This is a genomic window from Methylobacterium sp. SD274, from assembly GCF_017355285.1.
GTDB lineage: Bacteria > Pseudomonadota > Alphaproteobacteria > Rhizobiales > Beijerinckiaceae > Methylobacterium.
On record NZ_JADIJP010000001.1, the window covers coordinates 280,415 to 338,085 of the forward strand.

The window sequence follows — 57,671 nt, forward strand, 5'->3', positions numbered from 1 at the left end:
GATATAGGCCCGGGCCGGGGCGCTGAGCGGGTTGTTCATCGTCACCGGGCAGCCGACATTGGAGGCGCGCAGCACTTCCAGGCTCTCGGGGATGATGGCGAGCAGCGGGATCGAGAGGATCTCGAGCACGTCGTCGACCTTCAGCATGTCGCCGCGATCGGCGCGGGCGGGGTCGTAGCGGGTGAGGATGAGGTGTTTCTCCATCACCTCGCCGCGCTCGGCCTTCAGCGTCTTGGAATCCAGGAGACCGATGATCCGGTCGGAATCGCGGACCGAGGAGACTTCCGGGTTCGTGACGACGACGGCGAGGTCGGCGTGACGCATGGCCAGGGTGGCTCCGCGCTCGATGCCGGCCGGGGAATCGCAGATCACCCAGTCGAACTTCTCGCGCAGCTCTTCCATCACCTTGGCGACGCCCTCGTCTGTCAGGGCGTCTTTGTCGCGGGTCTGCGAGGCGGGCAGCAGCGACAGGTTCTCGAGCCGCTTGTCGCGGATCAGCGCCTGGTTGAGCTTGGCGTCGCCGTTGACCACGTTGATGAGGTCGTAGACCACGCGCCGCTCGGCGCCCATCACGAGGTCGAGGTTACGCAGGCCGACGTCGAAATCGACGACGGCGACGCTCTGTCCGGCCTGCGCGAGTGCTGCGCCGAGAGCCGCTGTGGTGGTCGTCTTGCCGACGCCGCCCTTGCCCGAAGTAACGACCAGAACCTTGGCCATGTTCGTATCTCTCCTTAATCCAAGGTTGCCATTTTGATGGAGCCGCTATCGAGCCAGATCTGCACGGGTTTCCCGCGCAGGGTCGTGCCCATGTCCTCGGCCGTGCGGACGAGGCGATCGATCCCGAGCAATTCGGGCTCGAACTTGCGGCAGTAGATGCGGGCGCGGGGGTTGCGGGCGGCGCCGGCGATGGCGCGCCCCCGCAATGCGCCGTAGACGTGGATCGAGCCGCCGGCGAGGATCTCGGCGCCGGAGGCGACCGAACCCATGACGGTGACGTCCCCGGTCGGATGCACGATGGACTGGCCGGAACGGACCGACCCTTCGATCATGAGGGAGGTCGTCTCGGGCTCGGCATCGCCCGGGATCTCGATGCTGGTCGCCGGCCGTCCCGCCACCAGAAGCGGGGGGAGGGCGATGCCGTCGAGCAGGGTCTTGCCCGAGAGCGTGGCTTCCGCGCCCTCGATGCCGAGGATGCGGATGCGGCGGGTGCCGAGATCGGCCAGCAGCTTGCCCACCACGTCCGGGTCAGACCCGAGCGCCGCGATGTCGAGGATGAGGGGGCGGCCGTCGAACAGGGTCGGCGACCGCTTCAGCGAGGCGTCCAGATCGGCGAACCAATCGGGAAGCGGAGCTTCCGGAGCCAGGACGAGTGCCTTGAAGGCACGGCCTCGTAGCGTCACGGATCGGCGGGATGGAGGGGCGTGTGTCACGGGCTCTCGCGATTCCTTACCGAACCATTGACGGTCCTTATGGTTACCGCTTGGTTAACGAGCCGGCTTTCTGTGATCCTGTGACCCTATAATCCTGCGATCCCGGGTTCCTGTGTCGGCGCTACTCCAGCGCGGCGACCTTGATCGCATCGCCTTCCAGGCGGATCTGCGCCGGCTGGCCCCGGCGGTCCGGCCCGAGATCGTCGGCCGTCCGGTAGAGACCGTCGATGGCGAGCAGTTCCGGCTCGAACTTTCGGCAGGTGATGCGGGCATCGGGATTGCCGGATGCGCCCGCGATCGCCCGCCCTCGCAGCGCTCCATAGATATGGATGGAGCCGCCGGCGATCACTTCCGCGCCGGAGGCCACCGATCCCATGATGGTGATGTCGCCTTCGAGATGCAGGATCGTCTGGCCCGACCGGACCGGCTGGTCGAGGATCAGCGAGCGGGAGGGGCGCGGCGCCTCCACCTGCGTCGGCGCGGGCGCGTCCGGGGTGGCGACCTCGTCCACCGGCCGTCCGCCGGCCGGGGCGGGGGGCAGCCCCTCGCCGAGGCTGCCGGATTTGGCTCCCTCGATCCCCATCACGGTGACGTCGCGGGCCTTGAGTTCGGAGACCAGGGCGGTGAGGTCCGCGCGGTCGAGGCCGAGACCGGACACGTCGAGGATCACCGGGCGCCCCACGAAGAAGGCGGGGGAGCGCCGGGACAGCGCGTCGAGGTCTTCGAGCCAGTCATGCACCGGTGCCGAGGGGGCCAGCACCAGGGCCATGAAGGAGCGGCCACGGAAACGGATCGGGGGACGGGAATTCGGCTGGGTCACGCGGGGGCGTTTCTGTTGTTCCGGAATCGAAAAGGGACTTCTTGAGCCGACCATATCGGCAGATCGCCCGGAACGCTCCCCTCCCGGCATCGTCGCCCACGCCTGTTTCTCTCATGCCTCCGGCCAGCCGCCGTTTCCCCTTGCCATGCGTCCTAATCGAACATAAAGATATCTTTATGTCTCAAAAGAGCGCCAAGGCGATAGTCGTCCTTCCCTTCTCCGATGCCCTCGGTGTGCTGCGCGCCACCGCGGAAGAGACGCGCCTGCGCATCCTCGCTCTGTTGATGCAGGGGGAATTGTCGGTCTCCGATCTCACCGACATCCTCGGCCAGTCACAGCCCCGCATCTCGCGCCATCTCAAGCTTCTCGTCGAGGCGGGTCTGGTGGAGCGGCATCGCGAGGGAGCCTGGGCGTTCTTCCGTCTCATCGAGGCGAGGACCGGGCTGGTGGAGCCCCTGGTCGGCGGTCTCGACCGGTCGAGCCCGCCTCTGTCCGAGGATCGGGCCCGGTTGGAGGGTGTGCGGGCCCAGCGCGCGGATGCCGCGCAGAGCTTCTTCGCCCGCCTCGCCCCGAAATGGGACCAGCTCCGCTCGCTCCACGTGCCGGAGGCGATGGTGGAGGCGGCGGTGATCGACGCCCTCGGATCGCGGCCGGTGCGGAGCCTGATCGATCTCGGCACCGGCACGGGGCGGATGCTCGGACTTCTCGCCCCCAGGGCCTCCCGCGCCACGGGGCTCGATTCGAGCCATGCCATGCTCTCCGTCGCCCGCGCCAATCTGGAGCGGGCCGGCCTGTCCGGCGTGGACCTGCGCCAGGGTGACATCCATGCACCGCCCTTCGGCCGGGGCAGCTTCGACCTCGTGGTAGTGCATCAGGTGCTGCATTATCTCGACGACCCCGCCCGTGCGCTCCGCGAGGCGGCACGGCTCGTGGCCCCCGGAGGCCGGCTTCTCGTCGTGGATTTCGCGCCGCACGATCTCGAATTCCTGCGCGAGGAGCAGGCCCATCGCCGCCTTGGCTTCGCCGCCGAGCAGGTGACGGGCTGGCTCGCCGATGCCGGGCTCGGCATGGTGGCGACACGCCATCTCGCCCCGGCCGACGAGAGCGGGCACCAGCTCACCGTGACCCTCTGGCTCGCCGCCTCGGCGGCCGAGCCGACCCTCGCTTCCGAGGCGGAGCGCGCGGTGGCCTGACCGGCCGCCACGGATTCCCGCCTCGACGACACACGTCTGAACCGAAAGATCTTGAGGACGACCCGATGCCTACCGCTTCCCATCACCGCGCCAGCCGCGACGGCTACCGTCCGATCCAGGTCTCCATCGAGTTCTTCCCGCCGAAGACCGACGAGATGGAGAAGGTCCTGTGGTCGTCGATCGAGCGGCTCGCCCCGCTCCAGCCGAAATTCGTCTCGGTGACCTATGGGGCCGGCGGCTCCACCCGCGAGCGCACCCACAACACCGTGGCGCGGATGATCAAGGAGACGAGCCTCAAGCCCGCCGCCCATCTCACCTGCGTGGACGCCACCCGCGAGGAGATCGACGAAGTCGTGCAATCCTATTGGGATGCCGGGGTACGCCACATCGTGGCCCTGCGCGGCGACCCGCAGGACGGCGTCGGCACCGCCTATCGGCCGCATCCGGGCGGCTATGCCAGGACCAGCGATCTGGTGGCGGGCATCAAGCGCATCGGCGACTTCAAGGTCTCGGTCTCGGCCTATCCCGAGAAGCACCCCGAGGCCGCCACGCTCGACGCCGATATCGACGCGCTGAAGGCCAAGGTCGATGCGGGCGCCGACCAGGCGATCACGCAGTTCTTCTTCGAGAACGACGTCTATCTCCGCTACGTGGAGAAGGTACGGGCGGCGGGGATCGAAATCCCGATCATCCCCGGCATCCTGCCGGTGCAGAACTTCAAGCAATCCGCCAATTTCGCCCGCCGCACCGGCGCCTCGGTGCCGTACTGGCTGGCCGCCCGGTTCGAGGGGCTGGACAACGATGTCGATACCCGCCGGCTGATCGCGGCGGCGGTGGCGGCCGAGCAGGTGCTCGATCTGGTGGACGAGGGGGTCAACGACTTCCATTTCTACTCGATGAACCGCTCCGACCTCGTCTATGCCATCTGCCATCTCCTCGGCCTGCGCGCGCAGGCGCCGAAGGTGGCGGCGGCGAAGGCGGCCTGAACGACCTTTGGACGGGGGCCTCTCCTCCCCCTTGTGGGGAGGAGCTGGAGGTGGGGGTGGTGTCGGATACGGCGCGACATCTTCGCGGCCACCCCCACCCCTGACCCCTCCCCACAAGGGGGAGGGGGATCATCTGCGACGGAACTTGAGAGACCCCATGACAGACCTCCGCCCCGTTGACGGAAAAGAGATCGAAACCGCCCTGCGCCAGCGGGCAGCGGAAAAAATCCTCGTCCTCGATGGGGCGATGGGCACCGTGATCCAGCGCCTCGGCTATGGCGAAGCGGATTTCCGCGGGGCGCGGTTCCTCGATCACGGCCACGACCAGAAGGGCAACAACGACCTCCTGATCCTGACCCAGCCCGACGCGATCCGGCAGATCCACCTCGACTATTTCCTGGCCGGCGCCGACGTCTGCGAGACCAACACCTTCTCGGGCACCACCATCGCCCAGGCCGATTACGGCATGGAATCGATCATCCACGAGCTGAACGCGGAAGGCGCGCGCCTCGCCCGCGAGGCCGCCGCACTGGCCGAGAAGCAGGATGGCCGCCGCCGCTTCGTGGCCGGCGCCATCGGCCCGACGAACCGCACCCTGTCGATCTCGCCGGACGTGAACAATCCCGGCTACCGTGCCGTGACCTTCGATGGGGTCAAGACCGCCTACATGGAGCAGGTGCGCGGCCTGATGGATGGCGGCGCCGAACTGATCCTGATCGAGACGATCTTCGACACGCTCAACGCCAAGGCGGCGGTCGCTGCCGCCTGGGCGGTGTTCGAGGAGCGCGGCATGGTCCTGCCGATCATGATCTCGGGTACGATCACAGATCTTTCCGGCCGCACCCTTTCGGGTCAGACCCCGGAGGCGTTCTGGAACGCGCTGCGCCATGCCAGCCCGCTCACCATCGGGCTGAATTGCGCGCTCGGCGCCAAGGAGATGCGCGGCCACATCTCGGAACTGTCGCGCATCGCCGACACCCTGGTCTGCGCCTATCCGAATGCGGGTCTTCCCAACGAATTCGGCCTCTATGACGAGAGCCCCGAAGCCATGGGCAGGCTGGTGGGTGAGTTCGCCACCGCCGGCCTCGTCAACATGGTCGGCGGCTGCTGCGGCACCACCCCGGATCATATCCGCGCCATCGCGCAGGCGGTGGAGGGCGTGAAGCCCCGCGCGATCCCGGAGGTGCCCCGCCTGATGCGCCTGTCGGGCCTCGAGCCCTTCACGCTGACGAAGGAGATCCCCTTCGTGAATGTTGGCGAGCGCACCAACGTCACCGGCTCGGCCAAATTCCGCAAGCTCATCACCGCCGGCGACTACGCGGCCGCCCTCGACGTAGCGCGCGATCAGGTGGCGGCGGGCGCCAGCATCATCGACATCAACATGGACGAGGGCCTGCTCGATTCCGAGAAGGCGATGGTCGAGTTCCTCAACCTCGTGGCCGCCGAGCCCGACATCGCCCGCGTGCCGGTGATGATCGATTCCTCGAAATTTCACGTCATCGAGGCCGGACTCAAATGCGTCCAGGGCAAGGCCATCGTGAACTCGATCTCCATGAAGGAGGGCGTCGAGAAGTTCATCAGTGACGCCAAGGTGTGCCGCTCCTACGGCGCCGCCGTGGTGGTCATGGCCTTCGACGAGCAGGGCCAGGCCGATTCTTATGAGCGCAAGGTCGAGATCTGCACCAAGGCCTACAAGGTGCTGACCGAGGAGGTCGGCTTCCCGCCGGAAGACATCATCTTCGATCCGAACGTGTTTGCCGTCGCCACCGGCATCGAGGAGCATAACGGTTACGGTGTCGCCTTCATCGAGGCGACCAAGACCATCCGCGAGACCCTGCCCCACGCCCATATCTCGGGCGGCATCTCGAATCTCAGCTTCGCCTTCCGAGGCAACGAGCCCGTGCGCGAGGCGATGCATGCGGTGTTCCTGTACCATGCGATCCAGGTCGGCATGGATATGGGCATCGTGAATGCCGGCCAGCTCGCGATCTACGCCGAGCTTCCGGCCGAGCTGCGCGAGCTGTGCGAGGATGTCGTCCTCAACCGCCGCGAGGATTCCACCGACCGGCTGCTCGATGCGGCCGCGCGCTTCAAGTCCGGCGGCGGCGTCCAGGCCAAGGCGGCCGATCTGTCCTGGCGCGAGGCTCCGGTGGGGAAGCGCATCGAGCATGCCCTGGTCAACGGGATCACCGAGTACATCCTCGTCGACACCGAGGAGGCGCGCCTCGGCGTCGAACGTCCGCTCCACGTCATCGAAGGCCCGCTGATGGCCGGCATGAACGTGGTCGGCGACCTGTTCGGCTCGGGCAAGATGTTCCTGCCGCAGGTGGTGAAGTCCGCCCGCGTGATGAAGCAGGCAGTGGCCTATCTCGAGCCCTTCATGGAGGCGGAGAAGCTCGCCAATGGCGGCGACGGCAAGCGTCAGGCCGCCGGCAAGATCCTGATGGCGACGGTGAAGGGCGATGTCCACGACATCGGCAAGAACATCGTCGGCGTCGTGCTCGCCTGCAACAATTACGAGATCATCGACCTCGGCGTGATGGTGCCGGCGGCCAAGATCCTCGACGTGGCCAAGCGTGAGAATGTCGACATCGTCGGCCTGTCCGGCCTCATCACGCCCTCGCTGGACGAGATGGTTCACGTGGCGGCCGAGATGGAGCGTGAAGGGTTTTCGGTTCCCCTGCTCATCGGTGGGGCCACGACCAGCCGCGTCCACACGGCGGTGAAGATCCACCCCTCATACAATCGGGGTCAGACCGTCTACGTGACGGATGCGAGCCGTGCGGTCGGCGTGGTCTCCAGCCTGCTCTCGAAGGAGACGCGGGACACCACCATCGCCAACATCCAGGCCGAGTACCGCAAGGTCTCGGACGCGCATGCCCGCTCGGAGCTCGACAAGCAGCGCCTGCCGCTCGCCAAAGCCCGCGCCAACCCGTTCAAGATCGACTGGTCGGGTTACCGTCCAACGAAGCCGAGCTTTACCGGCGTGCGAGTCTATTCCTCCTACGAGGTCGCCGACCTCGTGCCGTATATCGACTGGACGCCGTTCCTGCAGACCTACGAGTTCAAGGGCCGCTACCCGGCGATCTTCGAGGACCCGAACCAGGGTCCGGCGGCCAAGGCCCTGTTCGACGACGCGCAGGAGATGCTGAAGCAGATCGTCGATGAGCGCTGGTTCAACCCGAAGGCGATCATCGGCTTCTGGCCGGCAAATTCGGTGGGCGACGACATCGCGCTCTATACCGGCGAGAGCCGCTCCGAAAAACTTGCGACCTTCCACGGTCTGCGCCAGCAATTGTCGAAGCGCGACGGGCGCGCCAATACCTGCCTGTCCGATTTCGTAGCGCCGAAGGAGACGGGCATCGGCGATTACGTCGGCGGGTTCGTGGTCACGGCGGGCCTGGAGGAGGTGCGGATCGCCGAGCGCTTCGAGCGGGCCAACGACGATTACCGTTCGATCCTGGTGAAGGCGCTCGCCGACCGCATCGCCGAGGCGCTGGCCGAGCGCATGCACGAGCGGGTGCGCAAGGAGTTCTGGGGCTATGCCGCCGACGAGACCTTCGCCCCCGAAGATCTCGTGCGCGAGGAATATGCCGGCATCCGCCCGGCACCGGGTTATCCCTCGCAGCCCGACCATACCGAGAAGGTCACCCTGTTCGACCTGCTCAAGGCCGAGTCGCGCATCGGCGTGAAGCTCACCGAGAGCTATGCCATGTGGCCCGGCTCGTCGGTCTCCGGCCTCTACATCGCCCACCCGGAAGCGCATTACTTCGGCGTCGCCAAGGTGGAGCGCGATCAGGTGGAGGATTACGCGTTGCGCAAGGGCATGGACCTGCGCGAGGTGGAGCGCTGGCTCGGCCCCATCCTCAACTACGACCCGGCCCGCTACCTCGCGGCGGCCGCCGAATGACGCCGGATCTCGGTGAGCCTGACCGATGCGGCAGGCTCACCGAGGCGTGGCATAAGCCGCGCGATCTGGTGGAATGGCGCTCTGTGTGTCCGGCGGAGGCTTGACCGTGGTCTCCGTCGCGCTTCAATGCGATCCCTTGATCGATGGCTTGAGCGGAGCGCGACCACGTTGAACCGGACCACCGGAATTCTGGCCGTCGCGGTCACGCTCGCTTTGGGAGTCTCCGGCTGCACCGGTTTCTCCTATCTGTCGAAGAACTACGCCGCTGTGGGCGTCCAGATCGTCACGATCGGCTGCAAGGACCCGTATTCCGTCTACGACCAGCGCCGCGTGAACAAGATGCTCGTCGTCTCCGATGGATTGCGGGAGATCACGGGGTGCGGCATCGACGAGCGCTATGACGGGCAGGGCGGCCCGGCGGAGACCCGCGCCAAGCGCCTGCGCGAGGCGGCCCGCACCTTCCTCGATGAAACCGCCCGCGAGAATTGCAAGATCACCGGGGAGGCGGTCTTCTCCGACCTGCAGACCGAGTTCTCCTATATCTGCAAGCCGACGCCGGAAGAGCGCGGCCTGAAGGTGCCGAGACTTCCCGGTCGCTGAGGGAAGCGCCGGTCCGGCGCCCTAATCGCCGTTCGTGGAGGACGGGCGCGGGAACGTGCGTTCCGCCGCATCCCCCGATGCCGCGAGCAGGGCACGGGCGAGGTCGCGGGCCTCCCGCCGGTCGAGGGCCAGAATGGCCGTGAAGGGTGCCCCGGACAGGTCGGCGAGGCCGAGTTCGAGCCGCACACCGTCCGGCAATGCGGCGACGGCGAGACTCCAGTCCCGTTCCTGCTGCCTGTTCATGCGCCTGTCTCCCGTTCGGTTCGCCACGGCATCGGACGGGTGATGGGACGCGACCGAGCGAAGAACTCCGAGCCCGCGATGCCTGGAACCGCGCATGGAATGACCGATTGCGGCCCTCAGGGCCAGAGCGGAAGCGCCGCCCGCGAAACTCTCTCGGCCGAGGAATATTGACGGGCGACGGCGGAACGGTGTTTCTCCGCCCGCGAAACGGCCGGATCGCCGGCCCGGCAGCCAATGCCCAGGAACAAGGAAACGCCGACATGTCCGAGATCTGGTTCCGCACCGGAGAGGCCACCGTCCTCGCCGCCGATGGCCAGTACACCGACGCGATGCCGGAGGTGCTGATCGGCTCCACCCGTGGCCCGGTGGGCCAGGCCTTCGCCGGCATGATGGGGCAGGTCCAGGGACATACCCGCATGTTCGTGGTGCGCGACCTGAACCAGCTCGTGCGCCCCTCGACGATGATGACCACCAAGGCGACGATCCACACCGTGGAATACGTCAACCTCCTGGGCGGTGTGGTTCAGGCCGCCACGGGCGACGCCATCGTCGATTGCGTGATCGAGGGCATCCTGCCGAAGGACGGACTCGACGACCTGTGCATGATCATCATGATCTGGCTCGACCCGCGCTGCGCCGAGGACGCCAATCTCGACCAGAAGGACCTCTACCGCACCAATTACGAGGCGACGAAGCTCGCCATCGCCCGCGCCATCAAGGGCGAGCCGACCATCGACGAGCTCATCGCCAACCGCAAGACGGTGAAGCACTACGCGCTCGAGGACATCGTCGAGTACTGAGAGACCGGGGGTGGGGGGATGCACTGGCGTCCTTCCACCCGCCGCTGGATCCCGTCTCCGTCAGCCCGGCGGGATGCGGCCCACCGAGCACAGGGTGCGGATCGAGCCCGATGGATCGGTGTAGCAGCTCGCCGACCACCCGTTCTGCTGGATGAACGACTTGCGCCGCTCGCGGAGCGACGTCTCGTAGGCCTTGCCGATGGCGCTTTGAACCGCACCGGCGTTCTCACCGGTCGCCGCCGCATCGGCAATCGCCAGATCCTGGAAATAGACCGCCGAGGGTGCTGGATCGCCGGAGGCCGCCTGGACGATGGGCTCGGACCTGCAGGTCAGGTCGATCTTCGTGCCGTTCGGGATCTTGAGATCGATGCTCGGCCCTTGCCGCCTGCCGACCTTCGCGCCGATCTCGGAAGCGATTCTCGCCGCCAGTCCGTCGCACTCATCCGCATGGGCTGGGACCGCCACGGACAGGGTGATGGCCGCTGCGAGATAAACCGGCCGCATCACGCTGGAACGGCCGTCGGATTCCGCATCTGCGCCCCGCCCGATCCGGCTCCCTCGCGCGGTTGCGCGCCCGACGCCTCGCGCAGGGAATCCACGGTTTCGTCGGAACCGGGGGCAACGAGATCACGTCGCCGTTCCGCCGTCGGCATCGGCATGCAGACCAGGATGATGGTGCCGAGACCCTCCTCGGACCGGATGCGCAGCGACCCACCATGAAGCTCTGCCATGGAGCGGGCGATGGCGAGCCCCAGGCCGGAGCCCTTATGGGTCCGGGTGAGGTTCGTCTCCACCTGCTGAAACGGTGAGCCGAGACGGCGAAGAGCGGCTTTCGGGATGCCGATCCCGTTATCTTCGATGAAGATGTGGACCCGGTCGCCGGCCGGGCGCGCCTTGACGATGATGCGCCCGTCTCCACCCGGCGTGAACTTCACCGCGTTCTGGATGAGGTTCAGGAGGATTTGATGCAGCGCGCGGCCATCCGCCAGCAGGGTCAGGTCGTCTGAGACGTCGACGTCGATGCTGAGTGATTTCGCCCGGGCCGACTCGGCCACCAGCTTCAATGCGCCCTGGACGGCGGTGTCGAGGGGGACTTCCCGAAGCGCGAGGCGGACGCTGTGCGATTCGATGCGCGACATGTTGAGGATGTCGTCGATGACCGAGAGCAGGTAGTCGCCGCTGGAGCGGATATCCCGGCAATATTCCGTGTAGCGGGGCGATCCCAGCGTTCCGTAGACTCCGCTTTCCATCAACTCCGCGAAGCCCATGATGGCGTTGAGCGGCGTGCGCAGCTCATGGCTCATGGTGGCGAGGAACTCGGATTTCGCCTGGTTGGCGGTTTCGGCCTGGGCCTTCTGGTCGAGGTAGCGTTCGGCGAGGTCCGCGAGCTGCTGGGTCTGCAGTTCGAGGGTCCGGCGCGAGCGCTTGAGGTCCTTGACCGTCTCGATCAGTTCGCGCTCGGAGGCGACGAGCTGCTCCTGCTGGCGCTTGAGGTTGGTGATGTCGGTGCCGACCGAGACGTAGCCGCCGTCCTTGGTCCGCCGCTCGCTGATCTGGAGCCAGCGGCCGTCGGTGAGCTCCGCCTCGAAGGTGCGGGCGGTCGCCGACGAAACCTCGATCTCCCGGAGTTCGCGGCGTACCGGCGGCAGGACGCCCCGGCCCATGATCTCATGGTAGCGCTTGCCCGGAGTCGCATCGTCGGGACTCAGAGCGTGGAGGTGGCGGAATTTCGAATTGCACAGGACGAGGCGGTTGCTCGTATCCCACAGGACGAAGGCTTCCGAGATCGCCTCCACCGCGTCGCGCAGGCGCATGTCGGCGGTGGCGTTGGACTCGGCGAGCTGGCGCTGCTCGGTGACGTCGAGTGCGATGCCGACGAGGTGCCGGCCGCCATCGACCTGATCGGGGACGACCTCGGCGCGGGTGCGCAGCCACATCCAGCCGCCATTGGCGCTGCGCATGCGGAATTCGTGATCGACGGTGGACTGGCTCGCAGCCAACTGGCGGGCCAGGGCGTAGAGGTCCCCGTCATCGGGGTGGACCAGGGCGTTGACGTCGCCGAAGGACAGGAACTCGCGCTCCCGGCGATAACCGAGCAGGGCGTACATCGAATCCGACCAGTAGATCCGGCCGCGCGGAATATCCCAGTCCCACAATCCGCACCGACCGCGACCGAGCGCCGTGTCGAGCCGCTGCTTGATCTGCTCGCACAGCCTGTCGACCGCATAGGCCCGCTGGGTCTGTAGCGCGTAGGCGATGCCGATCCCGACGATCACGAGGGCGGCAGCCGCGTAGAGGACCGCCTGATGCCGCATCCGCGTGGCCCAGGCATCGAGAATGGGGGCGATCGGCTGGATCACCGCAACCTGGCCGCGACCTTTGGGAAGCGTCCGGAGGGCCGCGAAGGCCTGTTCGCCATTGGCGAGGGTCAGCGCCATCACGCCGGCGCGTTCGCCCAGCGTGCTCAGGGCCTGCATCTCTCCAAGGCGGTCCGCGATGGTCCCGCTCAGGTCCGTCAGGGCCGGGTGGGCGCCAAGAAGCGTTTCAGAGGACGAGGCCACCAGGATCTGGCGGCCCGACGGCATCAGCGAGGCGGGGAGCAGAGTCTCCAGACGCGACCGGATCGCGGGCGGCGTCGCTTCCGCGTCCGACATGGCGGCCGTGACGAGCCGCGTGAAGGTCTCCATGTCCGTGACCGCATCGCGCAGGATCTCACTGCGCTCGCCGCGCAATTGAAGCGCTGCGCCGGCCGCCAGACAGACGAGAAAGGTGGCGAGGAAGGCGGGCACCGCATAGCGGAGCCAGATCTCGGCACGGACGAACCGGGTATGAGCCGCAGTCTGAGGGCGGTGAATACCGAGAATCGTATCCGCACGTGCGGAGAGGGAAGCGGAATCCGCCTCCAGCATGACAAGCCCCCGCAGCTGCTGGTGAGTCGTTCGGAGCATGTCGGTGAGTCACGCTCCGAATCGTACTCAATTCAGCATTTCCACAGCCAACTTGTCCACGAAATTCTTGGCCGTCCGCTTGACTCCTGGCGCAGTGTGGCAATCAGATTCAGAGAATCGATGGATCGAATTTAACCTTATTTTCGAGTGTGTTAACCATCACCGAGGGTCCGGGCCAGAATATCAGCCACATCACGGGAAAGCCCTGTCCTGGAGGCAATTTCTCCAAGCGTGGCCTTGGCTTGGCTACGCCGCACCGGCTCCCACATTCGCCACGAACCGAACGCGGTCAAAAGCCGCGCTGCGAGCTGGGGATTCGTTCGATCGGTCGTCTGAACCGCGTCCGCGAGCAGTCTGAAGCCCGCTCCATCGGGTCGGGCGAACTGCGTCGGGTTCGCCATGGCAAAGCTCCCGATCAGTGAGCGTACGCGATTCGGATTGGTGATCGCGAAAGCCGGATGCCGCTGCAGCCTCTCGATTCGCTCGATCGTGCCGTCTTCCGGGATCATCGCCTGGATGGCGAACCACTTGTCGAGAACCAGTGGTTCGTCGGCATAACGGAGGCCGAAGGCGTGGAGCGCGGTTTCTCTGGCCGTTCCCGGGATCGAGGCCAGGACCGAGAGTGCCGCCAGTCGGTCGGTCATGTTGGTGGTGTCAGCGAGTTCGGCAGTGGCGAGCTCGACGCCTCGCTCCCCGTTCGAAGAGGCAATCAGGTCCAGGGCGGCGTTGCGCAGGGCCCGGCGACCCGCCGAGACCGCACCGGGGTCGAATGGCGCGTCCGCCCCGTCCGCCATGGCGGCGCGAAGGGTCTCCAGGCGCGGACCGAGTCCTCGTCCGATCTGGCGCCGCAGGATCTTTCGGGCCCGATGGATCGCATCGGGATCGACATCGGAGCCTAGATCGCCTGCGACGTCGCCTTCGCTCGGGATGCCGAGGACGAGGGCTGCGAATGCAGGATCGCTTGAGGCCTCGGCGTCCAGGAAGGTAGCGAGCGCTTCGATGAAGGCTTGCGCGGCGGGGTCCGTCTCCTCCGTGAGCGATGCGTTGGCTCTCGTGCGTTCGACGATCAGGCGCAGCGCGATGTTCTGCGCAGCCTGCCACCGATTGAAGGCGTCGGTGTCGTGAGCGAGGAGCGTCAGGCGGTCGGCATCGCTCGATGCCATGTCGATGCGAACCGGGGCGGAAAAGCCTCGGAACAAGGACGGGACCGGCCTCTCGGCGACGTCGGTGAAGACGATCTCGTCCGACGTCCGGTCAAGGACGAAGACGCCCTCGCTGACGCGTTCGCAGGAAGCGGCGATCGGGCCGCGCTCGCCGACGAGGCCAAGGGCGATGGGAATGACGAGCGGCGGGCTGTCTTCGGCGTTTGCCAGGCGCTGGCTAAAGCGCAGGCGATAAGTCCGCGCGGCAGCATCGTAATCTCCTTCGACGCTGACCGTTGGTGTTCCCGGACGCTCGTACCATTTCGCGAAAGCCGACAGGTCGTGCCCGGTCTCAGCGGCGAAGGCGGCGAGGAAATCCTCCACCGTGGCGGCTCGTCCGTCGTTCTCGGCGAAATAGCGGTCCATCCCCGCGCGAAAGACGTGGGGCCCGATCAGCGTGCGCAGCATCCGCACGATCTCGGCACCTTTTTCGTAGACCGTTGCCGTGTAGAAATTGTTGATCTCGGCATAGGCCCGGGGCCGGACCGGATGGGCCAGCGGCCCGGCATCCTCCGGGAACTGGCGGGCGCGCAGCGTCCTGACCTCGCCGATGCGATGGACCGCGCGCGAACGCATGTCGGACGAGAATTCCTGGTCGCGGAAGACCGTGAGGCCCTCCTTCAGGCAGAGCTGGAACCAGTCGCGGCAGGTGACGCGGTTGCCCGACCAATTGTGGAAATACTCGTGGGCGATGATCCGCTCGATCGCCGCGTAATCGGCATCGGTGGCCGTCTCGGGGGAGGCGAGGACGTATTTGTCGTTGAAGATGTTGAGGCCCTTGTTCTCCATGGCGCCCATGTTGAAATCGGACACCGCCACGACGTTGAAGACGTCTAGATCGTAGGCGCGGCCGAACGCCTCCTCGTCCCAGGTCATCGAGCGGGCGATGGCGTCGAGGGCATAGGCGGCCCGGTCCGATTTGCCCGGCTCCACGTAGACGGCGAGGGAAACGGGGCGGCCATCCATCGTGGTGAACGGGCGGGACACCCGGTCGAGGCGGCCGCCGACGAGGGCGAAGAGATAGGCGGGCTTCGGGTGCGGATCGCGCCAGATCGCATAATGGCGGCCCGGGCCGGCAGGCCCGGCTTCCGTCAGGTTGCCGTTGCCGAGAAGGACGGGCGCTTCGTCGGCATCGGCCTCGATCCGCGTCGTATAGACCGACATCACGTCGGGCCGGTCGAGGAAGTAGGTGATCCGGCGGAAGCCGTCGGCCTCGCACTGGGTGCAGTAGACGCCGCTCGACCGGTAGAGGCCCATGAGCTTGGTGTTGGCGGTCGGGTCGATCCGCGTCTCGATCGCCAGCGTGAAGGGCTTTTGCGGCGGCTCATGCACCGTCAGCGCCGAGGCGGTGGCGGAATAGGCCACCGGATCGAGGATTTCGCCGTCGAGGGACAGCCGCGTCAGCGTGAGATCGTCACCGTCCAGCACCAGGGGCGCGTTCGGGCGTCCGTCCGGGTTCGGGCGCAGGGCCAGGGTCGCGACGATCCGCGTCTCACGGGGATGGAGCCGAACGTCGAGTGCCACCGTGTCGATGAAGTGGTCGCTCGGCCGGTAATCCTCGAGACGGATCAGGGTCGGGCTTTCGGTGCGCATGCGGTTGGTCCTGATCGGGAGCGAGGACTAAGAACGGCTCCGCGTCGTCGGCCCGCTCGGCTTCCACCCTCAAGGTATGAGGGGGGGCGGGAGCGTCGGGGGCATCGCGGCGTTGACGCCCGGCATAGCCGGGCCACATAGGCGGCATCAACCGGAGACGACCCAGCCCATGGAATACCTGCACACGATGGTCCGCGTGGCGGATCTCGACAAGGCGCTCGCCTTCTACGTGGACACGTTCGGCCTGCGCGAAACCCGCCGGGTTGAGAACGAGAAGGGCCGCTTCACCCTCGTCTTCCTCGCCGCCCCCGGCGATTACGACACGGCCCTGGAGACGAAGGCGCCCCAGGTGGAGCTCACCTACAACTGGGATCCGGAGACCTATTCCGGCGGGCGCAATTTCGGTCACCTCGCCTATCAGGTGGACGACATCTACGCCTTCTGCGCGCGCCTGCAGGACAAGGGCGTGACCATCAACCGGCCGCCGCGCGACGGCTACATGGCCTTCGTGAAGTCGCCTGACGGGATCTCCATCGAGATCCTGCAGAAGGGCGAGGCCAAGGCGCCGCAGGAGCCGTGGGCCTCCATGGAGAATACCGGCTCCTGGTAGGACGGCGAGATCGCGGGGCGCGTCATCGCGCGCCCCGCGATCTCGGTTTTAGATCTATGCGCCGCCCGCTTCGCTGGCCGGTGTGATGCCGAGTTCGGCGAGCTTGGCCGAGACGGCTTCGATCGGCCGCTTGAGCTTCAGGCTGATGATGGAGACCGGCACGCGCTCGCGCGCCAGCGTCCGGAGTTCGGATACGTTTTCGAGCGTCCAGGCCGAATCGCTCGTTGCCATGGTCACCTCCTCACGTGGGCGGGCCGCCGCGATGGGCGTGGCCCTATTCGATGAGCTAGGGCCGCGTGGATCGTCGAGCAAGCCGCCGAACAAAATCCCGCCATGGCGCCCGGATGGGCATCCGGCTCCTTGACCTCGGGCGCGATGGCGGCGCACATCCGCGCCGGATCAGTCGGCCGGGCGGCCGCTCCGGTGCGAACCGGGGAGGAAAGTCCGGGCTCCATGGAGAGACGGTGCCGGATAACGTCCGGCGGGGGCGACCCCAGGGACAGTGCCACAGAGAGCAGACCGCCCTGCTTCATGCAGGGTAAGGGTGAAAGGGTGCGGTAAGAGCGCACCGCGGACGCGGCAACGCAGACGGCACGGCAAACCCCACCGGGAGCAAAACCGAATAGGGGCGACACGCCTTCTCCCGAAAGGGATGGGGCAGGCCCTCTCTCCAGGCTCGTCGCCCGGGTTGGTTGCTCGAGGCGTTCGGTAACGAACGTCCCAGAGGAATGGCCGCCACGTCCGGAAGTTCGCTTCCGGGCCCTACAGAACCCGGCTTAAAGGCCGGCTGATCCTCTTTCCGCCGGCATCGGCCAGCGCTTGGCGAGCTCTCTCACACCCAACGAATACGCTGCATAAAACCGACGAAACTTACCGTCGGTTAACCTTGCTGAGGTCTGATCGGACTCGGCGGCTCACATGCGAGTCCGCGCGTTGACGGTGCTCAGAGGCTCATGTTACCCGGAATCACTTCGTCAGCGGCGATTTTGGGAACGGCGGACGCGCTGCGCGCTCGCCGGGGGCGAAGTGCGGGCCGCGTCCGCGACGTCTCCTCTTTCTTTGCCGTTCCGTCTCCTCCGGCCGCCTCGAAGCGGTCGATGCCCGCCGCAGGGACGCATGCGTCACATCCCATCTTCCGCCGCCGCCTGGCGTCCCCGACTCGTTCCAGCCCGGTGCGGGTCTCCGCGATCGGTTCCGTTCCGACCCGCTGGTCGGGTTTCGGCATGACGCTCCCTCATGCCGCCGCCGCCGGCGCGGTTTCCGCTGCGCCGCATATTCCCGTCCTAATCGCCGAAGTCGTGGCATCGCTCGCACTTCCGGGCACATCCCTTGTTGTCGACGGAACCTTCGGTGCAGGCGGCTACACCCGCGCGATGCTGCAAGCCGATCCAGGGATCCGCGTGCTCGCGATCGACCGCGATCCCACTGCCATCGCAAGTGGCGCCGGCCTCGTCGCAGCTTCCAAAGGGCGTTTGACCCTCGTGCCGGGCCGGTTCGGCACGCTGGATACGCTTGTCCGGGAGCAAGGCATCGAATCTGCCGACGCCGTCGTCCTCGATATCGGCGTCTCCTCGATGCAGATCGACCAGGCCGACCGCGGCTTCTCGTTCCGCAACGATGGGCCCTTGGACATGCGCATGGAGCGCGCCGGCCAGAGCGCCGCCGACCTCGTCAATGGCGCCGAGGAGGCGACGCTGGCCGACATCATCTACCATTACGGCGAGGAGCGCCGCTCGCGGGCGGTGGCCCGCGCCATCATCGAGGCCAGGCGGAAAGGCCCGATCGAGACCACGGCGGCGCTCGCCGAGATCGTGTCGAGCGTGGTCTGGGCGGATCCCGCCAGCGGAATCCATCCGGCCACCCGGACGTTCCAGGGGCTGCGCATCGCCGTGAACGACGAATTGGGCGAACTCGTCCAGGCGCTCCATGCCGCCGAGCGAATCCTCCGGCCGGGCGGACGCCTCGCCGTGGTCACCTTCCATTCCCTGGAAGACCGTATCGTCAAACAGTTCTTCTCCGCGCGCAGCGGTCGAGCGGCCCAGGCCTCCCGTCATCTGCCAAGCGCCGATGCGCCGACCCCGCGCAGCTTCACCATGGTGACGAAGGGCCCGGTGACGGCCTCCGACTCCGAGGTTCATGCCAATCCCCGCTCGCGCTCGGCCAAGCTCCGGGCAGCGGAGCGGACCATGGCGCCGGCCGCGCCGCCGCTGGCGGCCATCGAAGCGCTGGCGGCTCTTCCCGCCCAGCGCGGTCACCTCGTCTCGAAGAGCGGTGGAGTGCGTCGGTGATCCGTCTGCTGAACGTCGTCGCCATTCTCGGACTGATCGGCTCGGCGATTTACGCCTACTCGATCAAGTACGACACGCTGTACCAGGCCGGTCAGGTCTCGAAGGCCAAAAGCCAGCTCCACAAAGAGCGGCAGGCTATCGCGGTGCTCCGGGCCGAGTGGCAGCTCCTGACCCGGCCAGACCGCCTTCAGGCCGCCGTCGAGCGTCATCTTGCCCTGGAGCCCATCGGCGTGAATCATCTCGGCCGTCTCTCCGACCTGCCGATGCGCCCCGACCGCGGTGACGAGATCGGTCGCCTGCTGGCCGCCACCGCAACGCCCAAGGAAAAATCTTCGGCGAAGACTGCCGATGAGCCGAGGACGACCGGGTCGATCACCACGCGTACGACCACCACCAAGCCGACTGTGACCGCGTCGACGATCAAGACGACCACCGTCCAAACCACCAGAACGCCCAATACGGTTTCGAGGTAGTCCCGTGTCAGACGAGACCGTTCACGATCACACGCTCCACGCCGCCGACGAGGCCGGTGATGCTCTTCCGCAGGAAGGCGCTCCGCAGCCCGTGGCCGCCACGCGCCCGCCTTGGACGCCGATGGGCTTGGTGCGGGCGATGTTCCACCTCGCTATCGAGCGGTCCTATGCTCGCGTCGGCCTCGTCGGCCTCGGTTTCGCGCTGGTGTTCCTGACCATCGCCGGCCGATTGGTGGCGATGGCGGCCTTCCCTCAGGCCGATAACGGAGACAACCGCGTCGCCGCCGCGGCCACCACGGCGATCCGCCCCGACATTGTCGACCGCAACGGTGAGATCCTGGCCACAGACATCCGCACCGTGTCGGTCTTCGCCGAGCCGAAGAACATCTACGATAAGGACGAGGCGGTCGAGCTTCTCACTGCCGTCCTACCCGAGCTCAACGCCACCGATCTGCGTGCCAAGCTCTCGACGAAGAAGGGCTTCGTCTGGGTCAAGCGCGAGATCACCCCGAAGCAGCAGCTCGAAGTGCATCGCCTCGGCATTCCCGGCGTCGGCTTCCTGCCCGACCACAAGCGCGTCTACCCGAACGGTACGGCGGCGGCCCATATCCTGGGTGTGACCAACCTCGACAATATCGGCATCGCCGGTATCGAGAAGTACATCGACAATACCGGCCTGAAGGACCTGAACAGCCTCGGCTTCGTCGCTAAGGCCACCGACCTGCGGCCGGTTCAGCTCTCCATCGACCTGCGGGCCCAGTTCGCCCTGCGCGACGAGCTGGCCTGGGGCGTCGATCACTTCAAGGCCAAGGCCGCGGCAGGCCTGATCCTCGACGTGACCACCGGCGAGGTGATTGCACTCGCCTCCCTGCCGGATTTCGACCCGAACAACCCGGCCGAGGCCAACAATCCCGACCGGATCAACCGGATGAATGTCGGCGTCTACGAGATGGGCTCGACCTTCAAGGCGATGACCCTCGCCATGGCGCTCGATTCCGGCAAGTACAACGTCAACTCGACCTTCGATACGCGCGGCGGCGTGCTGACCTGGGGCCGGCAGAAGATCCACGAATATCACGGTACCAACCGCACCATCACCATGCCGGAGGTGTTCACGCACTCCTCCAACATCGGCTCGGCCAAGATGGCGCTCGGCATCGGCGTGCCAGGTCACAGGGCCTTCCTGAAGAAGATGGGCCTCACCGACCGGATGCGGACGGAGTTGCCCGAAAGCGCCGAGCCCATCGTTCCCTCGCGCTGGACCGAGATCAACACCATCACCATCGCGTTCGGTCACGGCCTCGCGGTCGCGCCGCTCCAGGCGGCGGCGGCGGTGGGCGCGATCACGAACGGCGGTAACCTGATCGTGCCGACCTTCCTTAAGACGACGGAAGCCGAGGCGCTAAAGAAGGCGACCCGCGTGCTCAAGCCCGAGACCAGCGAGGCGATGCGCTTCATCATGCGCCTCAACGCGGTGGAAGGCTCGGCCAAGAAGGCGTCGATCCCGCTCTACTATGTCGGCGGCAAGACCGGCACGGCGGAGAAGGTCATTCACGGCCGCTACGTCAAGAACCGCCTGTTCACGACCTTCATGGCAGCCGCGCCCATGAACAACCCGAAATACCTGTTCGTCACCATCATGGACGAGCCGCAGGGCCTGCCGGAATCCGGCGGCTACGCCACCGCCGCCTGGAATTCGGGCGTCGTGACCGGCCGGGTGATCGAGCGCGTCGCCCCGATCATCGGTCTGCCGCCGCAATTCGATCCGCCGGTGAAGCCATTCCCCCTGATGGTGAAGCTCGGCGCCTATCACGCGACGATGCTCGACCCGCGATGAGCGACATGAATCTCGGTTCGCTGTTCCCGGACCTCGATGTCGGGCCGGCCTCCAGCGCGATCGTGACTGGCATCACGGCCGATAGCCGCCGGGTCGTTCCCGGCGGCGTCTTCGTGGCGGTGCCCGGCACGCGGGTGGACGGCAAGGTCTTCGCCGCCAAGGCCTTCACGGATGGCGCCGTCGCCATCCTGGGGGAGGGCGATCGGCCCGCCGACCTGCCGGCAGAGGCTCTCTGGATCGCCGTTCCCGACGTGCGACGGGCCCTGGCGCTCGCCGCCGCGCGCTTCTCCGGGCGCCAGCCGGAGACCGTGATCGCCGTGACCGGTACCAGCGGCAAAAGCTCGGTGGCCGATTTCGTCCGCCAGATCCTGTCGCGTCTTTTCCTTCCTTCTGCCAGCCTCGGCACGGTAGGGGTCGTCACCGATCGGGGGGCCGAATACGGCTCGCTGACGACGCCCGATCCGGTCTCGCTGCACGAGATCCTGGCGCGGCTGGCCGATGACGGCATCACGCATCTGGCCATGGAAGCGTCTTCGCACGGGATCGAGCAGCACCGACTCGATGGCGTGAGGCTCGCCGTCGCCGGTTTCACCAATCTCGGGCGCGACCACCTCGATTACCACGCCACCATCGAGGACTATCTCCAGGCCAAGTTGCGGTTGTTCACGACGTTGCTGCCTGCCGGCAGGCCCGCCGTGATCAATGCGGACGGCCCCTATTCCGAGCGCGTCATCGAGGTGGCGCGGGAAGCCGGGCACGACGTCCTGACCACCGGCCGGACAGGCGAGACGATCCGTCTTCTGGATGCCCGCACCGAGGGGTTCTCCCAGGCCCTCACCATCCGCCTGCACGGTGAGGCCGCGACCCGTCGCGTTGCGCTTCCCCTCGTGGGCGCCTTCCAGGTGGAGAACGCGCTCCTCGCCGCCGGCCTCGTCGGCGCCGCCATCGGCCGCGACCGCATGGCGGACATTCTCGCCACCCTCGAACACCTCACCGGCGTGCCCGGCCGCATGGAACGGATCGGCGAGGTCAACGGCGCCCTCTGCCTCGTGGATTACGCCCACAAGCCCGAAGCCCTGGAGAGCGTGCTCGATGCGCTCCGCCCCTTCGCGACAGGTCGCCTGACTTGCGTATTCGGCTGCGGCGGCGACCGCGACACCGGCAAGCGCCCGCTCATGGGCGCCATCGCGGCGCGGAAAGCCGACCTCGTCATCGTCACCGACGACAATCCGCGCAGCGAGGATCCGGCCTCGATCCGCGCCGCCATTCTCGCCGCCTCTCCCGGCGCCATAGAGATCGGCGACCGGGCCGAGGCGATCCAGACCGCCGTGCGCGGGCTCCGGGCCGGCGACGTGCTGGTGGTGGCCGGCAAGGGTCATGAAACCGGCCAGATCGTGGGCACACAGGTGCTCCCGTTCTCGGATCACGCAGTTGTCCGGTCAGCGATCGCGGAGGTGGGGGCGTGAGATCGAGTCAGGGTGAAACGCTGTCTTCAGCGCGTCTCTCCCTCCCCCCTTTGCGGGGGAGGGTGCCTGCGGAGCAGGCGGGAGAGGGGACGACCTCTCCGGAACTGGCGCTCCCCTCTCCCGACCCGCTTCGCGGGCCACCCTCCCCCGCAGAGGGGGGAGGGTACGCGCGCGGTCGCCCCATGCATGAGTCCGCCCGATGACGACGCCCCTCTGGACCCCCGAAGCCCTGGAAGCCGCTACCGGCGGCACCTTGCGCGGCAACCCGAAGCCGATCACCGGCGCTTCCATCGATACGCGGACGCTGCAGCCGGGCGACCTGTTCTTCGCCATTCGCGGTGAGGCGCGGGACGGTCACGATTTTGTTCGCGATGCCCTGGCGCGTGGTGCCGGGGCGGCCGTGGTCGCCGCCGACCGAGCCGGGGAGTTCGCCGGGGCAGGGGGCCTTCTCGCGGTATCGGGGACGAGCGAGGACCCGATCCTCGACGCCATGCGGGCTCTGGGCCAGGCCTCGCGCGCCCGCAGCCAGGCCGGCATCGTCGCCGTCACCGGCTCGGTGGGCAAGACCGGCACGAAAGAGGCTCTGCTGCACGTCCTCTCGGCTCTGGGCGAGACCCATGCCTCCATCGCCTCCTACAACAACCATTGGGGCGTGCCCCTGACTTTGGCGCGGATGCCGGCCGAGAGCCGTTACGGCGTGTTCGAGATCGGCATGAATCATCCGCGCGAGATCGTGCCGTTGACCGCCATGGTCCGGCCCGACATCGCGCTGATCACCACGGTCGAGCCGGTTCACATCGAGCACTTCGCCTCGCTCTCGGCCATCGCCGATGCCAAGGGTGAGATCTTTTCCGGGTTGAGTACGGGCGGGACCGCCATCATCAACCGCGACAATCCGAGTTATCCGCGTCTGCTCGCCCATGCGCATGCCTCGAAGGCGGGGCGGGTCGTCACGTTCGGTGAGCACGAGGAGGCGGATGTCCGCGCCCTTCGCATCGTCATGCGGCCCGATCTCTCGGTGGTGGATTCGGTGGTGATGGGCGTCCCCGTCACCTACCAGCTCGGCACGCCGGGCCGGCACGTGGCGATGAACTCCCTCGGCGTCATGGCGGTGGTTCATGCTCTCGGGGCCGATCTCGCCCGCGCTGCCCTGTCGCTCGCCGCGCTGAAACCGCCGGTGGGGCGTGGCGAGCGCACGGCCTTGCGGCTCAAAGAGGGCGAGGCCTTCCTGGTGGACGAGAGTTACAACGCCAACCCGGCTTCGGTGCGGGCGGCTCTGGCCACCTTGTCGGGAATCGAGACAGGGCCGCGCGGGCGCCGCATCGCGGTCCTAGGCGACATGCTCGAACTCGGCGCTTCGGCCGAAGATCACCACCGCGCGCTCGCCTCCGCCGTGGAGGCGGGCGGGATCGACCTCGTCTTCACCGCCGGCCCGATGATGCGGCATCTGTTCGAGGCGCTGCCGGTGAGCCGGCGCGGCGTCTCGGCGGGCGTTTCGTCGGATCTGGTCGATCCGCTCATCGGCGCCCTCCGCGCCGGAGACGCTGTCATGGTGAAGGGGTCGAACAGCATCCGCATGGGTCACATTGTCGAAGCTCTCAAAGCCCGCTACGCGGACGCGGTGGACCGCGCCGAGTCGGCGCAGGCCGCGATCCGCCAATAGACCTCCGTGTCAGGCCCGGCCTCGCACCGGGTTCGCCCGCCAGCCGGGTGCACGGCGGGGATGGAAAGGCGCGCGGCCTCCTCCAACCCCGATGATCCATTCTCAGACAAACCGCGACCGGGTGTCGGATGCTGTATCTCCTGTCGGACCTGAGCGGCACGCTCTCGCCCCTCAACGTCTTCCGCTACATCACCTTCCGCACCGGCGGCGCGCTGTTCACGGCGGGCCTGTTCGTGTTCTGGTTCGGGCCACTCATCATCTCGCTGCTGCGCCTGCGCCAGGGCAAGGGGCAGCCAATCCGCGAGGACGGTCCGCAGACTCATCTGACCAAGCGCGGCACGCCGACCATGGGCGGGCTGATGATCCTGGCCGGCGCCATCGTGGCGATCCTGCTCTGGGCCAACCCGCGCAATCACTTCGTCTGGGTAACCCTCGCGGTGACCCTGGGCTTTGGCGCCATCGGCTTCTACGACGATTACCTCAAGGTGACGAAGCAGTCGCATAAGGGGTTCTCTGGCAAGTTCCGGCTCCTGCTCGAAGCCGCTATCGCCATCTCGGCCTGCACCCTGATCTCGTATTATTCGGCGCCCGCGCTCCAGAACCAGCTCGCCTTCCCGGTCTTCAAGGATGCCCTGCTGAATCTCGGCTGGTTCTACGTGCTGTTCGCCGGCTTCGTCATCGTTGGTGCCGGAAACGCCGTGAACATCACCGACGGCCTCGACGGCCTCGCCATCGTGCCGGTGATGATCGCCTGTGGAACCTTCGGGGTCATCGCCTATCTGGTCGGCAACGTCTTCACCGCCGGATACCTCCAGGTGAACTACGTCCGCGACACCGGCGAACTCGCGGTCGTCTGTGGTGCAGTCATCGGGGCGGGGCTCGGCTTCCTGTGGTTCAACGCCCCCCCGGCGCAGATCTTCATGGGCGATACCGGCTCGCTCGCCCTCGGCGGCCTGCTCGGCACCGTGGCGGTCGCCACCAAGCACGAGATCGTCCTCGCCATCGTCGGCGGCCTGTTCGTCTTGGAGATCATGTCGGTGATCATCCAAGTCGCCTCGTTCAAGCTCACTGGCAAGCGCGTCTTCCGCATGGCGCCGATCCACCACCATTTCGAACAGAAGGGCTGGAAGGAGCCGCAGGTCGTCATCCGGTTCTGGATCATCGCCGTGATCCTGGCACTGGCCGGCCTCGCGACGCTGAAGCTGCGCTGAGCGTCGTATGACGGTTCGTCACAACTGGTCTTCCTCCCGCCGATCCACCTCGTCCTGAGGCGCCGCAGCGGAGCGGAGGCCTCGAAGGAGCCCTCCACTTCGTACATTGGGCTCTGAAGGCCTCCTTCGAGGCCCGCTCGCGCGGGCACCTCAGGATGAGGTAGAGGGAGGGGGACAGAGATCAGAGCATTGGCGAGTTCGAGACCCGCATGACCCCCGCCACCACCTTCGCCGGCCGCACGGTCGCCCTGTTCGGCCTCGGCGGCTCCGGCCTCGCCACGGCGGTCTCGCTCCAGGCCGGGGGCGCCCACGTCGTCGCCTGGGACGACAGTACCGAGAGCCAGGCAAAGGCGCGAGAACAGGGCGTCACCGTTGCGGATCTGCGCAGCGCAGACTGGTCGGGTTTTGCCGCCTTGATCCTGGCGCCCGGCGTACCGCTGACCCATCCCGTACCCCATTGGAGCGTCGGTCTCGCCGAGGCCGCCGGGATAGAAATTATCGGCGATGTCGAGCTGTTCTGCCGCGAGCGGGCGAAGACCGCCCCCGATGCACCTTTCGTCGCCATCACCGGCACGAACGGCAAGTCGACCACCACGGCGCTGATCGCTCATATCCTGGCCAAAGCGGGCCGTGACGTGCAGATGGGCGGGAATATCGGCACCGCGATCCTGTCACTGGAGGCACCGGCGCCGGGGCGCTGTCACGTCATCGAACTGTCCTCGTTCCAGATCGACCTGACGCCGTCGCTGGCTCCGAGCATCGGCGTGCTCCTGAACATCACGCCCGACCATCTCGACCGCCACGGCACGATGGAGAATTATGCGGCGATCAAGGCGCGCCTCGTCAACGGCTCCGCCCTCGCGGTGGTCGGGGTCGACGACGAGCCGAGCCGCGCCATCGCCGACCGGCATAGGGGGGCGCTCGTGCGGATCGGCGTCGCGGTGCAGGACGTGGATGGGCTGACCGTCCGCGACGGGATCGTGGCCGGGCGCTCCGCGGAGGCCATCGCGGATGTCTCCGGCATCGGATCGCTCCGGGGCGCCCATAACTGGCAGAACGCCGCCGTCGCCATCGCCGTGGCCCAAGCTCTCGCCGTGACCGATGGGCAGATCGCATCGGCACTCGTGAGTTTCCCGGGCCTGCCGCACCGGATGGAGGAGGTCGGCCGGCGCGGCCGGGTCCTGTTCGTCAACGATTCCAAGGCGACCAACGCGGATTCCACCGAGAAGGCCCTCACCGCCTTCCGCGACATCCACTGGATCCTCGGTGGCAAGCCGAAAGAGGGTGGTATCGACCTGCTGGAGCCGCTGTTCGACCGCGTCGCCCACGCCTACCTCATCGGCTCGGCCAGCGACGTCTTCGCCGCGACACTGGAGGGGAGGGTGCCCTATACGCGCTGCGGCACTCTGGATGTGGCGACGAAGCAAGCGGCGGAGGCTGCTGCGAGATCAGAGGCGCCGGAGCCGGTGGTCCTCCTCTCGCCGGCCTGTGCCTCCTACGACCAGTTCAAGAGTTTCGAAGATCGGGGCGACCAGTTCCGCGCGCTCGTGCGGCGGCTGATCGGGTAATCCGACGCCGGACCCCGTTTTCCGCGACTGGCTTTATCGGGATTTAACCGGCCCGGACTCATCATTCGCTGCGACCGGCATCATGCCGCTGGCGAGGCCGCGCCCTGTGAAACAGATCGTTTCCGTTCAGATCCTGCGAGGACTGGCGGCATTCATGGTCGTTTTCGGCCATGCCCAGCATCACACCCTCGTGCAGACGTTGAAGCTCGGCGGTTCGTTCGAGCGTGTTCATCTGTTACCTTGGCGTGCTGGTGTCGATATCTTCTTCGTCATCTCCGGTTTCATCATGGTCTACGCGTCCGAAGATCTATTTGGACGAAAGGGTGCATCGGTCGAGTTTTTGGCGCGGCGAGTGGCGCGGATCGTCCCGCTCTATTGGATGTTCACGGCCTTCTACACCCTGTTTCTCGTGATCGCGCTCGTGGGCACGACTAAGGACTTTCCAGGCTGGCCGAACATCGTCGCATCCTTTGCCTTCTGGCCAGCCTATGCCACGGGGCATGAGGCTCCAATGCCCGTCTTCGAACTCGGATGGACGCTGAATTACGAGATGTTTTTCTATGTCGTCTTCGCGGTCTTCATCGGCTTGCGACGTAGTCGGACGGTGATCGTTGTGGCGGCCCTGCTCGGTGGACTCGTTCTCATGGGATTCGTCCTGCAGCCGAGTGCCGCCGCCCCGTTCTTCTGGACCCGCCCGATCGTTCTCGAATTTGTCTTCGGCATGGGGATCGCTCTGCTCCTCCGCCATGGTGTGGTTTTATCGGGACTGATCCGGGGAGCCTTTCTCGTCAGCGGGGTCGCCATCCTGATAGCCGACCCGATCGACTCGTCGCATCAGGCCATCGATTGGACGACGCCCAACGACGCCTGGCGCGTCCTCGGCTGGGGACTCCCTGCAGCTTTGATCGTCTGCGCAGCCGTCCTCGGCCGTCAGGGGCAGCCCTCCCGTCTCTCCAAGCTCGGGGTCCATCTGGGCGACGCATCGTATGCACTCTATCTGAGCCATCCTTTCGTGATCGTCGGGATCCGCAAGGCCATGCAATGGGCAGGCTTCGATGAAACGACTAGGGCTTGGCCGACGCTCGCCTTCACGGTCGTATCCTGCTGTGTCTTTGCCGTGTTCGTACACCGGTTCGTGGAACGGCCGGTGACCCGCTTCATCCAGGGAATCCTGGTCCGCCCCCGGCCTCCCAGGACAGCGACAGCCTGACGCTTGGGCGACGGTCCTCAGCATGCGAGGGACGCAACGCCGCCTGCTTAAGCCTTCGCTGACGGGACTGCCTCATGCTGAGGCCGGGCGCTTATCCTGAGGCGGGTTGGACGGGTGAAATGGCGGCAGGCGGGAGATGGAGTGCAGAAGAGGTTGGCGTCACTCTGACGTCGGCTGATTCTCGCCGTGTCTCTTCGGGGCCGCTGCATACCCTCGGTCACGCCTTGTTGGCGCTGGTCATCTTCTTCACGTGCTTCACCTTCATGAAGCCGTCGCCCTATGATTTTCTGGCATTGCCGACGATCGCGTTGTGGTTCCTGCTGGGGATCAGGTTCTATCGTTCGACGATCGTCATCGTAGCGCTTCTGCTGATCTATCTGGTGGCGATCGTCATCGCGCTGATCCCCTATCTCGACGAGAGCAATTCGGTCGATTGGACCTATCAGGCCGTCTATCTCGGGTTGACCGGGATCTTCTTCGTGATGTTCTTCTCGGACGAGACGTCCGATAGGGTCGGTTTCGTCCTCAAGGCTTACCTCGCGGGAGCCCTCTTCGCCGCGATCTGCGGCATCTTCAGCTATTTCGACGTGCTCGGCGAAGACGTGCTGTTCAAGATGGACGGACGCGCCTCGGGCGTGTTCCAGGACCCCAATCTGCTCGGATCCTTCCTGATCCTGTCAGTGCTGTATCTCATCCGCAGGATGCTGGTGGGGGAGACGCGAGAGATGTTCCTGTCGGCAATGGCGCTGCTCGTCCTGCTGGCCTGCGTCTTCCTCTCGTTCTCGCGCGGATCCTGGGGAGCGTGCCTCCTCGGCATCTGCCTGACGATCGGCCTCACATGGGCAACCTCTCCGTCGCGGGCCGTCCGGCGGCGCATCGCCCGGTTGTCGGCCCTCACCGTCCTCGTCGGCGCGCTCCTGATCGGCGGCCTCCTGTCGATGGAGGGTGTCTCCGAGCGGTTCACCGATCGGGCGCAGGTCACGAAGGATTACGACGAAGGCGAGACCGGACGGTTCGGCAACCAGCGCCGCGGCATCCCGATGCTCATCGATCGCCCCCTCGGTTTCGGGCCGCTGAGATGGCGCGTGGTCTTCGATCTAGAGCCGCACAATTCTTATATCGGCAGTTTCGCGAATGGCGGGTGGCTCGGCGGTTTCGCTTTCGTCTCCATCGTCCTGACATCGATCTTCGTCGGGTTTCGCCTGTGCCTTAAACCGTCGCCCTATCAGGGGCTCGCCCAGATCGTGTTTCCGGCCCTTCTGATGTTCTTCCTCCAGGCATTTCAGATCGATATCGAGAAGTGGCGTCACCTCTATATGATGCTTGGAATGGTATGGGGGCTCGAGGCGGCCCGCGTTCGCTGGCTGTCTCAACAGCGATCGACCATCTGAAGTCTCACGCTGGGTCCATTGCCGTGGCAGCGAAGTCTCGCCGGCGATGGAATGATGCTGTGCGCCGTCGAGAGTGAGGCGGCGGAGGGCGAAATTCTCATGCGAGACATAGAACGTTATCCTTGCGACCCGCACATGTGATGCTCCGCAAGGCTGCCGCCGCAGCTCAACGAGGCCCGATCCTTGATCACGCCGTCTCATGAAGCCGAGCGCGTCGCCGCGCTTCACGGCCTGGGTATCCTCGATACGCCCCCCGAAGAGCATTTCGAGGCGGTGTCGCGCACGGCCAAACGCCTTTTCGGGGTCGAGAAGGCCTATGTCGCCCTCATCGACTCCGACCGGCAGTGGATCAAGTCGGACTGCGATCTCGGCCGCAAGGAGATGCCGCGCCTCGAATCGTTCTGCCATCACACCATCGCCGGTGGCGACATGCTCGTGGTGCCGGATGCGCGCCTCGATCCGCGCTTCGCCGGGAACCCCCTGGTGACCGGCCCCGATCCCATCGTCTTCTACGCGGGCGTACCACTGTGCCTCGAATCGGGTTTCCGCGTTGGCTCGTTCTGTCTCATGCACAGCACTCCGCGCCCGTTCGGCGTGGAGGATGAAGCGGCTCTGCACGACCTCGCTGCCACCGTCACCGCCCATCTTCGCCTCGCGGACGCCCATGTGAGGCTGGTCCGCGAGGCCGAGGAACGCGCGGCCCATCAGGCGACCATCGCCGACCAGCGGGAAGAGTTGCAGCAGCGCCAGAGCGCGCTCGCCAGCGCGCATCACCTGCTCGCCATGGCGGAAGAGGTTGCCGGGATCGGGCATTGGCGCGTTCGGCTCGCCGATGGCCAGACCTTCTGGTCCACCGGCATCTACGGGATTGCCGGGCTCGATCCCGCGACCTCCGCGCCGACATTCGACGGGGCCATCGATCTGCATCATCCCGACGACCGTGAGCTGGTTCGGTCCAGCATCTCCAATGCGCTGGAGCGAAGAGGTGCTTTCGCCTTCGAAGCGAGGATGGTTCGTCCCACGGGAGAAATCCGGACGATGGTGGTTCGTGGCATCTGCGAATGCGACGTGGCGGGTCTGACCGTGGGTCTGGTCGGCACCGCCATCGACGTGACGGACGCCCGGAATTCCGACGCCGCCCTGCGGGAGCGGACGAGCCAGTTCCGCCGTCTCGTGGACGCGGTGAGCGATTGCGCCTTCGTCACCCTCGACCGGACCGGTCATGTCGCCAACTGGAACAGCGGAGCGGAGCGTATCACCGGCTATTCCGCCCAGGATGCCATCGGGCGTCACGTCTCGCGCTTCTACACGAGGGAGGGGCTCGAAGCGGGGGCCCCGCGTATCGCGCTTGCGACCGCCGCGTATGAAGGGAAGGTCAAATTCGAGTGCTGGCGGGTTCGCCGAGACGGCTCCCAATTCTTCGCCAGTGTCGCCATCGACGCCATCCGCGACGAACAAGGGTCCGTGGTCGGCTATGCTGAGATCACCCGCGACATCACCGAGCGTCGGGCGGCCGAACTCGAACTCCAGCGCAGCGAAGATCGCTACCGCACTCTCGCGGAGGCGCTGCCCGCGTTGATCTGGACGACGCGTCCACCGGACGGGACGGCGACCTATGTGAATCCCGCCTTCACGGATTTCTATGGCGCTATCGGTCCCGAGAGGCCCGAGCGTACGGCGCGCAACCATCCCGACGATGCCGAACGGATGGAGGTCGCTTGGCGGACCGCCCACAAACGGGGGCGGACCTTTATGGTGGAGGGACGCCTGCGCCGCCACGACGGCGTCTACCGCTGGCACAAGATCGTGATGATTCCGATCCCGACCCATGACGACCGGGCGCCCGACGACGCCGAATGGCTCGGCACTGCCCTCGACATCGACGACATCATCACCGCGCGTCAGCGCTTGGAGGAGACGTCCGACCTGCTCCGCATCGCCCAGACGGCGGCCGATGCCGGTACCTGGGACCTCGACCTCCGGACGGACGCGATCACGCTCAGCCAGAAAGCCCTGGGCCTGTTCGGCATCCCCGGGGAGGACGCCCAGGCGATGCCGGTCCGGGACTGGATCCGGCTCGTCCATCCCGACGACAGGCAGGCGGTCCGAGAGGAAGCAGCCCACGCGATCCGGAACCAGCTCAACTACGTCGCGGAATACCGCATCCTCGTGGAAACCGAGCAGCGCTGGATCTCCACCTGCGGACGCGTACTCTACGACGTAACTGGCGCGCCCTATCGTATGGTCGGCCTGCATTTCGACATCACCGAACGAAAGACCGTAGAAGCCGCATTGCAGGCCGCGACAGCCAGGGCCGAGGGGGCGAGCGCTGCGAAGAGCGAGTTCCTCGCTGCTATGAGCCACGAAATCCGCACGCCGCTGAACAGTATCCTCGGCTATGCCGACCTCCTGCTGGAGGAGCCGAGTCGGACGCCCGACGACAGGCACCGCCTCGAATTGATCCATGGTGCGGGCAATGCGCTCCTCACCATCGTCAACGATGTACTGGACTTCTCGAAGATCGAGGCGGGGCAGTTCACGCTGGAATTGCTGCCGTTCCCGTTGCGCGACCTGATCGAGAACACCGTGGAGATCGTGCGCGGCAGTGCGCTCAAGAGCCCCGTGACCATCCTCTCGCGGCTCGACCCCGCGCTGCCGCCCTGGACCATGGGCGATGCGAACCGGCTCAGGCAGGTTCTGCTCAACCTGCTCAATAACGCGGTGAAGTTCACACTCTCCGGGTCCGTCACCCTCAATGTCAGCCAATGCGGCGAGGAGGCAGCTGGTCCGGTCCTGCGCTTCGAGGTGGTGGATACCGGCATCGGCATCTCGGCGGAGCAGCAGGAGCGCCTGTTCCAGCGCTTCAGCCAAGTCGATTCCTCGATCAGCCGCCGCTTCGGCGGTACCGGTCTCGGACTCGCGATCTGCCGTCGCTTGGTCTCGATGATGGACGGTGAGATCGGTGTCACCAGCACTCCCGGGCAAGGATCGACCTTCTGGTTCACTCTCGTCCTGCCGCGCGCCGACGCAGCGAGCGGTGTCGCTGTAGAGGAAGCGGGAACGCAGCCTGTCCGGGCCTCCGGGTCATCGAGAAGGGCACGGATTCTCGTCGCCGAGGATGTGCCGGTGAACCAGGCCTTGGCCCGGGCGGTCCTCGAACTCGCGGGCCACAACGTCGAGGTCGTGGGCGACGGCGCCGAAGCGGTGACCGCGGTCCGGGATGCCGCGGAAGGACCTAAGGCTTATGATCTTGTGCTGATGGACGTGCAGATGCCGGGCATGGACGGGCTTACCGCCACGCGCCTCATCCGCGCTCTGCCTGCGCCCGCCTGTACGGTACCGATCATCGCCATGACGGCCAATGTCCTGCCGCAGCAACTCGCTGCTTTGACCGCAGCCGGCATGAACGACCACGTCGGCAAGCCATTCAAGCGCGACGCGCTCTATGCCGCCATCGCCCGCTGGACCGATCCTTCGGCTACCCTCGATGCGCCGGATTCCCCGCCCATTCTCGACCGGGAGATCTTCGACACGTTGAAGGACATGGTGGGGCCGGAGCGAGCCACCGCGCTTCTGTCCATGCTGGCAGATGAACTCGTCGACCGGTTCGGGGCCCCTCCGGACTCGGTCGACCTATCTGGCATCGATCCGCCGGAACTCGCCTACGATGCCCATGTCATGGTGTCCGCCGCCGGGCTGCTCGGCTTCGTCGGATTGTCCGACCTCTGCCGAGAGATCGAGAACGCTTGCCGCAACGGGGACGATCTGGCGCCGCTGATCCACCGCCTCGCCGTGGTCCGGGACGGCACGCTCGGAACGATCAGGACGTTGCAGGCCGCTTGACCGTTCCGGCCAGGCTCATTCGTCCGCGGGGACCGGCTCGTCTTCCGGTTCCGGCTCTGCCGTCCAGGCGGTGGCAAAGGCGGCCAATTGCATCGCATCCTTGAAGGCCATCACCGAGACGCTGCGTTCCGTCGGCATCGCGCCCGGATAGGGAGCGATCAGCACGGTTTCCTGCGATAGGCGTGCGCCCGGCGCTTTCTCGGCGATCCAGGCCTCGGCCTCGGTGCACAGCCGTGCGGGATCCGAAGGATGGCGCGCCCGGGAATCCGAGCGCAGCACCAGGACGTAGGGGCCAAGGGTAGGATTGCGCTGCTGCAGGCCCTGGATGATATCGATCATGCTCGTGTCTCGTCACGTTTCTGCCGTGGGCGAGGCGCGCCCCCCGCCAACCCGGCCGTTCTCAGTGGAGCTTGACCCGTGGTTCGGTGCGCCGCGTCAGCGCGCGAGCCATCGCATCGAGCGCCGTCTTCATCGTGCCGTGCAGGGCCTGCTCGTGCATCTTGTAGAGTGAACGGTACATCATCCGCGCGAAGAGGCCTGCGATGAACAGGTTCTTTCCCTGAATGAACCCCATCAGGTTGCCGACCGTGGAATACTCCCCGAGGGAGACCAACGAGCCGAAATCGCGATACTTGAACGGCTTCAGGGTCCCGCCCGCCATCTTGACCGGAATCTGCTTGATCAGGTGGCTCGCCTGCTGGTGCGCTGCCTGGGCGCGGGGGGGGATCGGGGTATCCGAGCCCTTCTCCACCAGATAGGCGCAATCGCCCATGGCGAAGATGTCGGGGTCGCGGGTCGTCTGGAGCGTCGGCGTCACGACGAGCTGATTGTTGCGCGTCGTCTCCAGGCCGCCGATCTCCTGCAGGAAGGGCGGTGCCTTCACGCCAGCCGCCCAGACGACGAGCTCGGAGGGGATAAAGCCGCCATCGGCGAGCTGAACCCCATCGGGGCGGACCTCGGTGACACGCGCTTGGGTGCGGACCTCGACACCGATCTTGTTCAACAGCGTCATGACGTCGGCGGACAGACGCTCGGGGACTGCAGGCAGAATCCGGTTCGCCGCTTCGACGAGGGTGATCTTCAGATCCTTGGCAGGATCGATCCTGTCGAGACCAGTGGAGGCCACGTCACGGGTCGTGCGATGAAGTTCCGCCGCGAGCTCGGTTCCGGTGGCGCCGGCTCCGATCACCACCACGTGGAGCTGCCCGGCCCGCACCGGGCCGACCTGGGTATGGGCGCGCAGCATGCCGTTGATCAGGCGCTGGTGGAACCGCACCGCCTGCTCCTGCGTGTCGAGGGCGATGGCGTTCTCCTTCACCCCCGGCGTGCCGAAATCGTTGGTGGTCGAGCCCACCGCGAGGACCAGCGTATCGTAGGGAATCGAGCGGACGGGCGTGACCTCCCGCCCCTCGGCATCGTGGCTCGCAGCGAGCTGGATCGTGCGCGCGCCACGGTCGAGTCCCGTCATCGAGCCGATACGATAGCGGAAATGATGGCGGTGGGCGTGGTGGAGATAGTCCACCGCATGGTGGCCGACATCGAGGCTGCCAGCGGCGACCTCGTGCAACAGAGGCTTCCAGATATGAGTGCGGGCCTTGTCCACGAGGGTGACGTGAGCCTTGCCTTTCCTGCCCAGCGTGTCGCCGAGCTTGGTGGCCAGCTGAAGCCCCGCCGCGCCTCCGCCGACGACCACGATCCGATGCAGGTTGTCCACGGTTTCGCCCGGTACCATGCGTTCCTCGTCTTCAGCGTTGAGCGGCAGGCCGTACGCCCTTTTTGTCCGCTCGGGTATTATAGGCAAAATCTTTTTGAACGGCAGCCTTCGTCGTGCAGGCCGGCTCTACGCCTTAAGCAGGCGCACCCGGCTGGCGGAGGGGATGCGCTTTCGCGAAAGCCTCCTGCGACAGGCAATCCTCTGCGATCCGCTTCACGGTGGGATAGGGAGCTGTCTCGACGCCGAAGATGCCGGTGCCGACCCAGAGGCTCACGAGGCACAGATCGGCGTGGCTGATCGTGTCCCCTTGCGCGTAGCGACCGGTGCCGGGCTCGTGGGCGAGGCGGGTCTCGAGCGTCTTCAGCCCTGTCTCGAACCAGTGCCGTACGAAACCCATCATGTCGTCTTTCGGGATGTCGTAGGCCGACATCAGGTAGTTGCGCACACGCGGGACGTAGAGCGGATGGGTGTCGCAGGCGACGACCTGCGCAAGGGAACGGGCGCGTGCCCGCGCCCTCGGCTCCTTCGGCAGCAGGGCCGGTTCGGGGTGGATGTCCTCGAGATAGTCGAGGATCGCCAGCGATTGGGTCAGGGGAGGGCCGTCGCCATCGAAGAAGGCCGGTACTGCCGCCTGCGGATTGATGGCGAGGAAATCCGGCTTGTACTGGTCGCCAGCGTCGAGGTCGATGAAGGTCTCCTCGCAGGGAATCCCCTTCAGGTTAAGGGCGATACGGACCCGGAAGGCGGCGGCCGAGCGCCAGTTGCCGTACATCCTCATGCCTATCTCCCTCGCCTTTGTCTGGCGCGGACCACACCCGACAAAGGCGCCGGTTGCAAGGGATGATCTTGTCGTAGTTCATCACGAGCGTGGCACGAGAGGATGGACGACGTGTCGAGCTTCTTCATCCGCAGCGGCATCGCTACGCTCGATGAATGACCCTGTTCGCGTATCCTCGAGTGTCGGGTCACTCGGTTTGCTGCCCGATGGCCGCATTGCGCCAAACGAGAGAGCCAGGCGTGGCGGGATCCGGCCTGGCCCGTTCGAGCCCCTAGAACGACCGGCCGTAATCGTACCCGCCGCATCAGTCCGTTGCTCCCTCGGAAGCTTGCGATACTCCTCCCCCTACCTCTTGGGCGGCATCCTGCATCAGTTTTGCTCTTCTGCCGTGACGTCGGGCACAGCCTTCGGCCGAGTGCCTCGGAACGATCCGGCGTCTTGGCTTCCCCTTGCAGGCGAGGCGGCTTCACCGTGGAAGCACAATTCTGTCTGCGTCGATTGCGGGGTTGGCGGCAGTCGCACATTTGGCAGCGCCGCCCGGTTCGCGCATAGACGGCGGGACACGGTCGACAGCCCCCGATTGCGACGGATGCCAGCGCGATGCAGATCGAAACGCCCTACCTGATGTTCCTCGGCGACGTGCCGGATACGCTCGCCGCCAAGACGGCTTACGGCATCGCCGATTGGCGGCCCGAATGGTGCGTCGGCCAGCTGCGCCTTCCCGGATGTGCCGCCGATCTCGGCATCCCCGATCTCACCCTGAGCGACGCCGTGGCCAAGGGCTGCAAGACCATGGTGATCGGCGTCGCCAATGCGGGTGGTGTGCTGCCCCCGCATTGGGTGTCCGAGGTGGTCACAGCGCTCGATGCCGGTCTCGACATCGCCAGTGGACTGCATGTGCGCCTCGGTTCGATCCCCGAGATCGCCGAAGCGGCCGAGCGGAACGGGCGGCAGCTTCACGATGTCCGCCACACCAGCGAGACCTTCGACACGGGCAAGGGCACGAGGCGGCCCGGCCGGCGCCTGCTCAGCGTCGGCACCGATTGTTCGGTGGGCAAGAAGTACACGGTCCTCGCCCTGGAGCGCGCCATGCGGGAACGCGGGCTCGACGCAGATTTCCGCGCTACGGGGCAGACCGGGGTGTTCATCTCAGGGCGCGGCGTCGCCATCGATGCGGTGGTGGCGGATTTCATCTCCGGTGCCGTGGAGTGGATCGCCCCGGCGGCGGATCCCGACCACTGGGACCTGATCGAGGGGCAGGGGTCGCTCTACCATCCGTCCTTCGCGGGCGTGAGTCTGGGGCTGCTGCACGGCGCCCAGGCCGATGCTTTCGTGGTCTGCCATGAGCCGAGCCGCACCACCATGCGCGGGGTCAAGCACCCGCTTCCCTCGATCCGGCAGGTGATCGACCTGACGATCCAGCTCGGAAGCCTGACCAATCCCGCCATCTGCCCTGTCGGCATCGCCGTGAACACGCAGAAACTGCCGGAGGACGAAGCGCGAACCCTGCTCCAAGACCTCACTCGCGATCACGGGCTGCCCGCCACCGATCCGGTTCGCTTCGGTGTCGACGGCATTATCGACCGGATGCTCGCGGAATTTCCGGCCGGGAGCGCCGCATGAGCCGCCGCCTCACCGTCGCCGTGGAGCGCTTTCCTATCGCTGGCGCTTTCACCATCGCTCGAGGCAGCCGAACGGAAGCCGTGGTGGTCCTTGCGACCATCGTCGATGGGGCAGACGGCCATGTGGGGCGCGGCGAATGCGTCCCGTATCCACGCTACGGAGAATCCCCCGAGAGCGTCTGCGCACTGATCTCTGAACAGGCCGACGCCATCGCCTCGGGTGCCACCCGCACGGACCTGCTCACGCGAATGAGCGCTGGCGCCGCACGCAACGCCCTGGATTGCGCCCTGCTCGATCTCGAGGCCAAGCAGATCGGCCGACCGGCTTGGGAGATTGCCGGGCTCAGCGCACCGCAGGTCGCCACCACCGCCTACACGTTGAGCCTCGGTACGCCCGAAAGCATGGAGGAGGCCGCCCGGGGGGCTGCCCATCGCCCCCTTCTCAAGGTCAAGCTCGGCGGTGAGGGCGACCCCGAGCGCATCGCCGCCGTGCGTCGCGGCGCACCGAATTCACGCCTCATCGTCGATGCGAACGAGGCGTGGCGCGCGAACACGATCGAGGCGAACCTCGCCGCCTGCGTCGCTGCGGGCGTCGGCCTGATCGAGCAGCCGCTCCCGGCAGGGGAGGACGACCTTCTCGCCCAGATCTCGCGGCCGATTCCGATTTGCGCCGATGAAAGCCTGCACGACCGTGCCGGCCTCGATGCTCTCTCCAACCGCTACGATGCCATCAACATCAAGCTCGACAAGGCCGGTGGCCTCACCGAAGCAGTGATGCTGGCGCACGAAGCGAAGGCGCGGGGCCTCTCGCTGATGATCGGCTGCATGGTCGGCACCTCGCTCGCCATGGCCCCGGCGATGCTGCTCGCCCACCATGCCGATTACGTGGATCTCGATGGGCCGCTGCTCCTGGCGCGGGACCGCGACCCGGCTCTGCGCTTCGACGGCAGCCTCATCCATCCTCCGACACCCGATCTGTGGGGATAGGGCCACCGGAATCGTCGCGGGGACGCCAAACCCGGCTGACGCGGATCACGAATGGGTGTTTCAGCAGGATCGCCCGCCTTTCAAATCTGCAGAGTTGATCCTGCAAAATCGTGCCGATCCGCACCATCGAGTTGACGGAACGGTGCCCGGACGGGCATGGCCCGATGCCTGCGACCGGAGTCCGGCTGCAAGCGTGACAGGTCCACCATGTTGAAGACCCGCATCATCCCCTGCCTCGACGTGAAGGACGGGCGCGTCGTTAAAGGCGTCCAGTTCCTCGAACTGCGCGATGCCGGCGATCCCGTCGAGGCGGCCAAGGCCTATGACGCGGCCGGCGCGGACGAACTCTGCTTCCTCGACATCACCGCGAGCCACGAGGCGCGCGGCACCCTACTGGATGTGGTGAGTCGGACCGCCGAGGCCTGTTTCATGCCGCTCACCGTGGGTGGAGGCGTACGCACGGTGGAGGACATCCGCACGCTTCTGCTCGCCGGGGCCGACAAGGTCTCCATCAACACGGCGGCGGTGAAGGATCCGTCCTTCGTCGAGCGTGGTGCTCTCAAATTCGGCAGCCAGTGCATCGTGGTCGCCATCGACGCCAAGCGCACCTCGGCGCCGGGGGAGCCCGATGCCTGGCAGATCTTCACCCATGGCGGGCGCACCCCCACCGGTCTCGACGCCATCGACTTCGCCCGCACCGTGGCGGCTCGCGGCGCCGGTGAGCTTCTGGTCACCTCCATGGACCGCGACGGGATGCGCTCGGGCTACGACATCGCCCTGACCCGGGCGATCTCGGACGCGGTCTCCGTGCCGGTGATCGCCTCCGGCGGCGTCGGCGGCCTCGACGACCTCGTGGCGGGCGTGCGCGACGGGGGCGCCAGCGCGGTTCTCGCCGCATCGATCTTCCATTTCGGCCAGCACAGCGTCGCCGAGGCCAAGGCACATATGGCGGCGGCCGGCTTGCGCATGCGGCTCGATCCGTAATGCGCCCCCTCGACCCCACCCTTGCCCAATTCCGCCCCGTGCCGCAGGCTCCGGCCCGTGGAGCGCGCGGCCCCGCCCGCCAACGTCCCTAGGATCGCATGACCGATTTCACTCTGAGCGACCTGGAGGCCGTGGTGGCCGACCGCGCCGCCGCACCACCGGACCAATCCTACACCGCCAAGCTCCTTGCCGGCGGGCCGGCAAAGCCCGCTAAAAAACTCGGCGAGGAGGCCGTCGAGGCCGCCATCGCTGCGGTCCAGGGGGACCGGGCAGGCTTGGTGAGCGAGGCGGCGGATGTGCTCTACCATCTCCTTGTTGTGCTGCGTGCCGGCGGCATCGGCCTGCCGGAGGTGATGGCGGAACTTCAGCGTCGTACGGCGCAGAGCGGCATCGCCGAAAAGGCGGCCCGGAGGCAGACGTGACCGTCGAGCCCCAACGGCCCGTGGCCTCCGTGATTGGGCGCGAACCGGCTCTCGGCCGCGGCCTCGTGCTGGGCCAGGATCCCGTGACTGGGATCGGCCCGGAGCGACTGTCGCCCTACCGACTGTTTTCCCGGGACGAGTGGGCCCAATTGCGCGCCGAGACGCCGCTCACCCTGACGAGCGACGATGTCAGCCGCCTGCAATCCCTCAACGATCCCATCTCCATCGAGGAGGTGGTGGCGATCTACCTGCCCTTGTCGCGTCTTCTCTCGCTCTACGTCGCGGCCACGCAGGGGCTGTTTAAAGCAACCCAGCGCTTCCTCCTCGCTGAGCACGAGGCCAAGGTCCCCTACATCATCGGCGTCGCCGGATCGGTGGCGGTGGGGAAATCCACCACGGCCCGTGTGCTGAAGGCGTTGCTGGCGCGCTGGCCCAACACGCCCAAGGTCGATCTCATCACCACGGACGGGTTCCTGCACCCGAATGCCGAGCTGAAGCGCATGGGCGCGATGGAGCGCAAGGGGTTTCCCGAGAGCTACGACACCGCGGCGCTTCTGCGCTTCCTCACCGACATCAAGGCCGGCAAGAAACGCGTGGCGGCGCCGCTCTATTCCCACCTCGTCTACGATGTGGTGCCGGGCGAGGAACGCGTGGTGGAATCTCCCGACATCCTCATCGTGGAAGGCCTCAACGTCCTCCAGCCGGCGCGCCTGCCGCGCGATGGGACCGCGATCCCCTTCGTCTCCGACTTCTTCGACTTCTCGATCTATCTCGACGGTCACGAGGACGACCTGCACCGCTGGTACGTCAACCGCTTCCTGCGCCTGCGCCAGACCGCCTTTCGCGATCCGCTCTCGTATTTCCGGAAATACGCCGAGGTGACGGAGGCCGAGGCCCTAGAGATCGCCGACAATCTTTGGACCACGATCAACCTGCCCAACTTGCGCGACAACATCCTGCCGACGCGCCAACGAGCGAGCCTGATCCTGGCCAAGGGCGCGAGCCACCGTATCGAGAGCGTAGCGCTGCGGCGGTTGTGAAACGGCCCGTGAGCGTCGTTATCCTAGCGGATACGCCGCCTCCACCACATACGGTCCTCCGCCTCGCGATTCCCGCGCCGAGAACAGCGTCACCCGTGTTGCGGTGAACCTCAGCGTCGCAAAAAGCCCCGCCTCGGCGATGTACCCTGCCACATCCGCCGCCTGGGTGTCGCGGCGGTTGAGGCGGGCGAGCGTGACGTGCGGCGTGAACTTGCGCCGTTCCGGCTCAGCTCCGGCTGCCCGGGCGATGCGCTCGTGCTCGTCTTGCAGGTCGAGCAGGTCGGGGCCGGCAGTCACGCTTGCGATGATCGCGCGAGGCTTGTCTCCGCCGAACGCGTCGAGGCCGGACAGCGTCACGTCGAGAGGCGGGCGCGGGCGCGCTTCGACCAGACCGGCATGGAACGCCTCGGCCACCTCGTCATCCACGTCGCCGAGGAAGCGCAGGGTGATGTGAAGGTCACCGCGCTCGATCCAGCGCGCGCTGCGAAGGCCGCACTGGTAGCGCGTCAGCGCCTCCGCTGCGTCGTCCGGGATTTCTAAGGCTGTGAACAGGCGGGGCATCGGGTTACTTCGACGCCGTGCCGAGCTTGTCGAGGAAGGTCTCGACGGTGGGCAGGATGCCAGCCACGATCGTCTCGACGCCCTTCACATTGGGATGGAGCCCGTCTTCTAGGTTGAAGCGCCGGTCGCCCACGATGCCATCGAGGAAGAACGGGTAGAGGACGAGTCCGTATCGCGAAGCCAGATCAGGATAAATCGCGTCGAACCGTGCGACGTAATCCGGCCCGAGATTGGTCGAGGCCTTCATGCCTGCGAGCAGGACCGGAATGTTGCGGGCCTTCAAGCGCGATACGATGGTGTCGAGGGCCTTCTTGGTCACGGCGGGGTCGGTGCCGCGCAGCATGTCGTTGGCACCGAGTTCGAGGATCACCCCATCGGTCCCGTCCGGAACGGACCAGTCGAGCCGGTCGAGGCCCCCGGTGCTGGTATCGCCGGATACGCCGGCATTGGCGATGGAGACCTCGCGTCCCCTTGCCTTCAACTCTCGTTCCAGCACTGAGGGGAAGGCCGCTGCCGAGGGCAGGCGATAACCAGCCGTGAGGCTGTCGCCGAAGGCCACGATGTTGAGCGGTCGGGAGGCGGCGTGGCCGATTCCTATTCCAGCGCCGAGTGCGGCAAAGAGCGTCATCGCGAGGGCCGTCCGGCGCGAGTGCTGGCGCGGCGCTCTCCGACCGACCATATCGACGCCGATGCGTGACGTATGACACAGACCCATTCGCGCACAGCCCTGACCTATGGTGTTCATGACGATGATCTCACACAGATCGGTCCTGCCTTGATACCCGGCAAGGTCCAGAGCCCGGCGATCGCCCTTTCGAAGATCGATCTCAGTCTTGGACGGGGGGCGGCTCGGGTGCATGTCCTGCGCGGCATCTCCCTCGAAGTAGCGCGCGGCGAGGCTGTAGGGCTGGTCGGCCCCTCGGGCTCCGGCAAGTCGACGCTTCTCATGGTGATGGCCGGCCTGGAGCGCGCGGAATCGGGAAGCATCCATGTGGAGGGCACCGATCTCGGGACGCTCGACGAGGATGCCCTGGCGCGGTTTCGCGGGCGGCGCATCGGAATCGTGTTCCAGGCCTTCCATCTGGTGCCGACAATGACCGCCTTGGAGAACGTCGCCCTTCCCCTCGAACTCGCCGACAAGGCCGACGCACATGAGCGAGCGAAGGCCGAGCTCGAAGCGGTCGGCCTCGGACACCGTCTCCATCATTATCCGGCCCAGCTCTCCGGGGGAGAGCAACAGCGTGTCGCCATCGCTCGTGCCATCGCTCCGGACCCGGCAATTCTCGTTGCCGACGAGCCGACCGGCAATCTCGACGAAGCCACGGGCCGCCAGATCGTGGATCTGCTCTTCGCACTCAAGCGCGACCGGGGCGCGACCCTCGTCCTTGTGACCCATGATCCCGGCCTCGCCCGGCTCTGCGACCGCACCGTGCGCCTGCGCTCCGGGCGGGTGGATGAGGCGGTGGCGGCGTGATCCCGTTGAACTCCCGCGTTCGGCGGAAGGTCTGACCCCATGCACGGCACCCTGCCTCGGCCCGCTCCGAAACCGAGCCGCGTTCCACTGACGCTCCGCCTCGCATTCCGTGAATTGCGTGGCGGCCTTTCCGGTTTCGCGGTGTTCCTCGCCTGCATCGCGCTGGGCGTTGCGGCCATTGCCGGTGTCGCCTCGATCTCGCGCTCGCTCACGGATGGTCTCGGTCGCGAGGGCAAGCGCATCCTCGGCGGCGACCTGACCTACAGCCTCATAAACCGTGAGGCGACATCGGACGAGCGTGCCGTCCTCGACGCACAGGGCAAGGTTTCGGTGGTGACGACCCTGCGCGCCATGGCTCTGGCTGGCGATAACGGCGCGGCCCTCGTGGAAATGAAGGCCGTTGACGGCGCCTATCCCGCCGCCGGGGACCTCGTGACCGACCCCGACACGCCGCTCTCTGGTCTGCTGGCCGAGAAGGATGGGGTATTCGGCGCGGTCGCCGACCCGCTCCTTCTTACGCGCCTCGACCTGAAGGTCGGCGATAGGATCGAGATCGCCGGTATGCCGATTGCCATACGTGCCACTCTGGTCTCCGAGCCGGACAAGATCGCCAACGGCATCGGCTTCGGCCCGCGCCTCTTGGTTTCCGCCGCGACCCTACAAGCGACGGGTCTGATCCGACCGGGCAGCCTCAACCGCTGGAGCTATCGCATCCAGGCGCCCGAAGCCGACGATGCGGAGCTGGAGCGACGGATCGCAGCCATCGCCAAGGCGGCACCGGATGCGGGCTGGGAGATGCGCTCGCGCTCGAACGCCGATCCGCGCTTTGCCAAGAGCGTCGAGCGCTTCACCCAGTTCCTCACTTTGGTCGGTCTCACCGCATTGATCGTCGGCGGTGTCGGCGTTGCCAATGCGGTGAACGCCTTCGTCGCGAGGAAACGCGGCTCCATCGCTACCCTGAAGAGCGTCGGCGCGCCGGGCGGACAAGTGGTCGCCATCTACCTGACGCAGGTGATGCTGGTCGCTGGCCTCGGTACCGCATTCGGCCTCGTGATCGGGGCGGGATTACCGTTCCTCCTCGACATGCTGTTCCACAATGCGCTTCCGCTGCCTCTGAACCCGACCCTTGCACCAGGGGAATTGCTGCTCGCCGCTGCCTACGGCCTTCTGACGGCGCTCGCCTTCGCCATCATTCCTCTCGGCCACGCCCATGATGTGCCGGTCTCCGGCCTGTTCCGAGACGTCATCGATCCCGACCCCCGCAAGACGCGGCTCCGCTATCGCCTGATCCTCGTCGCTGCGCTCGCGACCCTGGTAACGCTAGCGCTCGCCACGGCGTTCGACCGCAGGGTGGCCTTGATGTTCATCGTGGCGGCCGGACTTGCCTTCGGACTCCTGCGCCTCGTCGCTCTCGGCCTCATGGCTTTGGCGCGGCGTCTGCCTCGCCCGCGCTCGGCCGCGCCCCGCATGGCGCTCGCCAACCTGCACCGCCCCGGTGCCCTCACCCCCGCCATCGTCCTGTCCCTGGGCCTCGGCGTGACATTGCTGGTGACGCTGAGCCTGATCGACGCCAATGTTCGCCGGACGCTGACAAGTTCCTTGCCGGCCCGTGCACCGAACCTGTTCTTCCTCGATATCCCGGCGGCGGAAGCGGACGGGTTCCACGCGGCACTCGGCCAACTCGCGCCGGGCGCCAAGATCGAGCGCGTGCCGATGATGCGTGGGCGCATCGTCGCCATCAACGGGGTTCCGGCAGCCGCGATCAAACCGCCGGAGGATGCAGCCTGGGTGCTCGATGGCGACCGCGGCATCACCTATGCCGAGGATCTTCCCGAGGGATCGAACCTCGTTGCGGGCTCCTGGTGGAACGCCGAGGAGGGGGTGAAACCCCTGGTCTCGTTCGACTCGGAATTGGCGCGCAGTCTCAGTCTCTCCGTGGGCGGCACCGTCACGGTGAACGTGCTCGGGCGGAATCTGACGGCTACGGTCGCCAATCTCCGCAAGGTCGAATGGCGCAACCTCGGCATCAACTTCGTCATGGTGTTCTCTCCCGGTACCTTCCGGGGCGCGCCGCACTCGGACCTTGCCACCCTGACGCTGGGCGGTGGGCCGGATGCCAAGGCCGAGGCCGTGATCCTACGCGATATCGCACGCGCCTTCCCGTCTGTGACCAGCGTACGGGTGAAAGACGCTCTCGATACGGTCAACGATATCGTCGGCAAGCTGGTGCTGGCGATCCGTGGCGCCAGTGGCGTCGCCGTGGTGGCGAGCCTGTTCGTTCTCGCGGGTGCCATCGCGGCGGGGCACGGAGCCCGGTTGTACGACGCCGTCGTGCTGAAGGTACTGGGCGCCACCCGGGGTCGCCTGCTCCTGGCCTACACGCTGGAATACGGCGCATTGGGGCTAGCCACCGCCGTGTTCGGGCTCCTTGCCGGAACGCTGGCCGGTTGGGCCATCGTCACCCGCGTGATGAAGCTCGACTTCGCCCTCGACCTCTCGGGCGCCCTCGTCGCATCCGCCCTCGCGGTGGCGTTCGCGATCCTCCTCGGCCTTGCCGGGACTTGGCGCATCCTCGGTCAGAAGCCGGCACCTTACCTGCGCCGATTCTGATCCGGGCGAGGGTGGGCCTATCGTCGCGAGTTCGGTGGGAAAGAGCCGGCGAAAGTCATGCTTTATGAAATGTCACTATAGCTCTACCGTGCCGGGTGAATGATGAACCCGATTTAATCCGCGTGGCTGCAAATAAAGATCGCGCTCAGAAGCTATGATTCTGGGCGCACAAAGCTCGGCCGCCCCCTTGTGCGGAGCGGCATGACGGAACATATTTCGGCTCAAGGCGCGGTCACGTGCCAGAGGTCCTGTGCGTGAGCCTCGGTTCCAAATCACACGCTGAGAGAGCTTCCAAGGGAAACTCCCATGGCATTCGATAATAGCCCCTTCCGCTACGGCGCCCAGCCGCAGGGTTATGCCGGCTCGCAGGTCGAGGTCGACCAGGGCCTGCGCACCTTCATGCTCGGCGTCTACAACAACATGGTCATCGGCCTCGGGATCTCGGGCCTCGTGGCCCTTGGCCTGAACATGGCTGCGACCGCCCAGACCGCGACGGGCAAGCTCGCCCTGACCCCGTTCGGCCAGATGCTCTACACCAGCCCGCTGAAGTGGGTCCTCATGCTGGCGCCCCTCGCGTTCATCTTCATCTTCACGATGCGGATGGATAAGATGTCGGCCTCGTCCGCTCGACTGACCTTCTTCGCCTTCGCGGCGGTGATGGGCGCGTCGATGTCGACCCTGCTGCTCGTCTTCACGGGCGCCAGTGTCGTCCGGGTCTTCTTCATCACGGCGGCCACGTTCGGCGGTCTCAGCCTCTACGGCTACACCACCAAGCGCAGCCTTTCGGGGATGGGCTCGTTCCTGATCATGGGCGTGATCGGCCTCTTTATCGCCTCGATCGTGAACATCTTCCTTGCTTCCAGCGCGCTTCAGTTCGCCATCTCGGTTCTCGGCGTCCTGATCTTCGCGGGCCTTACCGCCTACGACACGCAGAAGCTCAAGGAGATGTTCCTCTACAGCGGTGCCGACGCCGAAGGCGCGGCCAAGCTGTCGGTGAACGGCGCTCTCACCCTCTACCTGGACTTCATCAACATGTTCCAGTTCCTCCTCCAGCTCCTCGGCGACCGTCGCTAAACGAGCTTTATGGGACACGGAGCGAGAAGGCCTCGGCGGAAACGCCGGGGCCTTTTGCGTAGGCTTCAGCAAGGCTAGGATGTTGCTGTGGGAAAGCCTGTAGTGCCGAAGATCGTGAGAGGTTCGGGGAGTGACACCCCACCTTCGAGCGATATGCCGACTTACGCCATTGTCGGCGCGAGCGTTGCCGCCGCGATAGGCACAGGCGCATGGGCCGGCTTCGGTGTCGGCATCGTCGTGGGCATCATCAGTTTGGTTGTACTCGGCGGTCTGTATTCCGTGATCGCGTACCGGTTGGGTTGGCCCCCCATCCGATGGGAGACGATCCCGTTCTTCCTTCCGTGACGTCAGGGGTCACACTACCCGTAGGGGCTTCTCCAGCACCGCTAGGACGCGGGCGAGGTCATGGCCGCGCTTGAGTACAATGCCGGCGGCGGAAATCACCGAGTAAGCGCCCTGTCGACGGGCGAGCTTAGGATCCTTCTCAACCCTGAACAAAGCCGTCTCGGACGAGCGGCGATAGATCGAGAACACTGCCTTGTCGCGGCGGAAGTCGAGGGCATAGTCGCGCCATTCTCCGGCGGACACCATGCGGCCGTAGAGGTTGAACAGGGTCCTGAGTTCGGAGCGGTCGAAGGCGACCTGTGGTACAACCGGGGCCGTCGGGAAAGGCACGACGCGGTTGGAGGAATCCTGTGATCGCGGCTCGGCTCCGGTCCTCTCGTCCATCCTCGCTCCTCGGTTTCGGCGACCCAACGGACGCCATGAGGAGCGGATGATGGGCCTCCCGATCCGAGGCTGCAAGCCCAGCCAACCGTCGAGTGCGCAGCGGCACCGGCTACGGACGGGCAACACAACATCACGATTTCGCCGCGTTATTGCCCATCGTCGGCCTTGATAGAAGGTGATACCTGTGGCCGAACCTCGTCGGTTCCGTGCTCGGTCGGGTGACCGATATCCATGCTCCCCAGCTTTCGGGAGCTCGCCGATGCCACGGAAGCGGCACTCCAGAGGTTTCGAGACCCAAGGACTTCAGGCCGCCTCTCCGGAGTGCGGCCTTTTTTTCTGCCATGCGGGCGTGCTCTGGTTTAAAAACCTCTCTGGCTGCGGCAGGCGCACAATCACTTCTCTCCCTGTGCATCTCGGCATTGGTCGCTAACAGGGTCCAGCGGTCATAAGCCCGCAATGAGGAGGTGTCCGTTCGTGACGAGTTTCGACCCCGGCTTTCGCGAGACGCTTGGCGACCTGATTGCCTGGCGTCGAGACGTGCGCCGCTTTCGGGCCGATCCGGTCGACGACGCCGTCTTGCGCCAATGCCTCGACCTTGCTTGTCTGAGTCCATCGGTCGGCAACAGCCAGCCGTGGCGCTTCGTCCGCGTCACCGATCCTGACAGGCGGGCGGCGGTGGTTGATAATTTCGAGCGCTGCAACGGCAGTGCGGCGGAAACCTACGATTCAGAGCGTCGGGAAGCCTATAACCGGCTGAAGCTTGCGGGTTTGCGCGAGGCGCCGATCCATCTTGTGGTCTTCTGCGACGAAGCGACGGAATGCGGCTACGGGCTCGGCCGCGCCACCATGCCGGAAATGTTGCGCTACTCGGTGGTGACCGCCGTGCATACATTCTGGCTGGCAGCGCGCGCCCATGGGATCGGTGTGGGCTGGGTCTCGATCATCGAGCCGGACGGGGTTACCCGCCTTCTCGATGTTCCTCCGACGTGGCGCCTCGTCGCTTATCTCTGCGTTGGCTATCCCGTGGAGGAGCACGAGGATCCCGAACTCGTCCGGCATGGCTGGCAGGAGCGGGACAGGGCGGCGACCGGGCTGCTGGAGCGGTGAAGCTACCGGTCTTAACGAAAGCCTACCCGGATCATTCGCTTTTATCCGGAACAACCTAGGCCACGCTTAACTGCCCGGCGCGATATGCGTGCGTATCCCCCGGATAGGGCGCTCCGGTAACCGGAACCGCAACTTCGAGAGCTGCTTATCGTGAAGCTCACGGTCACGGTTTCGAGGACGACACCAAATGTTCGCGCGTAAGGGGTTCACTGTTTATCTGGCCGGAACAATCCTCAGTGTCGGGTTTGCGGCGACACCCGCCGCATCCCGTGAGCTCGTTGCCTTTGATCAAGCGGTCATGCCCGGCACGGTCGTGGTCAGAACCTCAGAGCGAAGGCTCTACCTCGTCAACGGTGACGGCACGGCGATCCGCTATCCGGTGGCGGTGGGCAAGCCCGGCAAGCAATGGACCGGCGCCACCAAGATCGACGGCAAGTATGTGGAGCCGGCCTGGTCGCCGCCGCGGGAGGTGAAGCGCGACAATCCGCGACTGCCCGACGTCATCGCCGGCGGCTCGCCGCATAACCCAATGGGCGCGGCGGCAATGACGCTTGCCGGCGGTGAATACGCCATTCACGGCACCAACCGCCCGAACTCGGTGGGCACATACGCATCTTACGGCTGCATCCGCATGTACAACCAGGATGTGGTCGATCTCTACGGGCGCGTCTCCGTTGGAACGCAGGTCTACGTCACGCGCTGAGACCTCGCTTAGAAATCGACGGCGATGCCTTTCACTTCCCAATCGTCGTAACGAACAGGCTCGAGGCCGCCACGGCCCTGGCGCTCTCGCGCGGCGGATATCTCCGCCGCCTTCGCATCGATGGCCGCGCGCCGGTCGGCAGCCTCGGCCAAAGCACGCTCGGCGGCGGGTGTCAGCCCCGCGCGGGGCGGGATCTCGGCGTTTTCGTCGTTGTCGGGCGTTGTCATGGCTTGCATCTCAGTGGGCCGGATGGGAGGGCATCCGTTGGAACTGGCTTCGGGTAACCGAGCCTCGGACACGGAAAGTGGCATTCATGGCGACACGCCGCAACGCGGACGGGCCGACGACGACGATCGACCGCACCGTTCCGGGCCTCGCCGCCCGGCAGGTGGCGCATGCCGCCGTGGCCGATCTCCTCGTTCAGGGACGGGCTTTCGCGCTCGAAGACGCCCTCGCTCAGGCGGGTCGTGACGCAGGCCTCGATGCGGCCGATGCGTCCCTCGCCCGCGCCATTGCCACCGCCACCTTCCGCCGCCTCGGCTTCCTGCGGCGAATGCTTTCGGCTCGGATGAACCAGGGCCTGCCGCCGGATCAGCCACGACTGGTGGCTCTCCTCGTGACCGGCGCCGTTCAGATCCTCGATCTCAACGTGCCGGACCATGCCGCCGTCGATCTTTCGGTGCGCCTCGCCAAGGGTGACCCCTACCTTCAGCACACGCCGGGCCTCGTGAACGCCATCCTGCGTCGGGTGATCCGCGAGCGGGACGCCATCGCGGCAGAGGCGTCCGATCCCCTGGCGCAAAATACGCCGGACTGGCTCGCCGCTCGCTGGAGCGCCGCCTACGGACCCGACACTGCCCGAGCCATCGCCTCGGCTCATCTCTCCGGCGCCGCGATCGACATCACGCCGCGTGGACCGGCCGCGGAATGGGCCGATCGCCTCGGCGGCGTCGCTCTTCCCACTGGCAGCATCCGCTTGCACGAGGTCCGTTCTGCGGTTTCGGAACTCCCCGGATATGCTGAGGGCGCGTGGTGGGTGCAGGACGCCGCCGCCGCCATCCCGGCGCGCCTGCTCGCAGTCGGACCGGGGCAGCGCGTGGCCGATCTCTGCGCGGCACCGGGCGGCAAGACCGCTCAGCTCGCCGCCATGGGGGCGGAAGTGGTCGCCGTGGATCGTTCGGCCCAGCGCCTCGAGCGTCTGACGGAGAATCTCACGCGCCTCGGCCTCAAGGCCGAAATCCGCATCGGCGACGCTACTCAGTTGCCCGAGAGCGATGCCGATACGTTCGACGCCGTGCTTCTCGATGCGCCATGCTCGGCGACCGGCACGATCCGGCGGCATCCGGACGTCGCCTGGACCAAGGCCGGTGGCGATATCGGACGCCTTGCCGGTCTGCAGCGCCGCCTGCTCGACCGTGCCGCCACCCTTGTGAAGCCGGGTGGGCGTCTCGTCTATTGCACCTGCTCGCTGGAACCCGAGGAAGGTGAGGGACAGGTCGCGGCCTTCCTCGCACGCAATCCGGCTTTCGAGCGGCTTCCGATTCGCGTCGAGGAGATTGGCGGCCTCGAAGAACTCATCAATGGCGACGGCGATCTTCGGACGCTGCCCTCGCACCTCTCCGGCGAAACGACCACCGGCGAGGAAGGGCCGCTTGCGGCGCGCGGCGGGATCGACGGGTTCTTCGCGAGCCGTCTGGTTCGGAAGGCGTAGGACGCACGGTGCGTGCCCCCCGCCATGCCATTGCCGGCCTGTTCGGGGGGCTTCTTCTCCTCGGCCAAGCTGGGGCCGACGAGATCGACCGCCGAATCCTGCCGGTTGCGCCGACCTATACCCGCAATGCGACCTGCGCCTCGGTCTCGGCGACGATTCCTTTCGAGATTCATACAGGGACCCAGGATGTAGGCATCTCGCCCTCACCGAAGGACCTGCCGCTGAACCAAGGTGAGAGTGCGATCTGCTTTGCCTATGCCACGGCGGACATGATTTCGCACCGCGTCGGCAGGCCGGTCTCTCCCTTGGATGTGGCGACGAAATTCTATTTCGCCGACCCAGCCAGGCTTGCGACGATTTCGGACCCGCATCTCAAGCGTCATCTCCGTGCGCATCCGGCCTACCGGGCCGACATCGCCTGGAGTCGCAATACCGCCGAGGTCACCAAGGACGGTAACCCAGCCCTGGAACCGTATTTCGACAAGATCGAAGGCGGTGAGGAGGACACGGCGGCGCTCCTCTACAACATCGGCGGGTATTGCGAGGACCGCGACCTGCCGTCCAATGATGGCTATCGCTACGTGATGCCGACATTGCGTTCGCTGCGCTACCGGACAAGGCTTCACCCGGCGCGACAAAGCTTTCGTGCTGTGGCTGCAACCGCTTCCCACTTGCGTGGGCGGCGGGCTGATTCATTCAACGCAGCATGGATCGCCCATGTGGAGGCCGTTTGCCGTCGTGTGCCGCTGCCGGTGCCGCTCCTGCCGGTCTCCTACCGTGTGGCGGCGAGCCAGGCCGATTTCGCGGACATGCTCGAGTCCGGCCGTCATCCGGGCAGGCAAAAACTCGACCGAATCCTGGCCATGGTCGATTACGCACTCGACCGTGGCCGTGTGCCGACAGTTGGGTATAGCTGGTACCTTCTCGAAGACCGCGATCCCAAAGACCCGGACCTGTTCGCCGATCATGCGAGCCCGGTCATCGGCCGCCGCAAGGCAGAGGGCACCTGCCAGTATAGAATCCAGGACAATACCGGTGAATATTGCGGTCGCATGCGCGACGGCATCCGTGAACGTTGCGACAACGGACGCATCTGGGTCACGGAAAGCGAGCTTAGGAAGACCTTGTACAGCGTGACCTATCTGAGATAGGCGTCTAAAAAGAGTATCGGTGTCGGCCTTACGGTGTAATGATTCGCATGGAGACGGTCTGCACTTGCGCATCGCTGTTTTGATCGCTGGCAGGTGTGTTCTTCTTCAGCCGCGCCATGAACTTGCGCACCTCGTCGGGCGGCAATGCACCCATCGGTGCGATCATCATGGACAGAAGTGCCTTGGTCTTGCGATCGACCGAGGCGGAACGGCTCACCGGCTCGAAATCCCGCACCGTGTGAGTCTTGTCCTCGTTGCCGGTAAAGACACGCGCACCGTCCTTCAGCACGACAATGTCGCCCGGACGTAGGGTCGGATCCTTTAGCAGGGCGTTCATCGGTCCAGAAGACATGGAGATCGGCGTCTGGCGCTCGGCGATATGAAGCTGCAGCGGCTCGCTCTTCGGCAGGGCGGCATAACGGATCTTCGGACGGGGGCGGCTGGCTTCGCGCCGGATCGACGGAAGCCGGCGCTCAAATTGGGGCACGGGGACGGCTTGCTGCTGCTCGACAGCAGGACGGGCGGGAGAGAACAGCGCCTCGAAAAGTCCGCCCAAGCCACGGTCTTGAGCGTTTTGCGCCATCGCTGCGCTAGATGTGCACAATAACGCTGCTGCCGATATCAAGAGGCCGGCACGCTTGGCGACTGGGATGACAGTCATGGACACACTGCCATTGCTGGAGGCTACAGCGGAGAAGCTCGCTGGACGCTGTGTATAACCTGTGCAGCATTCAACCGTTCCAGCCGAGTTTGCCAAAAAATACAGTTCGACGATTCAGCTTGGTGCCACGCCTCGCCCCAGTGGATGGCTCCGGCTCGAAGGCAAAAACCCGTGCGCAGATCGGCCTATGCATCGTGGGCAGTGTCGGCATCCTTAATCGTTGGTTAATACGCACGGCTTAGCTTTCGTGATGGGCGACATCTGGCGCGAGGGCCCAATCGGGTCTGGGCGCTGGAGGAAAGGTGTGCGTGGGTTGGGGGGCTGATCGCTGGCGGTTCTATCGGCTCGTCGGGCGGGAGATCGTCCGCTCGGCGCGGGGTGTGTCCGCACGCCTGACGGCGAGTCCAGACCTGCTCGCGCGGGCGCGCGTCAGCGCCCTGGTCATCGCCCCGCACGATCTGCGCACCAGCGACGCCACCTTTGCCGACGACATCTATGCCGGCCTCTTCGTTTTCGCGGGACGCTCTCTTTCCGTGAGCGGTCGGTCACCGTTCGACTATGCGCCGCCGTCACCGGAATGGGCGGATGCGTTCTACGGATTCGGATGGCTGCGCCATCTGCGCGCCGCCGATACGGCTCTGGCTCGAGCCAATGCCCGAGCCTTCGTGGCGGATTTCATCGCTGGCCGTGGCGATGAGACTCTGGCCGCGCCCGTCCCCGTTGCCGCGCGGCGGTTGATCTCCTTCCTCTGTCAGTCGCCGCTGGTTCTGGAAGGCGCGGACCATGCCTTCTACCAAGCCTTCCTCAAGGCCGTCGGGCGCGGCGCAAGAGACCTCGAACGCTCCCTGCGCCGTGGCCTGCCGCCGCAATCGCGGCTCTTGGCGGTGGTGGCGCTGTGTTATGCCGGCCTGTGCTGCGAGGGCATCCAGCCGATCCTGCGCCGGGCCACCCGCATCCTGTCTCGCGAACTCGATCGGCAGATCATGGCGGATGGCGGGCATCGCAGCCGCGATCCGCGCTTCGCCATGGAGCTCCTGCTCGATCTCCTACCCCTGCGCCAAAGTTTCCTGAGCCGCAGCCTCGACCCGCCGGAGGCTCTGCTTCACGCGATCGACCGGATGCTCCCGTTGCTGCGGCTCCTGCGCCACGGCGATGCGTCCCTGAGCCATTTCAACGGCATGGGCGCCACGGCGGCGGACCATCTCGCCACCTTGCTGGTCTATGACGGGGCCCTGGCGCAGCCGCTGATGCATGCGCCGAATTCCGGCTACGAGCGGCTGGAAAGCGGCCGTGTCGTTTTAGTCGCTGATGTGGGGGCGCCGCCGCCGCTGCCCTTCTCGATGAATGCGGGGGCCGGCTGCCTTTCCTTCGAGATGTCGAGCGGCCCCCAGCGAGTGGTCATCAATTGCGGCCTGCCGGCGAGCGGCCCGGAATTGCGTCGCCTCGCCCGCAGCACCGCCGCCCATTCCACGGCGACGATAGGGGATTCGTCCTCATGCCGATTCCTCGGTGCCAGCGAAGGACTGGGCAGTCGCTGGGCCTCGGACTGGCTCATCAAGCGGATCGGTCCCGTGCTCGTGCGCGGTCCGCGCGCCGTCAAATCCGAGCGGACGAGCGATGGCGGAACGTTGATCCTGGCCGGACGCCATGACGGCTATGCCGCCGAGTTCGGGATCGTCCATGAGCGCCGCTGGCGCCTCCTGCCCGACGGGGCGGGGCTAGAAGGCGAGGATGCCTTCGTTCCGGTGGCCCATAAGGGCAACCGGATCCGGCTACGTCCGCCCGAGGCGGCAATCCGCTTCCATCTGCACCCCGCCATCGCGGCCAATGCGGCGGTCGGCGGTGGGGTCGATCTCGCCTCGCCCCTGGGGGAGGTCTGGCGGTTCGAGGCCGAGGGCGCTGCGGTAGCGCTGGAGGAGAGCGTCTATTTCGCGGGTCTCACCGGTGCGCGCCGAACCGACCAGATCGTCCTGTATGTCACGGCCGGGGAGGGCGCCCCGGTGCGATGGCGCTTCCTGCACATCGCACAGGCGCCGGGGCGGGGCGAACCCGCCGTGCGTGACGCTTCCATGGCCGATGACGCGGCGCGGTAGCCGATAGGGCGTCACATGTGGTACCCGCGCCTTTGAGGGGCAGGATCTGCCCTGTGCCGGACGGTTCTCGACGATGTCGCATGATCAGGCGCGGGTTGCCCGCGCACTTCTTTCCGTTTCCGACAAGACGGGTCTCGTGGATTTCGCCCGCGCGCTGTCCGAGCGTGGCGTGGCCCTGGTCTCCACCGGCGGCACCCATCGGGCGCTCACCGAGGCGGGGCTTCCTGTCACGGAGGTGGCCGAGATCACCGGTTTTCCCGAGATGATGGACGGACGGGTGAAGACCCTGCACCCGGCTGTGCATGGCGGCCTGCTTGCAGTGCGCGACGACCCTCAGCACCAGGCCGCACTTGCCGCACACGGCATCGGCGCCATCGATCTTCTCGTGGTCAATCTCTACCCGTTCGAGGCGACGATCGCGAAACCCTGCGGCTATGACGATGCGGTGGAAAACATCGATGTCGGCGGTCCGGCCATGATTCGCGCCGCCGCGAAGAACCACGCCGACGTGGCTGTGGTGGTGGATGTGGCTGATTACGCTGCCATCCTCACCGAGCTCGAGGCCGGCAACGGTGCGCTCGGAGCGGCGACTCGAAAGCGCCTTGCCCAGAAGGCCTTTGCCCGCACCGCCTCCTACGATGCTGCGATTGCGTCCTGGCTTGCCGACCATGTCGAGATGGATGAGGCGCCTGCCTACCGCGCTTTCGGCGGCACGCTCGCCCAATCCCTGCGCTACGGCGAGAACCCACACCAATCGGCGGCCTTCTACCGGACGCCCGGCCTCGTTCGGCCCGGCGTGGCGAGCGCCCGCCAGCTCCAAGGCAAGGAGCTGTCCTTCAACAACCTCAACGACACCGACGCGGCCTACGAATGTGTAGCCGAGTTCGATCCGGCCCGCGCCGCCGCGGTGGCGATCATCAAGCACGCCAATCCCTGTGGCGTCGCCGAAGGTCCTACGCTGGCGGAGGCCTATGAGCGGGCTCTGGCCTGCGACCCGACCTCGGCCTTCGGCGGCATCGTCGCCCTCAACCGCACACTGGATGCCGAATCGGCTGCGCGGATCGTCGAGATCTTCACCGAGGTGATCATCGCGCCGGACGCCACCGAAGAGGCGATCGCCATCGTCGCGGCCAAGAAGAACCTGCGTCTCCTCCTCGCGGGCGCTCTTCCCGACCCGCGCGCCAAGGGCTTCGCCATGCGCAACCTCGCCGGCGGCATCCTCGTTCAGGGCCGCGACGCCGCGGTGGTCGACGACATGACGCTGAAGGTGGTGACGAAGCGCGAGCCCTCGACCCAGGAATACGCAGACATGCGCTTCGCTTACCGCGTCGCCAAGCACGTCAAGTCGAATGCCATCGTCTACGCGCGCGACGGTGCTACGGTGGGGATCGGCGCAGGACAGATGTCGCGGGTCGATTCCTCACGTATCGCCGCCTGGAAGGCGGCGGAGGGCGCCAAACGCATCGGTGCGACCGAGAGCCTAGCCAAGGGCTCTGTGGTTGCCTCGGACGCGTTCTTCCCCTTCGCCGATGGCCTGATCGCGGCGGCGGAAGCCGGCGCCACCGCGGTGATTCAGCCGGGCGGATCGATGCGTGACGCCGACGTAATCAAGGCCGCCGACGAAGCCGGTCTCGCCATGGTGTTTACAGGGCATCGTCACTTCCGGCACTGATGCCGCGCGGTGCGCGGCAAACGGCCTGCGCGCATCGCCTTGTCGAGGCTTTCTTCCATGACGAACATCTCTCCTTCCCCCGATCGCGCCCAGCGCCGAGCGGCCGGTAAGCGCTTGCGCGATGCGGTTCCCCGTGAATCCCATGCCGACTGGTATCCTGCCGAGAACCGCGATCCGCTCGCGGTTCTCCGGGCGAACGATTCGGGCAGGTTGCTCGAACTGATCCCTCTGCGGCACGAGCGGATGCGGGCAAACCCATTTGCGTTCCTGCGTGGGGCTGCCGCCGTGATGGCCGCCGACCTCGCGGGCGTTGCGGTTCCGGGCATTCCCGTCCAGGCCTGCGGCGATTGCCACATCGGCAATTTCGGCGTGTATCGCAGCGCCGAGGGCCAGACCCTGTTCGACATCAACGATTTCGACGAGACGCTCTGGAACGTCGATTTCACGATCGATGTGAAGCGCCTCGCCGCCAGTGTTGCTGTCGCCGCCCTGCCTCAGGGCGAGGACCGGGCACATCGTGCGGCTCGGGCAAGCGTCCGGGCTTATCGCGAACATATGCGTGACCTGTCGCATCTCTCGCCGCTCGCCATCTGGCACAGCCGGATCGATCTCGATCACGAAATCGGTCGCCTCGGCGACGGAGATCTGTGCCGCCGCCTCCTGTCCGACGCGGCTTCCGAGACCGCCGACGGCCTCAGCCATGGCGATGCACCGGACCTCGATCCTGCGAGCTTTGGCGCCGATCCGTGTTTGTGGCGCATCGCCGACAAGGCCCCGACCGTCTTCCATGAAGGGCCGAACGGTCTGACCGAGGCGGTGCAGGAAGCGGCCGCCGCGTTGCTCGCCTACCCGCAAAGCCTTCAGGCCGACCGGAACCTGCTGGCTCTGCGCTACATGCAGCGCGATGTCGCCCTCAAGGTGGTGGGGATCGGCTCAGTGGGCACGGTCTGCGCCGTGGGGTTGTATACCGACGCGGATGGCGCGCCGCTTTTCCTGCAAATCAAGGAAGCCCGGCCTTCGGTGCTGGCGCAGCTCGCCCTGAGCCCCTTCTTCCTCGCATCCGAAGGTCAGCGCGTCATCGACGGGCAGCGCATCATGCAGGCCGCGAGCGACATGTTCCTGGGCACCGCCTATTCCGATGCGAGTGGGCGCTCCTACTATGTCCGTCAGTTAAAGAATAAGAAGCTGTCGGCCGTCGCCGAAATCATGTCCGAGAGCGGTCCCAAGGCCTATGCCCAACTTTGCGGGACCACGCTCGCCCGTGCCCATGCCCGCTCAGGGGACGCAGCGATG

The 57,671-nt window shown here is 66.3% G+C and carries 47 protein-coding genes, 1 other RNA gene and 1 pseudogene (2 of these 49 running past the window's edge); 33 read left to right on the forward strand and 16 right to left on the reverse strand.

All coding sequences use genetic code 11. From position 1 onward, the window contains the following. The 3 genes from minD to minC (IPV08_RS01355) all read right to left on the reverse strand — a co-directional run. Positions 1 to 717, reverse strand: partial view of a septum site-determining protein MinD gene (gene minD / locus IPV08_RS01345; protein WP_018045194.1) — the 5' portion only. Its footprint begins 99 nt before the window's first position; only the first 717 of its 816 coding nucleotides appear in the window; its start codon is at positions 715 to 717; its stop codon lies off the left edge, out of view. 14 nt (positions 718 to 731) lie between these two features. Further along, on the reverse strand, positions 732 to 1,430 hold the full coding sequence (gene minC, locus IPV08_RS01350; RefSeq protein ID WP_056432051.1) for a septum site-determining protein MinC: 699 nt from the start codon (positions 1,428 to 1,430) through the stop codon (positions 732 to 734). A gap of 121 nt (positions 1,431 to 1,551) precedes the next feature. Next, a complete protein-coding gene (gene minC, locus IPV08_RS01355) occupies positions 1,552 to 2,250 on the reverse strand; it encodes a septum site-determining protein MinC (protein ID WP_348646053.1) in 699 nt (232 codons plus the stop codon). A gap of 176 nt (positions 2,251 to 2,426) precedes the next feature. On the opposite strand from minC (IPV08_RS01355), the gene IPV08_RS01360 reads away from it, so the two are divergent. From IPV08_RS01360 to IPV08_RS01375, 4 genes are all read left to right on the forward strand, one after another. Then, entirely contained in the window at positions 2,427 to 3,443 is a 1,017-nt protein-coding gene (locus tag IPV08_RS01360; protein ID WP_207410264.1) for a metalloregulator ArsR/SmtB family transcription factor, read from the forward strand. 65 nt (positions 3,444 to 3,508) lie between these two features. Then, positions 3,509 to 4,429, forward strand: a complete 921-nt coding sequence (metF, locus tag IPV08_RS01365) for a methylenetetrahydrofolate reductase [NAD(P)H] (protein WP_056432058.1) — start codon at positions 3,509 to 3,511, stop codon at positions 4,427 to 4,429. Between the two features lie 157 nt (positions 4,430 to 4,586). Then, positions 4,587 to 8,339 (forward strand): methionine synthase, encoded by a 3,753-nt coding sequence (metH, locus tag IPV08_RS01370; RefSeq protein WP_207410275.1) that lies wholly within the window; start codon positions 4,587 to 4,589, stop codon positions 8,337 to 8,339. Between the two features lie 168 nt (positions 8,340 to 8,507). Further along, the gene (locus tag IPV08_RS01375; protein WP_056432068.1) at positions 8,508 to 8,939 is read left to right on the forward strand and encodes a hypothetical protein; all 432 of its coding nucleotides are present in this window, start codon (positions 8,508 to 8,510) and stop codon (positions 8,937 to 8,939) included. Between the two features lie 21 nt (positions 8,940 to 8,960). Here the strand turns inward: IPV08_RS01375 and IPV08_RS01380 are convergent, their stop codons facing one another. Then, a complete protein-coding gene (locus IPV08_RS01380; RefSeq protein ID WP_056432071.1) occupies positions 8,961 to 9,182 on the reverse strand; it encodes a hypothetical protein in 222 nt (73 codons plus the stop codon). 260 nt (positions 9,183 to 9,442) lie between these two features. Between IPV08_RS01380 and fae the strand changes: the two genes are divergently transcribed. After that, a complete protein-coding gene (gene fae, locus IPV08_RS01385) occupies positions 9,443 to 9,982 on the forward strand; it encodes a formaldehyde-activating enzyme (RefSeq protein ID WP_056432453.1) in 540 nt (179 codons plus the stop codon). A 60-nt stretch (positions 9,983 to 10,042) separates the two neighbouring features. Here fae and IPV08_RS01390 read toward each other — a convergent pair whose 3' ends face one another. From IPV08_RS01390 to pepN, 3 genes are all read right to left on the reverse strand, one after another. Continuing rightward, positions 10,043 to 10,489: a hypothetical protein gene (locus IPV08_RS01390; protein ID WP_207410277.1), complete on the reverse strand. Its 447-nt coding sequence runs from the start codon at positions 10,487 to 10,489 to the stop codon at positions 10,043 to 10,045. Further along, positions 10,486 to 12,891 (reverse strand): ATP-binding protein, encoded by a 2,406-nt coding sequence (locus IPV08_RS01395; protein ID WP_207410424.1) that lies wholly within the window; start codon positions 12,889 to 12,891, stop codon positions 10,486 to 10,488. The genes IPV08_RS01390 and IPV08_RS01395 overlap by 4 nt, the downstream gene beginning before the upstream one ends. Positions 12,892 to 13,082: 191 nt before the next feature. After that, positions 13,083 to 15,725: an aminopeptidase N gene (gene pepN / locus IPV08_RS01400; protein WP_207410279.1), complete on the reverse strand. Its 2,643-nt coding sequence runs from the start codon at positions 15,723 to 15,725 to the stop codon at positions 13,083 to 13,085. A gap of 169 nt (positions 15,726 to 15,894) precedes the next feature. Between pepN and IPV08_RS01405 the strand changes: the two genes are divergently transcribed. Further along, the gene (locus tag IPV08_RS01405) at positions 15,895 to 16,335 is read left to right on the forward strand and encodes a VOC family protein (protein ID WP_018045183.1); all 441 of its coding nucleotides are present in this window, start codon (positions 15,895 to 15,897) and stop codon (positions 16,333 to 16,335) included. A 54-nt stretch (positions 16,336 to 16,389) separates the two neighbouring features. Here IPV08_RS01405 and IPV08_RS01410 read toward each other — a convergent pair whose 3' ends face one another. Continuing rightward, on the reverse strand, positions 16,390 to 16,566 hold the full coding sequence (locus IPV08_RS01410) for a hypothetical protein (protein WP_200925922.1): 177 nt from the start codon (positions 16,564 to 16,566) through the stop codon (positions 16,390 to 16,392). Positions 16,567 to 16,734: 168 nt separating this feature from the next. Here IPV08_RS01410 and rnpB point away from each other — a divergent pair. From rnpB to IPV08_RS01465, 11 genes and pseudogenes are all read left to right on the forward strand, one after another. Then, an RNA gene (gene rnpB / locus IPV08_RS01415) (RNase P RNA component class A) lies at positions 16,735 to 17,130 on the forward strand. A gap of 428 nt (positions 17,131 to 17,558) precedes the next feature. Next, positions 17,559 to 18,623: a 16S rRNA (cytosine(1402)-N(4))-methyltransferase RsmH gene (gene rsmH / locus IPV08_RS01420; protein WP_207410281.1), complete on the forward strand. Its 1,065-nt coding sequence runs from the start codon at positions 17,559 to 17,561 to the stop codon at positions 18,621 to 18,623. Beyond that, entirely contained in the window at positions 18,620 to 19,096 is a 477-nt protein-coding gene (locus IPV08_RS01425; RefSeq protein WP_207410283.1) for a hypothetical protein, read from the forward strand. The genes rsmH and IPV08_RS01425 overlap by 4 nt, the downstream gene beginning before the upstream one ends. 121 nt (positions 19,097 to 19,217) lie before the next feature. Continuing rightward, positions 19,218 to 20,933, forward strand: a complete 1,716-nt coding sequence (locus IPV08_RS01430) for a penicillin-binding protein 2 (protein WP_210348164.1) — start codon at positions 19,218 to 19,220, stop codon at positions 20,931 to 20,933. Beyond that, the gene (locus tag IPV08_RS01435) at positions 20,930 to 22,399 is read left to right on the forward strand and encodes a UDP-N-acetylmuramoyl-L-alanyl-D-glutamate--2,6-diaminopimelate ligase (protein WP_207410285.1); all 1,470 of its coding nucleotides are present in this window, start codon (positions 20,930 to 20,932) and stop codon (positions 22,397 to 22,399) included. The genes IPV08_RS01430 and IPV08_RS01435 overlap by 4 nt, the downstream gene beginning before the upstream one ends. 199 nt (positions 22,400 to 22,598) lie before the next feature. Continuing rightward, positions 22,599 to 24,062 (forward strand): UDP-N-acetylmuramoylalanyl-D-glutamyl-2,6-diaminopimelate--D-alanyl-D-alanine ligase, encoded by a 1,464-nt coding sequence (locus IPV08_RS01440; RefSeq protein WP_207410287.1) that lies wholly within the window; start codon positions 22,599 to 22,601, stop codon positions 24,060 to 24,062. A gap of 128 nt (positions 24,063 to 24,190) precedes the next feature. Then, positions 24,191 to 25,273, forward strand: a complete 1,083-nt coding sequence (gene mraY / locus IPV08_RS01445; protein WP_056432110.1) for a phospho-N-acetylmuramoyl-pentapeptide-transferase — start codon at positions 24,191 to 24,193, stop codon at positions 25,271 to 25,273. 182 nt (positions 25,274 to 25,455) lie between these two features. Beyond that, positions 25,456 to 26,841 (forward strand): annotated as a pseudogene (murD, locus tag IPV08_RS01450) (UDP-N-acetylmuramoyl-L-alanine--D-glutamate ligase); the annotation flags it as partial. A gap of 82 nt (positions 26,842 to 26,923) precedes the next feature. Continuing rightward, on the forward strand, positions 26,924 to 28,051 hold the full coding sequence (locus tag IPV08_RS01455) for an acyltransferase (RefSeq protein ID WP_281435303.1): 1,128 nt from the start codon (positions 26,924 to 26,926) through the stop codon (positions 28,049 to 28,051). A gap of 227 nt (positions 28,052 to 28,278) precedes the next feature. Further along, entirely contained in the window at positions 28,279 to 29,442 is a 1,164-nt protein-coding gene (locus tag IPV08_RS01460; protein WP_246747710.1) for an O-antigen ligase family protein, read from the forward strand. A gap of 183 nt (positions 29,443 to 29,625) precedes the next feature. Next, entirely contained in the window at positions 29,626 to 33,285 is a 3,660-nt protein-coding gene (locus IPV08_RS01465; RefSeq protein ID WP_207410293.1) for a PAS domain S-box protein, read from the forward strand. Between the two features lie 15 nt (positions 33,286 to 33,300). Here IPV08_RS01465 and IPV08_RS01470 read toward each other — a convergent pair whose 3' ends face one another. The 3 genes from IPV08_RS01470 to maiA all read right to left on the reverse strand — a co-directional run bounded on the left by IPV08_RS01470 (position 33,301) and on the right by maiA (position 35,777). Further along, complete coding sequence (locus IPV08_RS01470) at positions 33,301 to 33,624, reverse strand: hypothetical protein (RefSeq protein WP_207410295.1); 324 nt, start codon at positions 33,622 to 33,624, stop codon at positions 33,301 to 33,303. 61 nt (positions 33,625 to 33,685) lie between these two features. Further along, the gene (locus tag IPV08_RS01475; RefSeq protein ID WP_207410297.1) at positions 33,686 to 35,017 is read right to left on the reverse strand and encodes an NAD(P)/FAD-dependent oxidoreductase; all 1,332 of its coding nucleotides are present in this window, start codon (positions 35,015 to 35,017) and stop codon (positions 33,686 to 33,688) included. A gap of 115 nt (positions 35,018 to 35,132) precedes the next feature. Continuing rightward, complete coding sequence (gene maiA, locus IPV08_RS01480) at positions 35,133 to 35,777, reverse strand: maleylacetoacetate isomerase (RefSeq protein WP_207410299.1); 645 nt, start codon at positions 35,775 to 35,777, stop codon at positions 35,133 to 35,135. 600 nt (positions 35,778 to 36,377) lie between these two features. Between maiA and dgcN the strand changes: the two genes are divergently transcribed. The 5 genes from dgcN (at position 36,378) to coaA (ending at position 40,832) form a co-directional block, all read left to right on the forward strand. Further along, on the forward strand, positions 36,378 to 37,400 hold the full coding sequence (dgcN, locus tag IPV08_RS01485) for an N-acetyltransferase DgcN (protein WP_207410301.1): 1,023 nt from the start codon (positions 36,378 to 36,380) through the stop codon (positions 37,398 to 37,400). Beyond that, entirely contained in the window at positions 37,397 to 38,386 is a 990-nt protein-coding gene (gene dgcA / locus IPV08_RS01490; RefSeq protein WP_207410303.1) for an N-acetyl-D-Glu racemase DgcA, read from the forward strand. Before dgcN ends, dgcA begins: the two co-directional genes overlap by 4 nt. A 207-nt stretch (positions 38,387 to 38,593) precedes the next feature. Beyond that, positions 38,594 to 39,370, forward strand: coding sequence for an imidazole glycerol phosphate synthase subunit HisF (gene hisF / locus IPV08_RS01495; RefSeq protein WP_056432135.1), 777 nt, complete (start codon positions 38,594 to 38,596; stop codon positions 39,368 to 39,370). 98 nt (positions 39,371 to 39,468) lie between these two features. Further along, positions 39,469 to 39,792 carry a phosphoribosyl-ATP diphosphatase gene (locus IPV08_RS01500; RefSeq protein ID WP_056432137.1) on the forward strand — a complete coding sequence of 108 codons (324 nt, stop codon included), beginning with the start codon at positions 39,469 to 39,471 and terminating at the stop codon, positions 39,790 to 39,792. A gap of 65 nt (positions 39,793 to 39,857) precedes the next feature. Further along, on the forward strand, positions 39,858 to 40,832 hold the full coding sequence (gene coaA / locus IPV08_RS01505; protein WP_056432456.1) for a type I pantothenate kinase: 975 nt from the start codon (positions 39,858 to 39,860) through the stop codon (positions 40,830 to 40,832). 18 nt (positions 40,833 to 40,850) lie between these two features. On the opposite strand, the gene thpR is transcribed toward coaA, so the two are convergent. Together thpR and IPV08_RS01515 are read right to left on the reverse strand one after the other, a co-directional pair. Further along, positions 40,851 to 41,393: an RNA 2',3'-cyclic phosphodiesterase gene (thpR, locus tag IPV08_RS01510; protein ID WP_207410304.1), complete on the reverse strand. Its 543-nt coding sequence runs from the start codon at positions 41,391 to 41,393 to the stop codon at positions 40,851 to 40,853. 4 nt (positions 41,394 to 41,397) lie between these two features. Next, a complete protein-coding gene (locus IPV08_RS01515) occupies positions 41,398 to 42,021 on the reverse strand; it encodes an arylesterase (RefSeq protein WP_246747711.1) in 624 nt (207 codons plus the stop codon). 72 nt (positions 42,022 to 42,093) lie between these two features. On the opposite strand from IPV08_RS01515, the gene IPV08_RS01520 reads away from it, so the two are divergent. From IPV08_RS01520 to IPV08_RS01535, 4 genes are all read left to right on the forward strand, one after another. Continuing rightward, complete coding sequence (locus IPV08_RS01520) at positions 42,094 to 42,867, forward strand: ABC transporter ATP-binding protein (protein WP_244477881.1); 774 nt, start codon at positions 42,094 to 42,096, stop codon at positions 42,865 to 42,867. A 39-nt stretch (positions 42,868 to 42,906) separates the two neighbouring features. Beyond that, on the forward strand, positions 42,907 to 45,477 hold the full coding sequence (locus tag IPV08_RS01525; protein WP_207410306.1) for an FtsX-like permease family protein: 2,571 nt from the start codon (positions 42,907 to 42,909) through the stop codon (positions 45,475 to 45,477). Between the two features lie 306 nt (positions 45,478 to 45,783). Next, positions 45,784 to 46,551: a Bax inhibitor-1/YccA family protein gene (locus IPV08_RS01530; protein ID WP_056432147.1), complete on the forward strand. Its 768-nt coding sequence runs from the start codon at positions 45,784 to 45,786 to the stop codon at positions 46,549 to 46,551. 153 nt (positions 46,552 to 46,704) lie between these two features. Next, positions 46,705 to 46,896: a hypothetical protein gene (locus IPV08_RS01535; RefSeq protein WP_207410307.1), complete on the forward strand. Its 192-nt coding sequence runs from the start codon at positions 46,705 to 46,707 to the stop codon at positions 46,894 to 46,896. Positions 46,897 to 46,905: 9 nt separating this feature from the next. Here the strand turns inward: IPV08_RS01535 and IPV08_RS01540 are convergent, their stop codons facing one another. Next, entirely contained in the window at positions 46,906 to 47,280 is a 375-nt protein-coding gene (locus IPV08_RS01540) for a DUF2794 domain-containing protein (RefSeq protein ID WP_207410308.1), read from the reverse strand. A 456-nt stretch (positions 47,281 to 47,736) separates the two neighbouring features. Between IPV08_RS01540 and bluB the strand changes: the two genes are divergently transcribed. Then, on the forward strand, positions 47,737 to 48,387 hold the full coding sequence (gene bluB, locus IPV08_RS01545; RefSeq protein ID WP_207410318.1) for a 5,6-dimethylbenzimidazole synthase: 651 nt from the start codon (positions 47,737 to 47,739) through the stop codon (positions 48,385 to 48,387). Between the two features lie 187 nt (positions 48,388 to 48,574). Continuing rightward, on the forward strand, positions 48,575 to 49,090 hold the full coding sequence (locus tag IPV08_RS01550) for a L,D-transpeptidase (RefSeq protein WP_207410320.1): 516 nt from the start codon (positions 48,575 to 48,577) through the stop codon (positions 49,088 to 49,090). An 8-nt stretch (positions 49,091 to 49,098) separates the two neighbouring features. Here the strand turns inward: IPV08_RS01550 and IPV08_RS01555 are convergent, their stop codons facing one another. Continuing rightward, a complete protein-coding gene (locus tag IPV08_RS01555) occupies positions 49,099 to 49,317 on the reverse strand; it encodes a DUF1674 domain-containing protein (protein ID WP_207410321.1) in 219 nt (72 codons plus the stop codon). A gap of 86 nt (positions 49,318 to 49,403) precedes the next feature. Here IPV08_RS01555 and IPV08_RS01560 point away from each other — a divergent pair, with 86 nt between their 5' ends. Both IPV08_RS01560 and IPV08_RS01565 read left to right on the forward strand, forming a co-directional pair. Continuing rightward, the gene (locus IPV08_RS01560) at positions 49,404 to 50,801 is read left to right on the forward strand and encodes an RsmB/NOP family class I SAM-dependent RNA methyltransferase (RefSeq protein ID WP_207410323.1); all 1,398 of its coding nucleotides are present in this window, start codon (positions 49,404 to 49,406) and stop codon (positions 50,799 to 50,801) included. Between the two features lie 8 nt (positions 50,802 to 50,809). Further along, the gene (locus IPV08_RS01565) at positions 50,810 to 51,952 is read left to right on the forward strand and encodes a hypothetical protein (RefSeq protein ID WP_207410325.1); all 1,143 of its coding nucleotides are present in this window, start codon (positions 50,810 to 50,812) and stop codon (positions 51,950 to 51,952) included. A gap of 28 nt (positions 51,953 to 51,980) precedes the next feature. On the opposite strand, the gene IPV08_RS01570 is transcribed toward IPV08_RS01565, so the two are convergent. Next, on the reverse strand, positions 51,981 to 52,508 hold the full coding sequence (locus IPV08_RS01570; protein WP_246747712.1) for a hypothetical protein: 528 nt from the start codon (positions 52,506 to 52,508) through the stop codon (positions 51,981 to 51,983). A gap of 413 nt (positions 52,509 to 52,921) precedes the next feature. Between IPV08_RS01570 and IPV08_RS01575 the strand changes: the two genes are divergently transcribed. The 3 genes from IPV08_RS01575 to IPV08_RS01585 form a co-directional block, all read left to right on the forward strand. Continuing rightward, positions 52,922 to 54,706 (forward strand): heparinase II/III family protein, encoded by a 1,785-nt coding sequence (locus tag IPV08_RS01575; RefSeq protein WP_207410327.1) that lies wholly within the window; start codon positions 52,922 to 52,924, stop codon positions 54,704 to 54,706. A 73-nt stretch (positions 54,707 to 54,779) separates the two neighbouring features. Then, complete coding sequence (gene purH, locus IPV08_RS01580) at positions 54,780 to 56,378, forward strand: bifunctional phosphoribosylaminoimidazolecarboxamide formyltransferase/IMP cyclohydrolase (protein WP_207410329.1); 1,599 nt, start codon at positions 54,780 to 54,782, stop codon at positions 56,376 to 56,378. A gap of 57 nt (positions 56,379 to 56,435) precedes the next feature. Continuing rightward, positions 56,436 to 57,671, forward strand: the 5' portion of a protein-coding gene (locus tag IPV08_RS01585) for a DUF2252 family protein (protein WP_207410330.1). 135 nt of this gene lie beyond the right edge of the window; the window shows 1,236 of its 1,371 coding nt (coding positions 1-1,236); its start codon is at positions 56,436 to 56,438; its stop codon lies off the right edge, out of view.

Coding starts and splice junctions, on each gene's coding strand:
- IPV08_RS01430 (WP_210348164.1), top strand. CDS start 19,218: ATGGGCTTGGTGCGGGCGATGTTCCACCTCGCTATCGAGCGGTCCTAT.
- IPV08_RS01540 (WP_207410308.1), bottom strand. CDS start 47,280: ATGGACGAGAGGACCGGAGCCGAGCCGCGATCACAGGATTCCTCCAAC.
- IPV08_RS01380 (WP_056432071.1), bottom strand. CDS start 9,182: ATGAACAGGCAGCAGGAACGGGACTGGAGTCTCGCCGTCGCCGCATTG.
- IPV08_RS01525 (WP_207410306.1), top strand. CDS start 42,907: ATGCACGGCACCCTGCCTCGGCCCGCTCCGAAACCGAGCCGCGTTCCA.
- maiA (WP_207410299.1), bottom strand. CDS start 35,777: ATGAGGATGTACGGCAACTGGCGCTCGGCCGCCGCCTTCCGGGTCCGT.
- IPV08_RS01550 (WP_207410320.1), top strand. CDS start 48,575: ATGTTCGCGCGTAAGGGGTTCACTGTTTATCTGGCCGGAACAATCCTC.
- bluB (WP_207410318.1), top strand. CDS start 47,737: ATGAGGAGGTGTCCGTTCGTGACGAGTTTCGACCCCGGCTTTCGCGAG.
- IPV08_RS01410 (WP_200925922.1), bottom strand. CDS start 16,566: ATGGCAACGAGCGATTCGGCCTGGACGCTCGAAAACGTATCCGAACTC.
- IPV08_RS01530 (WP_056432147.1), top strand. CDS start 45,784: ATGGCATTCGATAATAGCCCCTTCCGCTACGGCGCCCAGCCGCAGGGT.
- IPV08_RS01500 (WP_056432137.1), top strand. CDS start 39,469: ATGACCGATTTCACTCTGAGCGACCTGGAGGCCGTGGTGGCCGACCGC.
- IPV08_RS01440 (WP_207410287.1), top strand. CDS start 22,599: ATGACGACGCCCCTCTGGACCCCCGAAGCCCTGGAAGCCGCTACCGGC.
- IPV08_RS01455 (WP_281435303.1), top strand. CDS start 26,924: ATGCCGCTGGCGAGGCCGCGCCCTGTGAAACAGATCGTTTCCGTTCAG.
- dgcA (WP_207410303.1), top strand. CDS start 37,397: ATGAGCCGCCGCCTCACCGTCGCCGTGGAGCGCTTTCCTATCGCTGGC.
- IPV08_RS01360 (WP_207410264.1), top strand. CDS start 2,427: ATGTCTCAAAAGAGCGCCAAGGCGATAGTCGTCCTTCCCTTCTCCGAT.
- dgcN (WP_207410301.1), top strand. CDS start 36,378: ATGCAGATCGAAACGCCCTACCTGATGTTCCTCGGCGACGTGCCGGAT.
- IPV08_RS01555 (WP_207410321.1), bottom strand. CDS start 49,317: ATGACAACGCCCGACAACGACGAAAACGCCGAGATCCCGCCCCGCGCG.
- IPV08_RS01535 (WP_207410307.1), top strand. CDS start 46,705: ATGCCGACTTACGCCATTGTCGGCGCGAGCGTTGCCGCCGCGATAGGC.
- fae (WP_056432453.1), top strand. CDS start 9,443: ATGTCCGAGATCTGGTTCCGCACCGGAGAGGCCACCGTCCTCGCCGCC.
- IPV08_RS01475 (WP_207410297.1), bottom strand. CDS start 35,017: ATGGTACCGGGCGAAACCGTGGACAACCTGCATCGGATCGTGGTCGTC.
- mraY (WP_056432110.1), top strand. CDS start 24,191: ATGCTGTATCTCCTGTCGGACCTGAGCGGCACGCTCTCGCCCCTCAAC.
- pepN (WP_207410279.1), bottom strand. CDS start 15,725: ATGCGCACCGAAAGCCCGACCCTGATCCGTCTCGAGGATTACCGGCCG.
- metF (WP_056432058.1), top strand. CDS start 3,509: ATGCCTACCGCTTCCCATCACCGCGCCAGCCGCGACGGCTACCGTCCG.
- IPV08_RS01395 (WP_207410424.1), bottom strand. CDS start 12,891: ATGCTGGAGGCGGATTCCGCTTCCCTCTCCGCACGTGCGGATACGATT.
- rsmH (WP_207410281.1), top strand. CDS start 17,559: ATGACGCTCCCTCATGCCGCCGCCGCCGGCGCGGTTTCCGCTGCGCCG.
- IPV08_RS01435 (WP_207410285.1), top strand. CDS start 20,930: ATGAGCGACATGAATCTCGGTTCGCTGTTCCCGGACCTCGATGTCGGG.
- hisF (WP_056432135.1), top strand. CDS start 38,594: ATGTTGAAGACCCGCATCATCCCCTGCCTCGACGTGAAGGACGGGCGC.
- IPV08_RS01470 (WP_207410295.1), bottom strand. CDS start 33,624: ATGATCGATATCATCCAGGGCCTGCAGCAGCGCAATCCTACCCTTGGC.
- purH (WP_207410329.1), top strand. CDS start 54,780: ATGTCGCATGATCAGGCGCGGGTTGCCCGCGCACTTCTTTCCGTTTCC.
- IPV08_RS01560 (WP_207410323.1), top strand. CDS start 49,404: ATGGCGACACGCCGCAACGCGGACGGGCCGACGACGACGATCGACCGC.
- thpR (WP_207410304.1), bottom strand. CDS start 41,393: ATGCCCCGCCTGTTCACAGCCTTAGAAATCCCGGACGACGCAGCGGAG.
- IPV08_RS01405 (WP_018045183.1), top strand. CDS start 15,895: ATGGAATACCTGCACACGATGGTCCGCGTGGCGGATCTCGACAAGGCG.
- metH (WP_207410275.1), top strand. CDS start 4,587: ATGACAGACCTCCGCCCCGTTGACGGAAAAGAGATCGAAACCGCCCTG.
- IPV08_RS01520 (WP_244477881.1), top strand. CDS start 42,094: ATGACACAGACCCATTCGCGCACAGCCCTGACCTATGGTGTTCATGAC.
- IPV08_RS01515 (WP_246747711.1), bottom strand. CDS start 42,021: ATGACGCTCTTTGCCGCACTCGGCGCTGGAATAGGAATCGGCCACGCC.